Source organism: Octadecabacter dasysiphoniae (genome assembly GCF_021532615.1).
Taxonomy (GTDB): domain Bacteria; phylum Pseudomonadota; class Alphaproteobacteria; order Rhodobacterales; family Rhodobacteraceae; genus Octadecabacter; species Octadecabacter dasysiphoniae.
On sequence record NZ_JAKGAQ010000001.1, the window covers coordinates 1,135,100 to 1,192,770 of the forward strand.

The following is a 57,671-nucleotide window of genomic DNA, read 5'->3' on the forward strand; positions in this document are numbered from 1 at the left end:
AAAGTATTGGCCGGACACATCGGCAAAATCGGGGGCCAGTGCTGCGCGATAAAGAATGTCGGCACCGATGCTGAGATCGTTCCCTGAAACGCCAAAGCCCTCTTTCACCATTTTGCTGGCCAGCAGCGAACCGGGATTGACCGCCAAGACGCTTGGCCCGGACGGAAGGCGTGTGGCAAGATCGCGTGACCACATGGTGATTGCCAGCTTGCTTTGGGCGTAGGCGTCCATGTCGTCCATGGGGTGTCCGCCTTGCAGGGCGTTAATATCTACAGGGGCCTGCGCGGCGGATGACAGGTTGATGATCCGGCCCTCGGCTGGGATCAAATCCAGCACACCCATGGTCAGCAAATAGGGCGCAATCGTATTCACCATGAACCGTAGATCGAACCCTTCGGATGTTACGGTTTCAGGTGCTTTCAACACACCGGCGTTGTTGATCAGGATATCAACGCGTGTGTGGTCCCGTTTTATCGCGTTGATCAGGCCCACGACATCCGCGCTGCGCGACAGATCGGCCAGATAGGCCTGCGTTTTGCCGCCAATTGCGCCGCACGCTGCATCCAGCTTGTCTTTGCTGCGGCCGTGGACCAGCAGAGTGTGCCCGTCGCGTGCCAGCAGCTTTGCGGCCTCCAGGCCGATGCCATCGGTCGCACCCGTGATGAGAATGGTCTTGGACATGGTCGTCTCCTTCAGGTTGGAAAGGCGGGCAGGATGTCGTCCGCCAGCTGTTGCAGGGTTGTTTCTGTATCGCCAGAATTAAGCCGCAGGTTCAGCGCGACATGGTTGACCCCTGCATCCTGCAAAGCCTCTAGATAGTGACGCAGGTAGGTCACGCCCGATTGAAAACCAAGATGAATGGGGCGCGGTGGTGCATCGGGATCGTCAACAAGATCGACATATAGCGATTGCATCACCGGCTTGTCCGGGCCGCCTTGTGTGGCAACGCGGGTGCGGAATTCGGTAATGGCCCGTGCCTGCGATGGCGCGTCGCGGGGGTATGTGATCCAGCCGTCGCTGTTCTGGGCGACCCAGTCGGGGTGCTGGCGGCTGCCACCTGTCACCAAAAGCGGCAGCGTGCCGCCTGTTGGCTTTGGCAGCATGTCCATAGTGCCGTGTGATGCGCCTTGCGCAGTTTCAAAAGCAGGGAAATCATCGGCCATCGACCGGATATATTCAAAACTGTCGCGAAAGCGGTCGCCACGATCCTCAAACGACATGTTCATCGCGGGGTATTCTTCGGGGCGGTCACCGGATGCCACGCCAAGCAGCAACCGCCCGCCCGATAAGACATCCACGGTCGCGGCGGCCTTTGCCACATGCGCAGGATGGCGCAATGGCAAAATGATACTGGCGACGCCAAGGGCAATGTGTGTTGTCTGGCCTGCAAGCAGCCCAAGATAGACGAAGGGATCAAAGGTCTGGCCTGCATCGCCAAAGGACGGCACGTTGAACGGCACGTCGCGCAACCACACGGCCGCAAAGCCAAGGTCTTCGGCCATTTTGACCCGTTCAAGGTGGCGGGCCATCGTTGGCACGGGGCCAGCGGGATACCCTTCCAGCGGCACAACCAGACCAAGGCTTAGACGGTCAGGGCGGAACACCGTGTTATGGGCTTTGTTGATTTTGGCGAAGTGGGGCATCTGGGAACTTTGTCTCATCAGGGTGGTGTTGGGTTCGTTTCGATACCTGTCTAGATTATTTTGAAATACTGGATAAGACTGGCTATTCAGATTTCATAATTCCGAATTTGGATATAATTGCATGGATACCGACAGCGTCAGGCTCTTTGTGCTAAGCGCAGAGAAGCTGAACATCAGCGCGGCAGGTCGGGAGTTGGGCATGGCGCCGGCAGTGGCCAGTGCGCGGCTTGCCAAGCTCGAAAGAACGCTGGGGGCCAATTTGTTGCGGCGGTCCACGCGCAAGGTGTCGCTGTCGCTTGACGGGGCAGATTTCCTGCCATTCGCAAAAGAAATGATCGCGCAAGAGGACGCGGCGCTGGCCGCTTTGGGCATGGTGAAACCGTCAGTCAGTGGCACTTTGCGGTTTGCCGCGCCCAGCACCTTTGCCCAGAGCTATATCGCGCCGGTCCTTCCCAAGTTCTTGTCGCAGTATCCCGATATCACGTTGGATTTAAGGTTGTCGGACACGGAATTCGACCTGATCGAGGGGAGTTTCGATCTGGCGCTTCGCAATGTCGCGATATCTGACAGCAGCCTGAAGGGACGTAAATTGGCGGACGACGTCCGCGTGCTTTGTGCGTCTGCGGCCTACCTCGCCGAACATGGCCACCTTGAAAGACCGGTTGATCTGGCCGAACACCGCCTTATCGCGTTCAAGGATTTTTCGACCAAAGGGCTGGTGAACGTCACGGGGCAAAAGGCGCAATTTGATCCAAAGGCCGCACAGGCGCGGCTGTTGTGTGACGACGGTCAAAGCCAGAAGATCGCGACGATGGCGGGGGCAGGGGTTTCTATCAATTCGATGTGGAGCGTTCATGCTGAATTGGCCAAGGGCGACCTCGTGCGGGTTTTGCCGGACTATCGACTGGATCAGCAAACGGCCCTTTGGCTGGTCTATCCGAAATCCAACGTGCTGACGGCGAAGGTGCGGGTGTTCATCGATTTTCTGCTGGACGAAGTGGGGGCCACGCTGCCGCGTTTCGACGAGTGGCGCGTGGCACAGGCGAACAGAAACTAGACCACCGCGTTTACGTTGGCCACGGCGCCAAATTCTATGCGCATGCATGAGGTGTGCCGGATGGTGCAATATCTGCGCTTTGGATGATGTGGGCGGGCTTGGTCATCGCGCGACGACCAAGCCGACCTGCCTACAGCGTGATGCGGAAACGGGCGAAGCCGTCCGGTCCGTCGCCCGCTTCTTCGATCTGTAAATTCACCTGATCGAGGTAGGAGATTGCGGCGGGGCCAGTGTCAAACAGGACCGACGTGCCATCCATGGGCACAAAGGACCAATTGTTGTCAGCGCGCGGGCTGATTGTTCCCTTTTCAACGATATAGCGCACGATGACGTCGCGGTTGGTGTCCGGCCCCTCAAACACGGTTGTGTCGGACGTGGCACCCGGGAAATTACCACCACCACCTGCGCGGTAGTTGTTTGTGGCGATAATGAACTCTGCCTCCATATCAAGGGGTTGCCCGTCATACATCAGGTTGATGATGCGGTTGGCCGACGCATCCAAAAGCGCCCCCTTGGGATCATATTTGGAGGGCTGGGACAGATCGATCTGATAGCTGACACCGTCGATGACGTCGAAATTGTAGCTTGGAAATTCCGGGTTGAGCAGGACAACATCCTGCGCGCCCATTTCGACCTGATTGAATATCCCTGCCGAGCGTTCGAGCCAGTCTTTGACCTGTTGGCCCGTCACCCGAACCGCGCGCGCGGTGTTGGGGTAAAGATACAAATCCGACACGTTTTTGATGGCGACATCGCCGGCAGGCACATCCGTGAAGTATTCCGGCCCACCACGTCCGCCTGCCTTAAACGGTGCTGCGGCTGACAGGATGGGCAGGCCTTCGTGTTCGGTGCCTTCCATCATCTGTTCGATGTACCAAAGCTGCGCGATGGACACGATCTGCACGGACGGATCATCAGCCACGAGCGCGAAATAGCTGTGTAATGGCGCGTCGGTTTTACCAACAGCGCGGCGCACGTAGGTCAGGGTTTCGTCGTGTTCTGCCTGAACGGACGCGATCACATCTGGGTGGTCCGCAACCAATGCTGTGACAGAACGGTCTTCGTTGCGCTGCGAAATTGGGCGCGCTTCGGACATCGCTGAAACAACGCGCCATTCATTGCCATCTTTTTCGACCAACAGATCAATCAGGCCCATATGGCTGCCCCAAAACCCGCCCATGGTGGCGGGGGTGCCCATCAACGTGCCTGCGTCCACATCCGCGCCCGCAAATTCCGCATAGCCCGGCGACGGGAACACAAGGTGGCTGTGGCCCGTCAGGATCGCATCAATCCCGTCCAATCCAGCAAGAGGCACAGAGGCGTTTTCCATGCCGTCCGTATGATCCGCCGATCCAATACCCGAATGCGACAGTGCCACAATGATATCCGCGCCCTGTTCTTTCATCACCGGAATATAGGCTTTGGCGGTTTCAATGATGTCGCGGGCCTGCACGTTGCCCTCAAGATGGCGGCGATCCCAATTCATGACTTGCGGTGGCACGAACCCGATCAGCCCGACCTTGATCGCGTGGTCTGTGCCAGATCCGTCTGTGACTGTATGATCAAGGATCACGAAAGGCGGGATCAGCGTTTTGTCGCGTGTTGGATCACTGCCCATTTCCAGCGCGATGTTGGCGTTCACAACCGGAAACTCTGCACCTGCCAAGGATTTCATCAGAAAGTCGAGGCCGTAGTTGAATTCGTGGTTGCCCAGCGTGGATGCATCAAACCCAAGGGTGTTCATCGCTGCGATGACGGGGTGGGTGTCGCCCTCGGCCATCCCACGTTCATACGCGATATAGTCGCCCATCGGGTTGCCTTGCAAAAAGTCACCATTGTCGATCAGCAGGGAATTTGCGGCCTCATTGCGGATGTCCTGAATAAGGCTGGCAGTGCGGGCCAGACCGACCGTGTCAGAGGGGCGGTCGGCGTAGTAATCATAGGGAAAGACATGCACGTGCAGGTCGGTTGTTTCCATAATCCGCAAGTGCGCCTGGTTCGTGGCGGCAATTGCGGAAAACGGATGCAGCGCGATAAAACCTGTGGTGCTTGCTAGAAATCCGCGACGGTTGAGTGTGATAGACATGATGCCATTCTCCCTTTTTTGGATCAACTATTGGGTGTGTATGGTGTCAGTCTAGCAGCTTAGGGGTGATCCGCATGAAGAATCTGGTGGCAGGTGTTACCGCAGGGCTGTCAGCACATCGCGGGTTGCCGCACCCGTCACGTTGAGGCCTTGGCGGCGTTGAAAATCGCTGATCGCGGCCTCGGTGCGCGCGCCGATCACGCCATCGATTGTGCCCACGTCATACCCGCGTGCGGTCAGGCCGCGCTGGATTGCCAGCCTGTCTTCGCGCGACAGCCCGTTGGCATCGGCTGGAAAGCTGCCTTGCAGCGGGCCCGCGCCACCGATCCGGTCTGCAAGGTGGCCGACGCCAATCGCATACAGATCAGAATTGTTGTAGGTTTTCAGCACGTTAAAGTTGCGCGTGACGGTAAAGAGCACGCCGCCTGCTTGCGGCTGGATCGTGCGACCTGACAGATTGCTTGTGCCAGCCTCAGCGCCCCATGCCAGCCCGCTGCGCCACCCGTTGCGGGCCAGATAACTCGCGGTTGAGGCCAGCGCATCCGCGGGATCATCCCCCCAGATATCGCGCCGCCCGTCGCCAGTGAAATCCACGGCAAAGGATTGATAAGATGTGGGAATGAACTGCGTGTGGCCCATCGCCCCCGCCCAGCTTCCGGTCAGTTGTTCGGGTGTCGTATCGCCGTTTTGCAAAATGCGCAGGGCCGCGATCAGCTGACTTTCATAAAATTCCGCACGCCGCCCTTCAAATGCTAGTGTCGCCGTGGCCGATATGGTCGATATTTGCCCGCGCTTTTCGCCAAATTGGCTTTCCATGCCCCAAATGGCCGTGACGATGCGTTTGTCCACGCCGTATTGCGCCTCGATCGCTGAAAGGGTCGTGGCATGGCGTGCGAAGGCGGCGCGCCCTTTGCTGACACGTTCATCGGATGTCGCGATCGACAGGTATTCCTCAAGCGTGCGGCGCGTCTGGATTTGGGTGCGATCGCGTGTGATGACGCCGGGGATAAAGCCCGCACTGGCAAATGCCGCGTCCAGCGTCGCGTTGGAAATACCAGCGTTCGCGGCGCGGGGGCGGAACCGGGCGACCCATTGGCTAAACGCCGCGTTCTGGGTCGGGCGCAGATCGTCGGGCAGGGACGGCGTCGTGGCGGGCTGGCTCATCGGGGTAGAGGGCGCGCAGGCGGCGATGCCCAATGATCCACAGGCGGTCAGAAAAAGGCGTCGGTTCAATGTCATGTCACACTCCACACTCGTTAGGCCAAGTCTAATCCGGTTGTCGCGGGAATACACTCGCCCTGTTTAGGGTCGGCAAAAAAGCCCGCGCATCAGCGGTGCGCGTTTTCCCAATCTTCAAACATCTGCGGATGTTTGGTTTCAAGTTTGGCCAAGGTTTGCGCGCTCAGCGTCATGTCACTGGGCGGGGACACGTTGCGCTGGGGCAGGTCGATTTTCATCTTTAACCTATCTTCGAGAAACGCGATCAGCAGCGGCATTTGTTCGTATTGAAACAGATGATCAATCATCACGTCGCCATCATTGGTGCGGATAAAACGCGGCGGATAGCCAACCCGCGCCCATTTTGCCGGATCATCAGAGGCGTATTCAGACACGAAATCTTCAAAGGTCATGTCCTTGGTGCTGTTGGCCGCACCGTCTTTGGCGGGACGGGCGCGGTATCGATACCAGCTGCCCAACCAATCCACAGGGTGGCGCAGGACGCAAATTGTTTGCAGATTCGTCAGCCCGCATTTGCCCAGATATGTTTTCAAAAACGCATCGTAGCGAAACCCCGGCGTGTGTTTGAGGTTCGGGGCCTTGCGCAAAACCATGGCCGCCGCGGGCTCTAATGTGGTCTCAAGCGCGGTCGTGCCGGTCTTGGGCAGGGCCAGAAAGACCAGCTTTTCCTTAGCAAAAACAAGCATATACGGCGAACTCCAACAGGTGTGTCTTGTGTAAACTACTCCTTAACCTCTCTGCGTGAAAGCTAGGTTATGAACGATTTTAGTTGAAGTGTTCCTGTTTTGATCTCATAAGGATGAGAACAAGAGGTGAACGAAGCATCAATTGCAGCCCGCTGACGGGCATGGGATAAGGACGAAAATCATGGCAACGGCAGAGCTTTTACAGATGAGTGACAAGAAATCCGCGGACAAGCAAAAGGCGCTCGATTCCGCGCTGGCACAGATCGAACGTCAGTTCGGCAAGGGCTCTATTATGACGCTGGGTGGCAACGCCATCATGGAAGTCGAGAGCACATCAACTGGGTCCTTGGGCCTTGATATCGCGCTTGGTATTGGCGGCATCCCAAAGGGTCGTATCGTTGAGATTTACGGACCAGAATCGTCGGGTAAAACCACGCTGACGCTGCACTGCGTCGCGGAAGAGCAGAAAAAAGGCGGCGTTTGTGCGTTCGTTGACGCAGAACACGCGCTGGACCCGAGCTATGCCAAAAAGCTTGGCGTTAACCTTGATGAATTGCTGATTTCGCAGCCCGACACGGGTGAGCAGGCGCTTGAGATTGTGGACACGCTGGTGCGCTCCGGTGCGGTGTCGATGGTTGTTGTCGACTCCGTAGCGGCCCTGACGCCGAAATCGGAACTCGAAGGCGATATGGGGGATCATTCGGTTGGTGTTCATGCCCGCCTGATGTCCCAGGCGATGCGCAAACTGACAGGGTCCATTTCCCGCACCAAATGTACCGTAGTGTTTATCAACCAAATCCGTATGAAAATCGGCGTTATGTTTGGATCACCCGAAACAACAACGGGCGGCAACGCGCTGAAATTCTATTCCTCCGTGCGTCTGGATATCCGCCGCATTGGCGCGCTGAAGGATCGCGACGAAGTCGTCGGCAACTCAACCCGCGTCAAAGTCGTGAAAAACAAAGTAGCACCGCCGTTCAAGCAGGTGGAATTCGATATCATGTACGGCGAAGGCATCTCAAAGATGGGTGAGCTGATCGATATGGGCGTCAAAGCGGGCATCGTCGAAAAGTCCGGATCGTGGTTTTCCTATGGGGATGAACGTATCGGGCAGGGCCGTGAAAACGCTAAAACCTTCTTGAAAGACAACCCGCATTTCGCAGTCGAGATCGAGGACAAAATCCGCGCCGCACACGGGCTTGATTTTGACGGATCCGAGGACGCACCGATGGGTGACGATGACGGTCTTCTCGAAGAATAAGATCACAACAACATAGCGATTGGGGCGCGGGGGAAACCTTGCGCCCTTTTTGCGTTTGGCACTGTGGACTTGGGGCAGGGTGGCGGCTATTTCATGGGCTGCAATCAATTCGCCTGAAAGTAGTGCCATGACCAGCCTGTCAGACATCCGTTCGACCTTCCTTGATTATTACAAACGTCAGGGACACGAGGTCGTGGCCTCCAGCCCGCTGGTGCCGCGCAATGACCCGACGCTGATGTTCACCAATTCTGGCATGGTGCAGTTCAAGAACCGCTTTACGGGTGTTGAATCCGGTGACTATCAGCGCGCGACGTCGTCGCAGAAATGCGTGCGTGCCGGCGGTAAGCACAATGATCTGGACAACGTCGGTTACACCGCACGCCATCACACGTTTTTTGAAATGCTCGGCAATTTTTCGTTTGGGGATTACTTCAAAAAAGAGGCGATCCCGTTCGCGTGGGAATTGCTGACCAAAGATTTCGGCATCGACAAATCCAAACTGCTGACGACGGTCTATCACACAGACGATGAAGCGTTCGATCTATGGCGCAAAATCGGTGTGCCCGAAGATCGCATTATTCGCATCGAAACGGACGACAATTTCTGGCGCATGGGGCCGACGGGCCCCTGTGGCCCGTGCACCGAGATTTTCTATGATCACGGCGATCACATCTGGGGTGGTCCTCCCGGATCGGCGGACGAAGACGGTGATCGTTTCATCGAAATCTGGAACGTCGTGTTCATGCAGAACGAACAGTTCGAAGACGGCACACTAAAGCCGCTGGATATGCAAAGCATCGACACCGGCATGGGGTTGGAACGCATTGGTGCGCTGCTGCAAGGCGGGCATGACAACTACGACACCGACCTGTTCAAGGCTCTGATTGAGGCGTCTGCCCATGCGACAAGCACTGATCCGTTCGGGGATCAGAACGTGCATCACCGCGTGATTGCGGACCACCTTCGTTCAACGTCTTTCCTGATCGCAGAGGGCGTGTTGCCGTCCAATGAGGGGCGCGGATATGTGCTGCGCCGGATCATGCGCCGTGCAATGCGTCATGCGCATCTGTTGGGTGCAACGGACCCCGTGATGCACCGTCTTGTGCCGGAATTGGTAAAACAAATGGGGGCGGCTTACCCCGAGCTTGGACAAGGCCAGACCTTGATCGAAGACACGCTGCTGAACGAAGAAGTGCGATTCAAGACCACACTGGATCGCGGGCTGAAGCTGCTTGATGATGAACTGGTGAACATGCCCGAGGGCGCCGATCTTGATGGGGCGACGGCGTTTAAGCTCTATGATACGTTCGGTTTTCCGCTTGATCTGACGCAGGACGCGTTGCGCGAAAAGGGGCGCAGCGTGGACACTGACGGGTTTGACGCAGCGATGGCCAAGCAAAAAGAACAGGCACGCGCGGCGTGGTCGGGTACAGGTGCTGCGGCGGATGCGGCGATCTGGTTTGATCTTGCCGATCAGCACGGTGTGACGGAATTCCTCGGGTATGAAACTGAAACCGCCGAAGGCCAGTTGTTGGCGATCGTGAGCGGCACTGACGCGGCCGACAGTGCGACACAAGGCGACACTGTCACGCTGATCCTGAACCAGACTCCGTTTTATGCGGAATCCGGTGGTCAGGTCGGGGATGAAGGTCTGTTGAAAACAGATACCGGCGTTGCACGCATCACTGATACCAAAAAGGTCGCGGGATTGTTTTTGCACATGGCCGAGGTGAGCGAAGGCACGCTATCGCGCGGACAAGGTGCGGAGCTGAGCGTGGATCACGCACGCCGTACGGACATTCGCGCAAACCATTCGGCGACGCACCTGTTGCACGAAGCCCTGCGCGAGGCGTTGGGGGATCATGTGGCACAGCGTGGTTCGTTGAACGCGCCGGACCGATTGCGGTTTGATTTCAGCCACAACGACGCGATGTCGCCCGATCAACTGCGCGGTGTAGAACAGCAGGTCAACGCCATGATCCGCCAGAACACGGCTGTTGAAACGCGGATTATGACGCCGGATGATGCCCGCGACATTGGTGCGCAGGCGCTGTTCGGGGAAAAATACGGCGACGAAGTGCGCGTGGTGTCCATGGGGCGTGCGGACACCGGCAAAGGTGCAGACGGTCAAACATGGTCGCTTGAACTTTGCGGTGGCACGCATGTGCGCCAGACGGGCGATATTGGTGCATTTGTGACGCTGGGCGATTCAGCGTCTTCTGCGGGTGTGCGCCGTATCGAAGCGCTGACAGGTCAGGCCGCGTTGGATTACTTGCAGGCGCAGGATCATCGGCTTGCTGAAACAGCGTTGATGTTGAAGGCGCAGGCAGGGGATGTGCCCGCACGTGTCAAATCCTTGATGGATGAACGCAAAGCGCTCGCCAACGAAGTGGCGCAACTGCGCCGAGAGGTCGCGATGGGCGGCGGTGCGAAGGATGACGCACCCGAGGCCAAGGTCGTGAACGGTGTCGCGTTCAAAGCGCAGGTGATGCAGGGCGTCACGGGCAAGGATTTGCCCGCGATGATCGATGAAATGAAGGCTGCCATGGGCAGCGGTGCTGTGTTGTTGATCGCGGATGCGGATGGCAAGGCGGCAGTGGCCGCAGGTGTCACGGCGGATCTGACTGACAAAGTCAGCGCCGTTGATCTTGTGCGCGCGGCTGTCGCAGAACTTGGCGGAAAAGGTGGCGGTGGCCGCCCTGATATGGCGCAAGGTGGCGGCAAAGACGCGGCAAATGCCGATGCCGCGATTGCTGCGGCTGAGGCAATTATCGCCTGATTGATAGGGGCATCGAACGTAAAGGGGGCGCGCCATGGGACAGGTTATCGAAACCCTGTTGTCGTCATTGGCGAGCTTTTTCGGCATCGAAGCTGCGAAATTCGCGCTGGGGGATATTTTTCCGTTCTTGGTCGTAACTGGCATGGTCTGGTACGGCGGATTGCTGGCCGTGCTTTTGATTGCGTCGGCGGTCTTGCCGAAACGGGAATGGAACGATCCGGTCCCCCTGTGGGAAACAATGGTTTTAGGCGTTCTTGTCTTGGGAATGACGGTCGCGGTCTGGTGGGCCGGATTTTACGTCCTCTTGGTTTTGTAACCGGCCAATGGGTGCCTTTGATCCATAAAAAAGCCCCGCCAAATGGCAGGGCTTTTCAATTATTTCAGAACCTTATCAGTCTTTCTTCGCGTGGCGCTTACGCTCGTGCGGGTCAAGGTAGCGTTTGCGAAGACGGACGGCGCTTGGCGTGACTTCGACCAGCTCATCGTCGTCGATATAGGCAATCGCCTCTTCCAGGGACAAGGTGATGGGCGTGGTCAAACGCACGGCTTCATCCGTACCGGACGCGCGCACGTTGGTCAGCTGCTTACCCTTCAACGGGTTCACTTCAAGATCGTTTTCGCGGCTGTGCTCACCGATAATCATACCGGTGTAGACGTCAACCTGCGCGCCGATAAAGAAACGACCGCGGTCTTCGAGTTTCCACAAAGCAAACGATACGGACGTGCCGTTTTCCATGGAAATCAGAACACCTGCGCGACGGCCCGGGATTTTGCCTTTGTGGGGCGCCCAGTCGTGGAACACGCGGTTGATCACGCCTGTGCCGCGTGTGTCTGTCAGGAATTCGCCGTGATAGCCGATCAAACCACGCGATGGCACGTGGGCGATGATGCGGGTTTTGCCCGCGCCGGCTGGCTTCATTTCAACCAGCTCACCTTTGCGCACACCTGTGATCTTTTCGATCACCGCGCCAGAGTATTCATCATCCACGTCGATTGTGGCTTCTTCGATGGGTTCATGGCGCACACCGTCGATGTCTTGGAACAACACCTGCGGGCGGGAAATCGACAGCTCGAACCCTTCGCGACGCATGTTTTCGATCAAAACACCCATCTGGAGTTCACCTCGGCCAGCAACCTCGAACGCGTCACCACCGGGGGTGTCGGTCACTTTGATCGCGACGTTGGATTCAGCTTCTTTCATCAGGCGTTCACGGATGACGCGCGATTGTACTTTTTTGCCGTCACGACCCGCCAAGGGGCTGTCGTTGATGCCGAAGGTCACTGTAATTGTTGGTGGATCGATCGGCTGTGCAGGGATCGCGTCAACAACGGATTGTTCCGCCAATGTGTCTGCGACTGTTGCCTTCGCCATACCCGCGATGGACACGATGTCACCTGCTTCGGCAAGGTCGATGCCTGTTTGCTCCAACCCGCGAAACGCGAGGATTTTGGTGCAACGGAAGTTTTCGATCAATGTGCCGTCACGCGACATTGCCTTGATCGTCTGGCCCGCCTTCAATGTGCCGGATTCAACACGGCCAGTCAGCAAACGGCCAAGGAACGGATCACCGCCCAGCGTGGTTGCCAGCATCGTAAAGGGTTTTTCTTTGTCGGCGATCTGCGCCGGGGCGGGGACGTGCTTGTGGATCAGCTCAAACAATGCCTGAAGGTCTTCGCGTGGACCGTCCAGCGTCATGTCGGCCCAACCGGAACGACCCGAGGCGTACATGTGCGGGAAATCCAATTGCTCGTCGTTGGCCTCAAGGCTGGCGAACAAATCAAAAACTTCGTCCAACGCGCGGTCTGGTTCGCCATCGGGCTTGTCGACTTTGTTGATCACAACGATTGGTTTCAGGCCAAGCTTTAGCGCCTTAGAGGTCACGAATTTTGTCTGTGGCATCGGGCCCTCGGCGGCGTCTACCAGCAGGACCACACCATCAACCATGGACAAGATACGTTCGACTTCACCACCGAAATCGGCGTGGCCGGGCGTGTCCACAATGTTGATACGTGTGCCTTTCCATTCCACGGATGTGGGTTTTGCGAAAATGGTAATACCACGTTCACGTTCCAGATCGTTGGAATCCATCGCGCGCTCAGTGGTCGCTTGGTTGTCGCGGTAAGTGCCCGATTGCTTCAGCAGTTCATCCACAAGTGTGGTTTTGCCGTGGTCAACGTGGGCGATGATGGCGATGTTACGCAGGTCCATTGGATGTCCTTAGATAGGCATAAAAGCGGGCGCAAAATGCAGCCCGCGGAAGATGTTGGATGGGCCTTAACGTGGTCTTGTGCAAAAGCAAAGGGGGCGCGGTCTGAATCTGTGCGGCTTATGTCGCAACGTACCAGTCTTTGCGGTGATTGAACGTGATGATCATGTTCACGATGAACGCGCCAAGCATCGACAGCAGCACAGCACGGGCATCAAGGATAAAGAACGCGGCAACAAAGATGCAGGCGTCAAACAACAGCTGGGTGAACCCTGCGCGAAATCCAGTGCGGTCCTGAATATATAGCGCAAGAATGCCGACACCGCCCAACGACGCGCCGTGGCGAAAGATCGCCAACAGGCCCGCGCCCGTCAGAACCCCGAACAGCGCGATGCCGTAGTAGGGGTTCAGCGTTTGGAACTGCATCAGGTGCGGAAAATAGATGGAAAACACGGACACGAGGATGACCGAGATCACTGTTTTCATCACAAACCTTGGGCCGATGCGCATGTATCCCAGCCAATAGAATGGCAGGTTCACTAGGAAAAACATCAACGCGAAGGAATATCCGGTGGCGTAGGACAGCAGCAATGCAAGGCCCGCGGTCTGGCCTGTGATCAATCCAAGGTGCGTTAGGATCACGAGGCCGGATGCGGCCATGCCTGTGCCCGTGAGCAATCCCTGTGCGTCTTCCAGCAGCGAATGGCGGCGGGGGCGGTTTTTCGGGGGGATGCTTTGTGCGTTGGCCATGGATCAGACGTATGGGGCGATGTGTGGTCTGTCCAGACAAAAGGGCCACCCGATCGGGCGGCCCTTGCATTGAATGTTCTGGGCTAGATTACCCGAGCGCTTTGTTCAGGTTTTCATCGATCTTTTCAAGGAAGCCCTCTGTGGTCAGCCAGGATTGATCCGGCCCGACCAGAAGCGCCAAGTCCTTGGTCATAAAGCCACTTTCGACAGTATCGACGATGACTTTTTCCAATGTTTCAGCAAATTTTGTCAGCTTTTCATTCTCGTCCAGCTTGGCGCGGTGGCGCAATCCGCCTGTCCACGCAAAGATTGATGCGATGGAGTTGGTTGAGGTCGCTTCACCCTTTTGGTGCTGGCGATAGTGGCGCGTGACGGTGCCGTGGGCGGCCTCTGATTCCACGATTTTGCCGTCGGGTGTCATCAGTTGCGACGTCATCAGGCCGAGCGATCCAAAGCCCTGCGCGACAGTGTCGGACTGCACATCGCCATCGTAGTTTTTACAGGCCCAAACATAGCCGCCGGACCACTTCATGGCGGATGCGACCATGTCATCAATCAGGCGGTGCTGGTATTCAATTCCGGCCTCATCAAACTGGTCTTTGAATTCTTCGTCAAAGATGCGCTGGAAGATCAGCATGAACTGGCCGTCATACTGTTTCAGGATCGTATTTTTGGTGCTGAGGTACACAGGATAGTTGCGTTTCAGGCCGTAGTTGAAAGACGCGCGGGCGAAATCTTCTATAGACTTATCAAGGTTGTACATGCCCATGTAGACGCCCGAGGACGGTGCGTCGAAGACCTCTTCTTCCATGACGGTGCCGTCTTCGCCAACGAATTTCATCGACAGTTTGCCGGGGCCGGGGAATTTCATGTCAACGGCGCGATATTGATCGCCAAATGCGTGGCGGCCAATCACAATCGGCTGGGTCCAGCCGGGCACGAGGCGGGGCACGTTGGAACAGATGATCGGTTCGCGAAAGATGGTGCCGCCGAGGATATTGCGGATCGTGCCGTTGGGGGATTTCCACATCTTCTTGAGACCGAATTCTTCGACGCGTGCTTCGTCTGGTGTAATGGTCGCGCATTTCACGGCGACGCCGATTTCTTGTGTCTTTACAGCAGCATCGATGGTGATTTGGTCATCCGTTGCATCGCGGCTTTCCATGCTGAGGTCGTAATACAGCAGGTCGATATCCAGGTAGGGCAGGATCAATTTGTCTTTGATAAATTGCCATATGATGCGGGTCATTTCATCGCCGTCCATTTCGACGATCGGGTTCGCGACTTTGATCTTATCCATGGGATTAATCCTTTGTGCTGTAGGGCGTTTGGTGCAGCGTTAGCGCATCGTGGGGGCCGTGAAAACCCCTGTATGCAATTGTATACATATTTGTTGTGCGGCCCGTCTTAGGGGCGCTGGCACGGCGTATGGGTCGGGTATGGGTCCGGTATGGTTCTGGTATGGGTCATGATGCGGTTGTTTCAGCGAGAAACCAGTCATCGATACGCGGGGCAAGGGCGAACCAAAGCGCAGGCGCGCCGCGTTTGACCTTAACACCAACGCGGCTGTCGATCTGCGCGCGGGTGACATTGTATTCACGCCAAGACCCGCCGCCGGATTCCAAATTACAGATAAGCGGTTGGGCGCGGTCGATGGATTTGGCGAAAACCGCATCAACGGATTTGGCGGTTTCGAATTCTTCCCAGATGGCGCGAAAGTCATCCCGTTGCGCCGGTGGCAACATGCCAAACAGACGATCCGCTGCCGCGAGTTCCTGTTCTTCGACATCTGCCGCGTCAAAATCCCTGTGGATCGGATTATCGCCCGCGTCGATTTCAACGATGTCATGCAGCAACAGCATCAACAGCACATGATCGATTTTCGCAGCCTCATGGGAATGTTCGGCCAAGGTCAGCGCCCACAGCATGATGTGCCACGAATGTTCGGCAGAATTTTCATGCCGTGATGCATCATTCAGGGTGGTGCCGCGCAGCACGGTTTTCAAACGATCCGCTTCCATCACGAACCGCAGACGCGATGCCATAGGTTCCAGCGGCATCAGCCGGCGTTTGTTCAGCAGGTTGGACGCGTGTTGATAGAGTTCGGGCCAGTCGTCATGCAGATCGCTAAAGCGGCCAGTTTCTTGAATGGCGCGCAGAATGTCGTGATCGACCTGCGTTTGCACCGGATTGGACAGGGCCAGAAACATCGGCGCGGCTTTGTCGATCATGCGGGCATAATGGGCGTCGGCGGTTTTGCCGTCTTCGAATTCTTCCCACAACAGACGGTAGTTCACGGCCTGATCGGCGGGCAGCAGGCCAAAGATGCGGGTGGCCGCGGCGGTTTCTTTGGCGGTGACATCGTCCATATCGTGATCAAGGTGGATCGGGTGATCGCCCGCGTCGATTTCAACGATGTCGTGCACCAACAGCATCTGGATCACGCGGGGGATGTTGGCCCCGCCGGATTGATCGGCAAACACCAGCGCCCACAGGCAAACGTGCCAGCTGTGTTCTGCCGTATTTTCAAACCGCGACCCGTCTGCCAGCGTGTTTGCGCGGACGATGGATTTCAGTTTGTCGGCCTCAACCAGAAAGGCGAGCTGATCGGGGAGCCTGTCGGCGGGCGTGGGAATTGTCATCAAAGGTCCTGAACACAAAAAGGCAGGTTGCAGTGGGTGCGCCATAGATGACCGATGCGCGGCGGTCGATCAAGACGGCTTGGGCAGATCTGCTGTCATTCGGGCACGGGTTGGCAGTGAAGATGGTGCGCGCAGAAGGTTTGTGAAGAAGTGCGGATCAGGAAAGCCGTCCCAAGGATAGAGACCGTGGATCGCGTTTGCGAAGGCTTCGACAATCGCGGGGTCGTGCAGCACGACATCATCACTGGCAAAATCGGTTTTTGTGCGGTTCAGATCGGGGATCGCGTCATAGCCGATGATGCGCCAGTGGTTTTCGGGCAGGTTTGCAAGGGACACAGCAACAATCGCCAGCACGTCAGCATCCGCAAGCGCGATGGTTTTGTCGCCCGTCACGTGGGGGCGCCGGGTGATGAACAGCACCGCATTGTCGGCCTCAACCTGAACGACTTGTGCCAGCGCGTGAGTGCCACTGAGCAACGGGATCAGGATATGATCTGCCTCTTGCACGGTCGTTAGCCTTTGGCGCGCGCTGCCAACATATCGCGCGCACGTTTTTCAGCACGGCGCACCCGCACTGACGTTAGAAACGCCTCTTGCAGGGTTTGGGATGATGCACCGAGGATTTCGGCGACTTGGGCGATGATGGTTTCATCGCCCGAGCGCTTTTCATCCTCAAGCGCGAGCAGTGCGATTTCGTCGGCCATGTCTTCGGTTAAAGCCATTAGCGTGTGTTCTCTGTCAGGCGGCGTTTGACGTAGGACTGAACGCTGCCGATCATGGGATCCATATGGGGATCTTCAAAGAAGTGGCCCGCGCTGGGGACTTCTTCGTGGGTGATGGTGATGCCCTTTTGTTCGTGCAGTTTATTCACGAGGGTCACGGTGTCTGCGGGCGGTGCCACACGATCTGCCGCACCGTTGATGATCAGGCCAGAAGACGGGCAGGGCGCCAGAAAGCTGAAGTCATACATATTGGCAGGGGGCGACACGGAGATGAAGCCCGTGATTTCAGGACGGCGCATCAAAAGCTGCATACCGATCCAGGCGCCAAAGCTGAAACCCGCAACCCAGCAGTGTTTGGAATTGTTGTTCATCGACTGGAGGTAGTCGAGCGCGGAGGCTGCATCCGACAGCTCCCCTATACCTTGGTCGTATTCACCCTGAGAGCGGCCGACGCCGCGAAAGTTGAACCGCAACACGGTAAAGCCCATCTGATAAAAGGCGTAGTGCAGGTTGTAGACGACTTTGTTGTTCATCGTCCCGCCGAACTGCGGGTGGGGATGAAGCACGATGGCGATGGGTGCGTCTTTTTCTTTTTGGGGATGATAGCGGCCCTCAAGGCGGCCTTCGGGTCCGGGGAAGATGACTTCGGGCATACGGTTCCGTTCTTGGTCTGGGGTGCATTGGGCGTCTGTCTATTGTTGACGAAAACGCTCAGGCACCTTAGAAAGATTCTAAACCGCGACGCACACGGCGCGCGGCGGTTGACTTGAGTTAATAGGGTGCTGGGGCCACGTCAACGCCTCCGTGCTGTTCGCGGGGGGCGAAACCCATGAAATTAAGTACAAAAGGGCGCTACGCGATGGTCGCGCTGGCTGATATCGCGCTTCAGCCTGCCGGGACATTGGTGAGCCTTGGGGAATTGTCCAAGCGTCAGGACGTTTCGTTGCCCTATCTGGAGCAGTTGTTTGTGAAATTGCGCCGTGCCGAACTGGTTGAAAGTGTGCGCGGGCCTGGGGGTGGATACCGTTTGGCGAAAGCTGCGTCCGACATTCGCGTTGTCGAAATTCTGGCGGCGGTGGATGAGACGGTGAGCGCGATGCACACGGGCGCGGGTGCATCTGGTGGTGCATCCGGATCGCGCGCGCAATCCATGACCAACCGGTTGTGGGAAGGCCTGAGTGCGCATGTTTACGTGTTTCTGCATCAGACGCGGTTGAGCGATGTTGTGGACAACGGGCTTGCGCCATGTCCTGCGGTGCCAAGTCTGTTCGAGGTTGTGGACGAATGATGCGATGGAATGATCTGGCGATCAGCGCCTGCGGCGCGCGTGGTTGCGCCTGCGGCGGGCGGGGGAGCGCGCTGGCGCGCGCAAAGAAAGAGGGGCGCTGCCCCGCCCTTCGGGCCCCCCAGAATATTTATGAAGCAAAGATGAGGGCCGGCGGCGCGTGATGAAACGGGTGTATCTGGATCACAATGCGACGGCGCCTTTGCGCACCGAGGCGCGCGAGGCGATGATCGCGGCGATGGATATCGTCGGCAATCCCAGTTCGGTGCACGGCGAAGGGCGCGCAGCGACGGCACTGGTGGAAAATGCACGGGCGCAGGTGGCTGTGGCTGTCGGGTGCAATCCGGCCGAAGTCGTGTTTACCAGTGGGGCCACGGAAGCGGCCAGTGTTCTGGCGACGCACAAGGACGGGCGGGACGTGTTGGTGGATGAAACCGCCCATGATGCGCTGTGGGCCCATGATCACGCCGGGGCATGGATGGATCAACGCACCGGCCACCTGTTGGCGATGGGGCTGGCCAATTCCGAGACGGGGGTGATTACACAACCACCAGAGAAAACAGCTGAGGGGTGGCCTGTACGCGATGCCGGATCCTTTGCGCATGCCGATGTGTTGTTGCTGGATATTACGCAGGCGGTCGGGCGCATTCCGTTTTCGTTCGCGTGGTCGGGTGCGGATTTGGCCGTGCTATCCGGGCACAAGTTTGGCGGACCCAAGGGGGTTGGTGCGCTGATCGTGCGTGACAACTTTGACATTGGTCCGCTGAGCGTCGGGGGCGGGCAGGAAATGGGCCGCCGGTCGGGCACCGAAAACATCATCGGGATCGCAGGATTTGGTGCCGGCATCGCGGCCGCCATGCGTGATCTTGAGGCCGGGGTTTGGGACCAAGTCGAGAAACTTAGAAATATTCTAGAAACTGGGGTTGAGGCTGCGTCAAAGGAGACTATTTTAGTCGGGAAAGAGATGCAGCGGCTCGCGAACACGTCGTGTTTGTTAACGCCGGGCTGGAAGGGCGAAAGCCAAGTGATGGTGATGGATCTGGCGGGCTTTGCCATTTCAGCCGGATCAGCCTGTTCCAGCGGTAAAGTTAAGGCCAGCCGTGTGTTGCAGGCCATGGGATACAATGAGGCCGATGCGGCGAGCGCGATCCGCGTGTCGCTCGGGCCGCAGACAACTGAGACAGATGTGACACGGTTTGTGGACGTCTGGACTGACAAATTGAATAAGCACCGCTTTCGGGCGGCATGATTTAGGGGCGCAAGCAGATGGACACGATTGATCAGGTAGACGTCAAGGATGGTGTGGATCAGGAGACCGTTGAGGCGGTTCAGGCCCTGTCGGGCACGTATAAGCACGGTTGGAACACAGATGTCGAAATGGAATATGCGCCGCTGGGTCTGACCGAGGACATCGTGCGTTTGATTTCGGCCAAGAACGAAGAGCCCCAATGGATGCTGGACTGGCGTCTTGAGGCCTATGCGCGTTGGGTGAAGATGGAAGAGCCCGAGTGGGCGATGGTCGATTACCCCAAGATCGATTTTCAGGACCAGTATTACTATGCGCGCCCCAAGTCGTTTGACGTAAAGCCAAAGTCCCTGGATGAGGTCGACCCCAAGTTGTTGGCCACTTATGAAAAGCTGGGTATTCCGTTGAAGGAACAGGCGATTTTGGCCGGTGTCGAGGGTGCAGAGGAACTGACAGACGCGCCGCGCAAGGTGGCTGTGGATGCGGTGTTTGATTCTGTATCACTGGGTACGACGTTCAAGGATGAACTGGCGAAGGCCGGTGTGATTTTCTGTTCCATTTCTGAGGCGGTGAAAGACCACCCCGAGTTGGTGAAAAAGTACCTTGGCACTGTGATCCCTGCGACGGATAACTTTTATGCCTGCCTGAACGCGGCGGTGTTTTCGGACGGGTCGTTTGTTTATATCCCCAAGGGTGTGAAGTGCCCGATGGAGCTGTCGACTTATTTCCGCATCAATGCAGAGAACACGGGCCAGTTTGAGCGCACGTTGATCATCGCGGATGAGGGGTCCTATGTGTCCTATCTTGAAGGCTGCACTGCGCCCAAGCGGGATGTGGCGCAGCTACACGCGGCCTGTGTTGAGTTGATCCTGATGGACGATGCAGAGATCAAATATTCCACCGTGCAGAACTGGTTCCCCGGTGACGAGGACGGCAAGGGCGGCATCTATAACTTTGTGACCAAGCGGGCCGATTGCCGTGGGCACCGATCAAAGGTGATGTGGACCCAAGTCGAAACCGGGTCTGCCGTGACGTGGAAATACCCGTCCTGCATTCTGCGCGGTGACGATTCACAGGGTGAGTTTTACTCCATCGCCATTGCCAACAACATGCAGCAGGCCGACACGGGCACGAAGATGGTGCACTTGGGCAAGAACACCAAATCGCGGATTGTGTCCAAGGGGATTTCAGCGGGCAAGGCGCAGAACACCTATCGCGGGCTTGTGTCGATGCACCCGCGCGCGAAGGATTCACGAAATTATACCCAGTGCGATTCACTTTTGATTGGCGACAAGTGTGGGGCGCACACGGTGCCCTATATCGAGGTGAAGAATAACTCGAGCCGGGTAGAGCATGAGGCGACGACATCCAAGGTGGATGATGATCAATTGTTCTACTGCCGATCCCGCGGGATGGACGAGGAAGAGGCCGTAGCACTGGTCGTCAACGGGTTCTGTAAGGAAGTGCTGCAAGCGCTACCGATGGAGTTCGCGATGGAAGCACAGGCCTTGGTGGCGATCAGCCTTGAAGGGTCTGTTGGCTAATGAACGTCCGGCGTGAAGATAAGATCGGGATTGGCTGCGCCTTTGCGGGCGCGGCGCTGGGCGCTTTTGTGGCGGCTCCGATGTTTGGTGGCACGCCTGCGGTCTTTACAGCGATTGGTGTCGGTTTGGGCTGGAGCCTGTCCAAGGTTATTATCGGCCATCTTGACCACGCCGAGAAATCCAAAAGCGAAGATGATGCACGTACGGACAAAGCAAAAAACGACGCAGAGTTTGCCCGCGCGCTGTTTGGCGACGACGAGCTTGATCGCAAATGACCTATAAATCCCCCCTGCGCCTGTTCTGGTACAACAAGGAACAAAACTTCGGTGATGCGATCAGCCAGACGGTTGTGGCGCATGTCGCCGGGCGTGAGGTCGTGTGGGCGGGGCATCATAAGTGCGAGATGTACGCGCTGGGCTCGCTGATGAAGATGGTCAAGAACAACCAGAAAGAGCCGCGCGAGAAGGGCGGTAAGCCGTTCATCTGGGGCACGGGCGCGATGTCGGGGCTGTCTGATCTGAAGTTTATGAAGAATGTTCGTGTGGCACTGTTGCGCGGGCCGATTACAGCCGCCTTGATGCAGCGCGATGATCGTTTGTTTGGGGACACGGGGTTGCTGATCGCCGATGCACTAGGAGAGCGGCCAGAACGCGATGACGTTGTCGGCCTGATCCCGCATATGCATTTCGCTGACGATCCCAAGTTCGCCAAGATCGCCGCCGACAACCCGCGCATCAAATTGATCGATGTGCGCAACCCTGATGCCCATGCCGTTGTGCGTGAAATTGCGTCGTGTTCCCACATCATCAGCCAGTCTTTGCACGGGCTGGTGACAGCGGACGCCTACGGTATTCCCAACACCTGGCTGGACCCGCAGGGCATCCACGGCGGCGCGATGCTGAAATTCTTTGATTACGCCGCTGGCATCGGCCGCGCGCTGGGCATGCCGATTGAGGCACGCGAAATCGAAAGCGTTGCCGCAGATGCCCATACGGGCGCGCTGCCCTACGCAGACGGGATCGCCACAGCCCAAGAAGCGTTATACGCAAGCTTTCCAAACGGATTGAAACAGCAGGTGGCCGCGTGACAATGACGTGCCAACTGACCACTGCGACGGCTGAAAAAGTACGTCCGCTTTGCCACAATCGCCGCGGTGCTGCCCGCCCTTTGCCCTATTTCGGCCTCAGGTCCCTCGTAGATGTTAACGAGGAATTTAGAGGAATCGAACGTCATGGCCGTCAGCACAACGACATTTGCGCAACGTATGGACAAGATCAATTCGGGGAAAACCACGTCTTGGACTGTTCCGGGGCAGGGTTTGGCCGATTTTCGCGACGAGCGCAGCTTTCTTCGGAAATCGCCGATCAAGATGATGAAGAAATCCACGCAAAAGAAACGCAACCCGTTGATGTATGTGGCGGCTTTGGCCGTGGGCGCCGTCAGCGTGATCGCAGCGCGTTGGATCGATTTTACCTATCTGGACACCGCGATGGCATTTGCCGCCGACAAAGGGCTGGATGCCGCATCGATCATCGGCAACGTGCCAACGTCGCTGTCTTTGGCGGTGATCATCAGCATCGTGGCGATGTTTGTTCTGGGGCTTCGGTCCAAACAGACCGTGCCGTTGCAGGCGACAGGATTTCTGGGCGCGTTGTTCTTCGAGGCCGATCTGGTGGCGCTTGCGCCCGAGGTTTACGCCCAGTTCTATCCGCCGTCCTGGATTGCCGACATGATGGCAAGCGCGAGCTTGCTGACCTAACCCATACCGCTACAATTGAAAATCTGCCGAGGGCCGCATCCGTGCGTGCCCTCTGCTTGTGCTTGGAAAGAAGATAAAATGCTGGAAATCAAAGACCTACACGTCAAACTTGAAGAAGAAGACAAGCAAATCCTGAAGGGTGTGAACCTGACAGTGGAGCCGGGCAAAGTGCACGCGATCATGGGGCCGAACGGATCGGGTAAATCGACGTTGTCTTATGTGTTGTCAGGTAAGGGCGGCTATGAGGTGACGGGCGGATCAGCGTTGCTTGAGGGCGAAGAGTTGCTGGATATGGAGGCCGAAGAACGCGCCGCCGCTGGCCTGTTCTTGGCATTCCAGTACCCTGTCGAAATCCCCGGCGTGGGCAACATGACGTTCTTGCGCACAGCTGTGAACGCACAGCGCAAGGCGCGCGGCGAAGACGAAATGTCAGCTGGTGAGTTCCTCAAGGTGATCCGCGCGAAGGCGAAGACGCTGAAGATTGACGCGGATATGTTGAAGCGCCCTGTGAATGTCGGCTTTTCGGGCGGTGAGAAGAAGCGCAACGAAATCCTGCAAATGGCTATGCTTGAACCGAAAATGTGCATCCTTGATGAAACAGATTCCGGTCTGGATGTTGATGCGATGAAACTGGTGTCCGAGGGCGTGAACGCGCTGCGCGACGAAGGCCGTGGTTTCCTGGTTATCACGCATTATCAACGCCTTCTGGATCATATCAAGCCGGACGTTGTACACATTATGGCCGATGGTCGTATCGTGAAAACCGGTGGGCCCGAGCTTGCGATTGAAGTCGAAAACAACGGTTATGCCGACATTCTGGCAGAGGTGGCTTAAGCATGGCGAAACGCAAACCTAACCCGGATGTCGTGGCCGCGCGGCTGGCTGATTTGACGATGCCTGAAGGGTCCGCTTGGGCGCTTGGCGCGCGCCAGTCCGCCCGTGCGCGACTGGAACAGATGGGCCTGCCTGAACGTCGTGATGAATACTGGAAATTCACACGTCCCGACACGCTGGTGCAGGCCGATGCGCCGACGGCCGCGCTGTTTCACAATGACGAAGGCCCGCTTTGGGACGACATGGATCGTCTGAAGGTCGTGTTTGTCGACGGTGTCTTTGATGCCGATGCGTCTGATGATCTGTCCCAAGAGGGGCTTGAGATTGAGCGGTTGGGCGATGCGACGTCCAAGGACATTCACTGGGCCAAAGACATCTACGGGGTTCTGGAAACCCGTGGACAGACGGCGGTTGATCGCCCCTTGGCGGCCCTGAACACTGCGTTTGCGACCGATGGTATCGTGATCCGTGTGACGGGGAAGGTCAGCAAACCTGTGAATCTGATTTACCTTCATAAATCAGAGACTTCCGATGTGATCCTGCATCACTGCATCAAGATTGAAGAAGGGGCTGAAATGACCCTTTTGGAGACCGGTCCGGCGGCGGCGCGGTTCAATAAAGTCTTGGAAGTTGAAATCGCGGACAAGGCGGCGTTTCACCATGTGCGGGTGCAGGGGCGTGATCACGAACGCCGCGCTGTGACCGGCATTTTCACGCGGTTGGGGACTGAATCCACGTTCAAATCCTTTACGCTGACGATGAATGGTGTGCTGACACGCAACGAATGCGTGATTGAGCTGACGGGCGATGATGCCAACGCGACCGTTGCGGGTGCTTGCGTCGGGGACGGCGATGATTTCCATCATGATGATACGGTGTTCATCACCCATGATGCCGTGAATTGCGAAAGCCGTCAGGTGTTCAAGAAGGTGCTGCGCAACGGTGCGACGGGCGTGTTTCAGGGCAAAATTTTGGTCAAGAAAGACGCGCAAAAGACTGATGGTTACCAGATCAGTCAGGCGCTTTTGTTGGATGACGACAGCCAGTTCCTCGCCAAGCCCGAGCTTGAGATTTACGCCGATGACGTCGCCTGTTCGCACGGATCAACGACCGGTGCGATTGATGAAACGGCCTTGTTTTACTTACAATCGCGCGGTGTTCCAAAGGCAGAGGCGACAGATTTGCTGGTCTTGGCGTTTCTGGCCGAAGCCTTGGAAGAGATCGACAACGAAACGCTGGCTGAAGGGATGTACGAGCGTCTTGAAGGTTGGCTTGCGCGTCGCGCCAGCTGATGCCTGTCAGCCGTGATATTGCCCAAATGTACCGCCGTCCGCGCGCGGTGGTGCGCAGCCTGTATGCCATGGGCGCACGCGAAGACCGTGCGATTGCCTGGCTGATGATCGGCTGCTTTTTGGTGTTCATATCGCGGCTTCCAGCGCTTCAGCGCGGGGCGGTTAACGGCGGGTCGAATTTTCAGCAAGACACGATATATGCGTTCTTTGCGTTGCTGATGATCGCGCCTTTGCTGTTTTATCTGCTGGCATTTGTGCTGTTCGGTGTGACCAAGGTTTTGCGCCCTGCGGCGACATCTTATGGGGCGCGTTTGGCGGTGTTCTGGGGCTGGCTTTCGGCGACGCCGGTTGCATTGTTTTACGGGCTTTTGGTTGGGTTTAACGGGCTGGATCATCCGGGCACCATTTTGATTGGTGCGCTGTGGTTGGCTGTGCTTTTGTGGTTTTGGATCAGCGGCTTGGCTGAAACATCTAAGGTGGAATGATGGACCTGACGGTAGGATCTTTGTGGGAATGGACCAAGTTGTTCGTGCGTGATCCGCGCACAGCAGCGCAGATGGTGAAGGCGGCGAAATTGCCGCTTGAGGTGTCGATCCTGATGATCGTTGTGGCGGGCGTTGTTTCAACGGTCGTGTCGGGGATTTATGACATCTTGATCGGGTCGCCGGACATCATTTTCCCGCTGTCTGAAACAGAGGTCATCGTGTTTGAACGCACAGGCCCGATCACCCAAGGAATATTTGCGGTCATCACTGGCGTGGGGCTGGGGTATTCCATTTCGCAGGTGGGGCGTCGCATGGGCGGCACGGGCAGTGTGGCTGAAATCATGTCGATCACGGCGGTTTTGCAACTGGTGCTGACGGTCATCGTTGTGGGGCAGTTCTTGTTCGGGCTGACGCTGCCGTTGGTCGGGTTCGTTCTGATGATGCTGGGTGTTTATGTGTTTATCCGTGGGCTGGGCCATGCGGTGAATGTCGGCCATGACTTTGATAACATGGGTAAATCGGCGTGGGTGACATTTGTGTCGTTCATGGCGCTTGTGGCGGTCGTGTTCGCGGCCTCTGCCGTGTTCGGGGTCGGCCCGAATGGCCAGATTGTGCCGATGCCTTTGGGGGAAACACTATGACGTTTGATGTAGCTGCGGTTCGCGCAGATTTCCCGATTTTGGCACGTGAAGTGAACGGCAAGCCGCTGGTGTACCTCGACAATGGGGCCTCTGCGCAAAAGCCGAATGTGGTTATTGATGCGATCAATACCGCCTACGCCCATGAATATGCCAATGTTCACCGTGGGTTACATTACCTGTCTAATGTAGCGACGGAAAAATACGAAGGCGTGCGAGGGATCATTGCGCGCTTTCTTGGGGCGTCTGATGAAAACACGATTGTTCTGAATTCTGGCACGACCGAAGGCATCAACACGGTCGCCTATGGTTGGGCTATGGAAAACATGACCGCGGGGGATGAGATTATCCTGAGCGTGATGGAACACCACGCCAATATCGTGCCCTGGCATTTTCTGCGCGAACGCATGGGCGTGAAGCTGGTCTGGGTCGACGTGGACAGCAATGGTGATCTGGACCCGCAAAAGGTGCTGGATGCCATGACGCCACGCACCAAATTGATTGCAATTACACATCTTTCCAATGTGTTGGGCACTGTTGTTGATGTGAAAACCATCTGTCATGCCGCCCGCGAACGCGGTATCGCGACGATGATTGATGGATCGCAGGCCGCTGTGCACATGCCCGTGAATGTCGAAGACCTCGGGTGTGATTTCTATCCGATTACGGGGCACAAACTCTACGGCCCGTCCGGGTCCGGTGCGATTTACATCCGCGCTGAGAGGATGGCAGAGATGCGCCCGTTTCTTGGGGGCGGTGATATGATCCGCGAAGTTCACAAAGATCACGTGATCTACAACGACGCGCCGATGAAATTTGAGGCCGGCACACCGGGCATCGTGCAGACCATCGGCCTTGGCGTCGCGTTGGAATATATGATGGGGCTGGGGATGGACAACATCGCGGCCCACGAACGCACGTTGCGTGATTATGCCCGTGCGCGGTTGGACGGTTTGAACTGGCTGAACGTGCAGGGCACGAGCGCTGATAAAGCGGCGATTTTCAGCTTTACGTTGGACGGTGCGGCCCATGCCCACGACATTTCCACAGTGCTTGATAAAAAGGGCGTCGCGGTGCGGGCAGGGCAGCACTGCACGGGGCCGTTGATGGATCACCTTGGGCTGAGTGCGACGTGCCGTGCGTCTTTTGCGATGTACAATACGGAGGCCGAGGTGGATGCTTTGGTCGATGCGCTTGAATTGTGCCACAAGTTGTTTGCCTAAGGCACGGCGCGGCGATATAGCGACACCGTGGACCATTAGCTCAGCTGGATAGAGCGCTGCCCTCCGAAGGCAGAGGCCAGAGGTTCGAATCCTCTATGGTCCGCCATTTGCCCTTCTCTAAACCGGTGCCGTGAATGTGATCAGCGTCGTATCGGCCTTGACGTCGCTGTGATTAAGCGCAGGTTTGAATGTAATTAACATTCAAGGAGACAGACATGGGCCGGACATTTGGCAAATCTTTTGTGCTGGGCGGGGCGTTGTCGCTGGCGGCGATCAGCGTGCAGGCGGAAACATTCAATTGGGCGTCCACGACGGACCCGCAAACGATGGACCCGCATGCTGTGAACTCTGCGCCGGTGCTGTCGTTTCTGAACAATATTTACGAAGGTTTGGTGCGGCGCGGCAAGGATATGTCGATTGAACCATCGCTGGCGACATCATGGGAGCCTTTGGAGGGTGAAAACGGCTGGCGTTTCAACCTTCGTGAAGGCGTGACATTCGCGGACGGATCCGCGTTTACGGCCGCTGACGTGATGTTTTCGTATGAACGTGCGTCAAACGAGGCCGCCGATGTGCGCAGCTGGTTTGCGCCGGTGACGGATGTGCGTGTGGTTGACGATTTCACCATCGATTTTGTGACGTCCGCGCCGAACCCTTTGTTCCCATCCTCCATCGCGAACTTCATGATTTTGGACAGCGATTGGGCCACGGCGAATGATGCAGCCCTTCCGGCGCGCGACGCTGAGAATTTTGCCACCCTGAACGTGAACGGCACAGGCCCGTTTACCGTGGCGTCCCGTGATCCCGGTGTGAAAACGGTGCTGACGCCCAACGCGAGCTGGTGGGACACCGCAGAGCACAACGTAACCGAGGCGACGTTTACACCCATCGGCAATTCGGCGACGGGCCTTGCGGCGCTGTTGTCTGGTGACATTGATTTCATCCAGCCGATCCCGTTGCAGGACGTGGCACAGGTTGAATCCCGCGACGGGTTCAGCGTGCTTGAAGGCGAAGAAACCCGCGTCATCATGTTCGGCTTTGGCCATGAACACGACACGCTGCTGTATTCCACGGACGTTACAGACGTGAACCCGTTTCAGGACCCGCGCGTGCGCATGGCTGCCGGTCACGCCTTGGACATGGCGAGCATTGACCGCGTGTTGTTCCGCGGCAAGATTGAGACCGCGAACCAGTTGGTCCCTGCGGGCATTTCCGGCTATTCCGATGCCAATGAAAACCGCCCCGACTATGACCCGGAGCGCGCCAAAGAACTGCTGGCAGAGGCGGGGTATCCCGATGGGTTCACCTTTGGTCTGAAGTGCACGAATGACCGCTACATCAACGACGAAGCGTTGTGTCGTGCTGCGGCATCCATGTTTGCTGCCGTTGGTCTGAACGCGGAACTCAGCACGGGTCCGGTACGTGATTACTGGCCACAGCTGCGCGAGGATGATTTCGATATGTACCTGCTGGGCTGGTCGCCCGGCACGTTCGATATGGAACACCCGATCCGGTTCTTGCTGCATTCCCAGGACGACGAAGCCAAGCTTGGGTCATGGAACTTTGGCAACTATTCCAACGCCCGCGTTGATGAATTGCTGCCGCTGATCCAGCAGGAAATCGATGCGGATGCGCGTCAGGCCATGATCGATGAGGTTGTGCAAATCACGCAGGATGAAGTCGCTTATATCCCTCTTTACACCCAGCCGCTGATCTGGGCGAGCAAGGACAACATCGACCTGACACAGCGGGCCGATAACTTCTTTATGCTGCGCTGGGTCACGGTGAATTAAGCACGATTAGATAAGCAGAAAGGCAATGGTGTATTTCATCGCAAAACGGCTGATCCAATCAGTCTTTGTCATGCTGGCCGTTGCCTTTCTGGCGTTTTCCCTGTTCCGGTTTGTGGGCGATCCGATCACCCAAATGACGGGGGTTGAAACGTCTGTCGCAGACCAAGAACGTCTGCGCGAAGACCTTGGGTTGAACGACCCGTTTGTGTATCAATTCGCGCGGTTTACGGGCGACATGTTGCAGGGCGATTTCGGGTTTTCGTATCGCACACGCCAACCTGTTGCCGAGATGATTGCGACGCGGATACCCGCCACGCTTGAGCTTGGGATTGTGGCGCTTTTGATATCTTTGTTTGTCGGGATTCCTGCAGGGGTCTACACCGCGCTGCGGCCAAGGGGTGTTGCGACGCAAGCGATCCTGATGCTGACGCTGGTGGGGGTGTCGATCCCCACGTTTGTCATCGGAATCATGTTGATTTTCTTTTTCGGGGTGCAGCTTGGCTGGCTGCCGACCTTTGGGCGGGGCGGCACCGTGCACCTTGGCGGATGGGAAACATCGTTTCTGACGGTGGATGGTTGGCGCGCGCTGATCCTGCCAGCGATCACGCTGGGGGTGTATCAATTGACGCTGACCATGCGGCTGGTGCGCGCTGAAATGATGGAGGTTATGCAATCCGATTACATCCGCTTTGCCACCGCGCGCGGTGTTCCTATGGGGCGGCTCTATTTCAAACACGCGCTGGCCAATACGATGGTGCCTGTGATCACCATCATCGGTTTGCAATTTGGCGGTGTTATCGCATTTTCAATCGTGACTGAGTCCGTGTTCCAGTGGCCGGGGATGGGGTTGTTGTTTCTTGAATCGATCCGCTTTGTCGATATCCCGGTGATGGGCGTTTACCTTGTGGTGATCGCGTTTTTCTTCGTGCTGGTGAACCTGATTGTTGATCTGCTTTACGTCGTGATCGACCCGCGTTTGCGTATCAGGGATGTGTCGTGATGCGGGACTTCATCAAACGATACGAAGGGTTGTACCTGTTCAGCCGGTCCCCCGCCGTGATCATCGCGGCAATCGTCGGGCTGGCCATTATTATTGGGGCGGTGTTCGCGCCGTGGATTGCGCCTGTGAACCCCTATGATCTGTCGTCGTTTTCGCTGATGGACGGATTGTTGCCCCCCGTGTGGGAGGAATTTGGCACCGAACGGTTCCTGCTGGGCACGGACGATCAGGGCCGCGATATGATTTCGTCGATCCTGTATGGGGCGCGATTGTCGCTGATTATTGGTGTGTCGGCGATGATCATCGCGACGGTTCTGGGCGTCGGGCTTGGGCTGGCGGCCGGGTATTTCGGTGGGCGGTTTGACGCTGTTGTGATGCGGATAGCGGACATTCAACTGGCATTGCCTGCGATCCTTACAGCGCTTTTGATTGACGGCATCGCGCGGGGGATTTTACCGCCCGAGGTGCAAGAAGATGTGCGCGTGGCGGTGCTGACCATCGCGATTGCGCTGTCTTTATGGGTGAATTTTGCACGCACCGCGCGGGCATCGACGTTTGTGCAGATGAACAAGGAATACGTGCAGGCGGCGGTGATGCAGGGCCAGCATCCGATCCGCGTGATGTTTGTGCATATCTTGCCCAATATCCTTGGGCCGCTGTTGGTGATTATGACCGTCGATCTGGCGAGCGCGATTTTGCTTGAGGCGACGTTGTCTTTCCTTGGCATCGGCCTTCCGGCGGACAGCCCCAGCCTTGGCACGTTGATCCGCATCGGAATGCAATTCCTGCTGTCGGGCGAGTGGTGGATTTTGTGGATACCGACCCTGTTTCTGGTGGCGCTTGTGGTGTCCATCAACGTCGTCGGGGATTTCCTGCGTGATGTCTTTAATCCGAGGTTGCGCTGATGTTGCGGGTTGAAAACCTCACCGTGAAATTCCCGTCGCGGTTTGGCGATGTGACGGCTGTTGAAGACATGGTGATGTCCATTGATGTCGGAGAAATCCACGGGCTGGTCGGCGAAAGCGGGGCAGGGAAGTCGACCGTGGGGGCCGCCATCATCGGGCTGTTGCAAAAGCCGGGATATGTTGCGGACGGGGACATGATGCTGGGCGATACAGACCTGCGCAGGCTGGACCGGTTTGAGGCACACGCCCTGCGCGGCAAACGTATTTCGATGATTTTCCAAGACCCGCAAACCAGCCTGAACCCGTTAATGCGGATCGAGGATCAGTTGATTGAAACGATCCTTGCGCATGAGGATATTTCGGTCGCAGATGCCAGAACCCGCGCCGTTGATCTGCTGGATGAAATGGGGATCGAAAACGCAGCCGCCCGCATGCAGTCCTACCCGCACCAGTTTTCCGGGGGGATGCGCCAGCGGGTCGTTATTGCATTGGCGCTGTGTACCAACCCCGAATTGATTATTGCGGATGAACCGACGACGGCGCTGGATGTGGCCGTGCAATCCCAAGTGCTGGATTTGATCCGGCGTCTTGCGGATGTGCGAAAGGTCGGGTTCATGCTGATCACCCATGACATCGGCGTCATCGCCCAGATTGCCGATACGGTCACGGTGATGCGCCACGGCAAGATGATTGAAAATGGCCCGACCGCGCAGGTTTTGGGCCAACCCAAAGAGGATTACACCAAGCAGCTGATGGCGGCCGTGCCGCCGCTGGATCGAAAGATTGCGCGGTTCAAAGTTCCGGATGAAGACGGCATTATCACGCCGTCCGAAGCCCGCGGAAACGCGGCAGAGGCGTGGTTGATGCGCGGGATCAAAGAAGATCCGATCGGGCTGACGCTGGATCAGGTCAACGTTGCATTCCCCGGTGTGCGCACGTCCCTGTGGAAAAAGCCCGATCCTTATGTCGCGCTGCGCGATATTTCGTTTGATGTGAAACCGGGCACGGTTGTCGGGATTGTGGGCGAAAGCGGGTCGGGTAAATCGACACTGGCCAAAACGCTGACCGGATTGATCAAACCTGTGAGCGGGACCATGACGATGGGGGGCGCACCATTGCCGGGCGGGCGAGAACGCGCGCGCAATCATCCGTCGCGCCAATTGATCCAGATGGTGTTTCAGGACCCGTTTTCTTCGCTGAATTCGCGCCACCGCATTGGGGCCATTCTGGCCGAACCGCTGTGGCTATACGGGTTGGAAACCGACAAGGACGCGCGGCGCAAATTGTGCATCGACATGCTGTCCCTTGTGGGGATGCCACCCGAGGCCATCGACAAATATCCGCACCAGTTTTCAGGCGGCCAACGTCAACGTATCGCCGTGGCGCGCGCGTTGCTGGCCCGCCCGAAGGTGTTGATTTGTGATGAACCGACCAGCGCGCTGGATGTGTCGATACAGGCGCAATTGCTGAACCTTTTGAAAGGCTTGCAAGCCGCGTTTGGCCTGACGGTCGTGTTTATCAGCCATAACCTGTCGGTTGTGCGGCAGATGGCGGATGACGTGGTTGTGTTGCGAAACGGCAAAATCCGAGAGGTCGGTGCGTCCGAGACCGTTTATACAACGCCGACTGCCGATTACACCAAACGCCTGTTGGCGCTGACGCCCGTGATGCCTGCCGCGTGGCGCGCCTGATCGGATTGGCGCGTCTACGTGAGCGCCTTTGCCTCGCGGGCGGTGACGATGTGGCGGGCGGCCTGCGGGCGCAGATGAGGGCAGCGCCATTGCGGGAACAACGCCAGAATTTCATCACGTGCCGCTTGATCAAGCGCGCTTAGGGCTTCGGCGCCTGGAAAGAAGCTTTCGGATGGGATGCCTTCGGCGATGACGATCTGGTGGGTGTCAAACGCGATGTGGATATAGGTCACGTCGCCGCCCTCGATGCGGCGGATACTGGCATCATTGGTGAGCGCTTTGGCGGGGGCCAGAACCTCGTCCGTGCCGCAGTGCATTTCAACGCGCCAGCCGTCCAGCATCATACGGTGCTGCGGAGAAACGAGCAGATCGCGGGTGTTGTCCATGGCCCCTTTGCGGATCAGGATCGGCGCGAGATCGCCCTGCGCGGGAACGGTCGCGCGGCCAATCCATGCGATGGGTTGCAGGCCCGCGTCCATTGTCCAGACACGATCCCCGATGGCCAGATCCTCAATCGGGATTTTGCCGCGTTCGGTGATGATCAGGGTGCCCAGCGTGAAACAGGTGATGCGTTCGATGGATTTGAACGCAAAGCCATCGTCGGTGTCATTGCCGTTATCGTCGAGGTAGAACACTTGGCCGTCGACGCCGTTCGCCTCCAGTTCGACTCGGGCGTTGGCATCCAGTTGCAAGGTGTCAAAGCCTTTGCCGCCGAATAGATCATCCAGTTCCGCGCCGTTTTCAACGATGATCTTGTCGTCGCCTTTGCCTGCATTGACGGAACCGAACACGGAGGTGCGCCCGGCAAGCGTGATTTCGTCTTCGCCGTCACCAGTGCAGAGTTCACCGCTTACCGTGGCGCGGCCATCCAGCGTGACGCTGTCGTTTCCGTCGCCCATCATGATGTTGCCGCCCACTGCGGCCATGTCTGTGACGACAAGGGTATCGTCGCCCAGGCTGGCGCGCAGGTCGCCGTTCAGATCGGCGGTGCCGCTAAGGTGCACGGTGTCGTTGCCGCTGGCCATGCGAACATCGCCGTTGATGGTTCCGCTTGTGGCGATCAGGGTGTCATCGCCTTTGGACATATCAACGTCGCCGTTGATGGTTGATCCGCCTGACAGTGTGATCGTGTCGTTGCCGCCGCCTGTATTAATAGGGCTGTTCAGTGTTTTTGCGGCAAGGTCGATGGTGTCGTCAAACCAAGTGGTTTCAACATCATCGATGTCGCTTTGACTGCGGTCCGCGGCGAGGAAAACATCGTCTTGCACCATGTCGACGTCAGAATTGCGTTCGATAATGTCAGCAAGGGTGCTGGCCTGCACTTGCGCGATGATGTCTGCGCCAAGGGCCGGGTCTAGATCACCAAAGGTATCATCAGCGGCGCGAGTGCGGGCGAATTGATCCGCAACGATATAGGTGAAAAGGGGGCCGAGCTTGGTGTCGTCGATTGAATCTTCGGCGAGGCCGCCAACCCAAAGATCAACCTGAAAGACGTCCGTGTAGGCCGCAGCCAGTCGCGCCTGAACATCCAAATCACTGGTGATAATGGAAAAATCAAGGGGGGCGAGCGTGGCAGGATCGATATCACCGATCAGCTGTGCACGGGTTTCAATGTAACTTTCCAGACCATGATCAAGGCCGCGCGCGAGGTTCAGCGCCGCGAGGGAGAAGCCGGACACACCATCGGGTGTTTCTAGAAAGAAGTTCAGATCATCCACGATTTCGGTGTCGAGTTCTTGCGCTGTTGCGCTGAGTTGGCCGCGCAGGATTGCCTCGATCCCCGACTCCTCAACAGGGGAGTGGTTGAAGAAGGCATCCATCAAATCCATGGAACCCGCATCGGTGCCGTCGTCGTTCATCATATCGATGTTTGACGACACCAGCGTGTGGCCGAACCGGAAGGCGGCGGTGGAAAATTCCACCGATACTTCGCCGGATGCGTCCGGTTCGACGTCCGTGTCATCCACGGCGCCGCCGACCAAATGGGGCAGCCATTCGTTGTAGGTGATCGATTGCAGTTCATATTCAACGATAGAACGCGCGGCATCATACAGCTGTTCGTCGTCCCAATCGGGGTGGTCTTCGGCCAGCTTTTCGGCCCAGTGATTGTGTTCGCGCACAAAGGTTGTGTGCAGCGACAGAAGGTTCGGGTTTTCGTTCGCGCGCACGTCGCCAGCCAAATAAACGGGATCGTCGCCTTCGATATCGCCGGCCATGAAACTGTCGGCGTCGGCATCCGGCAGCATGTCTGCGGCCGATGTTGTATCGTCTTGCATGCGCAGTTTGCCGCCTTCAAAGCTGCGCAAATCATCCATGCGGGCGTCGGTTGATCCGTAGACCTGCGATCCGTCGATCTGCCATGTGACGACGTTTGTGGGTGCAATCGTTTCGCCGTCTTCGATTTCTTCGGCCACCTGGGATCGCGCGATGTCATGGGGCATCCCGACCAGATCGAGCGTACCCGCGTCGTGATCTTCGGGGGACAGCACCATGTCGTGGTCTAGAAACTGCCCGAAGGTGGTGAACAACGTGCTCAGGCCTGCGGCGTTCGGATTGTCGCCGTCTTGATCGAACACGACCATCGACACGGTGACCGGATCGGCACCGCCGCTAAATGTCTCGGAGATCCCGTCTTCGTAACGGGCCTCAACGAGACGTTCCTGAGCTTCGATCTTCGCAAGAAAAGGACAACTACTTGTCATCACGCACCTTCACCTTGCCCCCGCGATAGGAGTTAGGGAATTGGCAATCATTTGGCAAATAATTCGTGAAAACAGGGGGTTATTATGCACAAAGCCCGAACAGTGATGTCCGGGCCTTGGTATTGTTCACGGGTTTGTGATGGTTGGGCTTAGCTGCCCCAGCTGCGCACTGCGCCGCAATCCACGTGGATAAAGTTCGAACCGGAGTAGCGTCCAACGCCGCCTGCACGACATGCGGCAGCAGCGCGTGCCATCTGACCAACGGAACGGCCCTGCATGCGAAGGTCAGACGCTTTGCCCTGCAAGTGCAGTGAATTGCGTGCAACCCCAGAGGAGTTCGCGCGCAACATCGCGTTGGTTTGTGGGGAACGGTAGCCGGAAATCAGGGTGTAGGGCTGGTCGCTGTCCAGCAGGTTCTGGGTCGCGGCGATGATATCAATTGTGCGGGTGTCGATCTGCATGGACTGGCCATTGCGCCAATCACGGAAAAAGCGATTCACTTCGGTCATGGCTTCGCCGATGTACTGGCCTTCGATCCAATAGACGGTTTCGATGCTTTCGCCGGTGCGGCCGGAATACATTTTCAGGCGGCGGATATCACCGCCACCACGCAGAAAACCTGCGGCATTTGAATAGGTTGGGGCGGCTGTGAGTGCGGTCGCCGCAAAGGCGCCCAGCAAGCCACGCCGAGAAATGCTCGAAGCTGTCGTCATATCAACGCTGTCCCGTCGTCTACCTGTATGCCCGTGTTATCACAGGCGTTTCTGCCATCTCATCCCCAGATGCCTGTTCCCTATGCCACAAAACGAATCGCGGACCAAGCCCTGTCGGGAATTCGCTACGGATAAAGGGGGAAATAGGCGAAATTTTGCGCAGATTGTGTGCAAAGTACAATTTGTGGCATTTGTGCCAGCCCGACCGCGGCGGGCATGTGACAGGTTGAAACCCATTCGCCAGTTGTCGGATTTGTGAATAGACTAAGGGCGCTCGCTGCCTGATTCACGGATCAATAAACAAGAAAACCAAAGCCCGCGCATGTGTTTCGTGCGGGTTCGTTCCCGGGGGACCTGATGACTACGTTTTTTACACCATTTTTCCGCGCATTTGCGTGTGTGGCCTTTTTGGCCGCGCTTTGGGTGCCTGCCAGCACCGCACAGGCGCAGACAACCGCATTTCGACAGGCCGTTGCCGAAGGCGCTGCGCGCGATGAGGCCATGGCGGAGTTTTATCGGGGCCGCGATTTTAACGGCATCTGGACAGGGACGACCCGCGCAGACCGTGCACGCCGCAATGCATTGTTGGCGGCATTCGCCAGCGCTGGTGATCACGGATTGCCCGCCGCGATGTATGACCCCGATGCGTTGATGTCGCGCCTTCAGGCCGCCAACACACCCGCAGAAAAAGGCGCGATGGACGTCGAGATGTCGCGCCTGTTCCTGAGTTATGCACGATCTATCCAGACGGGTATCCTCACGCCGAGCCGTGTTGTGGCCGAAATCAAACGTGAAATTCCGCTGCGGTCCCGACTGGGGTATTTGCAAAGCCTTGAGGCCTCTAGCCCTGCGGCGTTTCTTGCCGCATTGCCCCCAAGTTCACCGGAATATGCCCGCTTGCTGCGCGAAAAGCTGACGCTTGAGCGGTTGTTGGCCAATGGCGGCTGGGGTCCGACTGTGCCCGGCGGCGCGATGGAACCTGGTGCATCCGGTACACGTGTTGTGGCCCTGCGCGATCGTTTGGTGGCGATGGGCTTTATGGAGCGGTCTGCCACTCAGACCTATGATGCGACACTTCAAGCGGCTGTTCAGCAGTTCCAGCAGGCCCATGGTTTGACGCCGGACGGTGTTGCCGGGGCAGGGACACTGCGCGAGATGAACATATCTGCGGCGGCCCGTCTGCAACAGATCATCGTCGCGATGGAGCGCGAACGCTGGACAAACCGCCCCCGCGGCGAACGCCACGTTTGGGTGAACCTGACGGATTTCACGGCTGCAATCATGGACAATGATCGTGTGACATTCAGCACCCGTTCAGTGATTGGCGCGTTGGACAGTGATCGCCAAAGCCCCGAATTTTCGGACGTCATGGAATTTATGGTCATCAACCCGAGCTGGTACGTGCCCCGTTCCATCATCGTGAACGAATATTTGCCAGCGCTTCAACGCAACCGCAACGCTGTCAGCCATATCGAGATTACGGACCGCAATGGTCGCGCCATCAATCGCGGCGCTGTGAATTTCAGCCAATACAATGCACGCACGTTCCCGTTTTCCATGCGTCAGCCGCCAAGCCGCGGCAATGCGCTGGGTCTTGTGAAGTTCATGTTCCCGAACCAGTACAATATCTACCTGCATGACACGCCCGCGAAATCGCTGTTTGGCCGCGAAGTGCGTGCGTTCAGCCATGGCTGTATCCGCCTGAATGACCCGTTTGATTTCGCCTATGCGCTGTTGGCCGTGCAGGAAACCGACCCGGAGGCGTTTTTTCAGCAGCGTCTGCGGTCCGGGTCTGAAAGCCGTGTGAACCTGAATAATCCTGTGCCGGTGCATATTGTGTACCGCACGGCGTTCACGCACACGACGGGCCAGTTGAACTTTCGCCGTGACATCTACAACCGCGATAGTCGGATTTGGGCGGCGCTCGCGAACGAAGGGGTGGCTGTCCGCGCAATTGGCGGGTAAATCTGATCCCGAAGAGGGACCAGTATGCCACAAACTTTGAAAGACATTGCTGCGTCGCTTGGGGCTGAAACCCTTGGCGACGCATCGCTTTTGGTGGACCGTTTGGCCGAACCTCTCGAGGCGCGGGTCGGTGACCTCGCGCTGGCGGTGGCCCCGAAATTTGCAGCAAACTTGCAAGCGTCAGCTGCCCGCGCCGCCGTGGTTTGGCCGGGGGCGGATCTAACCGAGCTTGGTCTGGACGGCGCCATTGTGGCACCTCGTGGCAGGTTGGCGATGGCGGGGTTAACGCAGTTGATGGATGATGATCCATCCTTTCCTGACGGCGCGGGCATCCATCCGATGTCTGTCATTGATGCGACCGCAGTGATCGGGGCGGGCGCGCGGATTGGTCCGTTCGTGACCGTTGGGCCGCAAACTGTGATTGGTGATAATGCCACCCTTCATGCCGGTGTGAAGATCGGGGCGCGGGTGCGCATCGGGGACAATTTCATCGCGCAGGCGGGGGCGGCCATAGGCGGGGATGGGTTTTCATTCACCACCAGCGGGCCGAGCAACGTGGAACGCGCCGTGCGCAGCCGCCCCGGCGTGCCGCTGGAGCCAACCGATGGCACGTGGCACCGCATCCATTCGCTGGGCGGTGTCGAGATCGGCAATAATGTAGAAATAGGTGCGAATTCTACCGTCGACGCAGGCACCATTCGCGCGACGCGGATTGGGGGTGGATGCAAGATCGATAATCTTGTTCAGGTCGGTCACAACGTGATCTTGGGCATCGATTGTCTGTTGTGTGCACATGCGGCCGTGGCGGGGTCATCCGTTCTTGGGGCGCGGGTGATCCTTGGGGGGAAATCCGGCGTTGCAGACAATCTGACACTGGGGCGGGATGTCGTCGTGGGCGGCGGCGCGATTGTTCTTGCGGATGTGGCTGACGGCGTCTTTGTATCGGGTCATCCGGCGCAACCGACCCATGAATACCGCGCGGGTCTTAAGGCCCTGCGACGTCTTATCAAACGATAATGGTTCCAAAACGGTCTGCCGCGCATTACATCACGACTAACACCAAAGACGCGACGGGGCCGTGAACATGAGCATTGCATCACAAGTCATTGATATTATTGCACAGCAAGCCTTGCTGGAACCCTCTGATGTGACCACAGACAGCACATTGGAAGACCTTGGCATCGACAGCCTTGGCTTGGTCGAGAGTATTTTTGCCATCGAAGAGGCATTCGATATCACCGTGCCATTTAACGCCAATGCTCCCACCGAAAGCGAATTTGATATCAGTTCGGTTGGGGCGATCATCAAAGCGGTGGATGGTCTGGTGAAGGGGCAATCGTGAAGCGTGTCGTGATCACCGGTGCGGGGACAATCAACGCGCTTGGCCATGACGTGGCCACAACACTGGACGCCATGGCGAATGGTGTTTGCGGGATCGGCCCGCTGGATATTCGCGATGTGGATCGTTTGGCCGTCAAGATCGGCGGGCAAGTCACGGGCTATGACGAACACGAACATTTCAACCGCCAACAGATCAGCCTGTATGACAGGTTCACACAATTTACGTTGCTGGCCGCCGCTCAGGCGATCGGTGAGGCAGGGTTGACGTTTTCGGGTGACTTGGCGGACCGGTCAGGTGTTGTTCTTGGCACATCTGGTGGTGGGCTGAACACGCAGGATGAAAATTACCGCGCGGTGTACGAAGAAGGCAAAAACCGTGTGCACCCGTTCATCGTGCCCAAGCTGATGAACAACGCCGCCGCGTCGCACGTGTCGATGCAATACAATTTGCGTGGTCCGTCTTTTACCGTGGCCACCGCCTGTGCGTCATCCAATCACGCAATGGGGCAGGCTTTTTCGATGATCCGTAGTGGCATGGCGGATGTCATGGTGACGGGTGGATCCGAATCGATGCTGTGTTTTGGCGGCGTGAAGGCCTGGGAGGGCCTGCGCGTGATGTCCAAAGATGCGTGTCGTCCGTTTTCTGCCACCCGCAACGGCATGGTCCAGGGCGAGGGTGCGGGCGTGTTCGTGTTTGAAGAGCGTGACCATGCGATGAAACGCGGGGCTGTGATCTTGGCGGAAGTGGCGGGATTTGCGATGTCATCGGATGCGTCCGACATCGTGACACCGTCCAAACAGGGTGCCGCGCGCGCGATTGCGGGGGCTTTGAAAGACGCAAAGCTGAACCGTGAAGATGTGGGATATATTAACGCCCACGGCACAGGAACCGCGGCAAACGACAAGACAGAATGTGCAGCCGTTGCGGATGTGTTCGGGCGCTGCGCGGATGATCTGATGATGTCGTCCACCAAATCCATGCACGGGCATCTGATTGGTGGCACGGGCGCGGTTGAGCTGTTGGCCTGCGTTATGGCGTTGCGCGACGGGATCATTGCGCCCACAATCGGCTACGAAGAAGCGGACCCGGAATGTGCGCTGGATGTGGTGCCCAACATCGCGCGCGAGGCAAAGGTGACGGCCGTGTTGTCAAATGCCTTTGCGTTTGGCGGGCTGAACGCTGTGATCGCGCTTAGGGCTGCCTAAACGCAAAACGCCGCCCCGAAAACAGGGCGGCGTTGTTTGTTTGATAGTGGTGCGTTTACTCGGCGGCGGCGTTGAACGCGGCGGTAAAGCCTGACAGCGACATTGTGACAGTCACGATCTGATCCGGTGCGGCAGCGGGCACCATTGTCAACGTGGCCGCAGCACCGCGACGGAACAGGCCTAGGTCTTGATCGGTCAGACCAAGCCGCGTGACGCATCCGCCGACATTACAGAAATTGAACGGGAAACGGCGCGCTTGGCCACCATCAACGCGCAGGGTGATCTGTTCTGTCAAAAGCGTTTCCAGTGGCACAACGATTGTCGCACCTGCAACTGCATTGCCATTTGCGGGCAGGGCGACGATTGCGATTTCAGCAACCTCATTGCCATCTTCATCGGTGAGCAGTTGGTACATCTGGCAGGGGTCTTCGCCGTCTTCCACCTTCAGGCAGCGCAGCGCCCAATCGTTGAACACCTCTTTGAGGTATTGCTGGCCGGGCTGTGGTTCTTGGGGTTCAGGCGCGACGGGATCGCCGTTTTCGTCGACAGGTTCACCCATGTTGAACACGCTGTCGGGTTGTTCTTGGGTTGTTTCAGCCGCGGGCGCGTCTTCGTCTGTGGTGGTTTCCTGAGCGGCCAGTGGCAATGCCAGCACGCCCAAAAGCGCGAATGCGGACAAGGTCGTGGGGATGAATTTTGCGTGTAGTGTCATGAAGGAGTCCGTTCTGTCGGTTTTGGTGTTTTGCGTGGCTTAACATGGGTCGCAAACAGTGTCAGGGCAAAAGCTGTGTTCGGCAAGGGCTTGCCGAAACGGGCTGATTTCGGGGGCAGACACGTTTCGTGATGCCAAAAGAAAAAGGGCCCTGAGTTAAGGCCCTTTTTCGTCTTCTCCCTGTCGGACTTGGCCGACTTATTGAGGCGAAGCTACGAAAGCCTGCGACGGGGGTCAACTGGGTTTTGTTCACGTTTTCGAATAGCTGAGTAAGTTTTTGTTTGATAATTGGTTTATGCCATCGCTTTGGCCCAATTAGATGGAATTTATCCATAAAAAGACCGCGCCACCGAAGGAAACCGGGGCGCGGCAAGTCTGACAGGGAGGAAGTTACAAACCCGCGGGAGGACTTCTCTCGGGCTTGATACGAATATACTGGCCCATAAAGGTTAAGGATGTATTTTGGCCCAGATATTTGCGCGAACATAATAAGGAACGCACGATGAGTGATGGGATTTTTCTAGGCGGTGGCGGGCCGGATTACGGTGATGCGCAAGATTTAGTGTTGGAATACGCCAACCGCCACGGATTGATCGCGGGGGCCACGGGCACGGGTAAAACGGTGACGTTACAGATCCTTGCAGAAGGGTTTTCAGCGGTCGGCGTTCCTGTGTTTTTGTCGGATGTGAAAGGTGATCTTTCGGGGTTGGCCAAATCCGGTTCGGCGGATTTCAAATTGCACGAACCCTTTATGAAACGCGCGGACACCATCGGGCTTGATCTGCAATACAGCGATTTCCCGGTGACGTTCTGGGATTTGTTGGGCCAACAAGGCCACCCGATCCGCACGACGGTTGCGGAAATGGGGCCTTTGTTGCTGTCATCCTTGTTGGGGCTAAGCGAAGCACAAGAAGGCGTGCTGAACGTGGCGTTCCGCGTGTCTGACGAAGAAGGTTTGCCGCTGCTTGATCTTGAGGATTTGCAGGCGCTTCTTGTTTGGGTCGGCCAAAACGCGAAAGAATTGTCGCTGCGATACGGCAATGTCGCATCGTCGTCCGTGGGCGCGATCCAGCGGGAATTGCTGGTGCTGGAAAATCAGGGCGGTGCCGGAATTTTCGGTGAACCGGCGCTTGATTTGAACGACATGATGGCGACAGAGGCCGACGGGCGCGGGCGGATCAACATCCTCGCGTCTGACAAATTGATGGAAACACCCGCCCTTTATGCCACGTTCCTGTTGTGGCTGTTGTCGGAACTATTCGAAGAATTGCCAGAGGTCGGAAACCCCGACAAACCCAAGCTGGTGTTCTTTTTTGACGAAGCGCACCTGTTGTTTGATGACGCCCCCAAAGCCTTGGTCGACAAGGTCGAACAGGTGGCGCGATTGATCCGATCAAAAGGTGTGGGTGTGTATTTCATCACGCAGAACCCGGCGGACGTGCCAGAGGACATATTGGGCCAGCTGGGCAACCGCGTGCAGCACGCATTGCGCGCGTTTACGGCGAAAGACCAAAAAGAACTGAAGCAGGCAGCAGAGACATACCGCCCCAATCCTGCGTTTGATACCGCTGACGCCATACGCGAAGTCGGCACCGGAGAGGCCGTGACATCCATGTTGATGGACAAGGGCGTGCCCGGAATTGTGGAACGCACATTGATCCGCCCGCCGTCGTCCCAATTGGGCCCGATCACAAAGGCAGAGCGTGCGGCGATCATGGCGGCATCGCCGATGGCGGGCAAATATGACGAACGGCTGGATCGGGATTCCGCGGCGGAAATGTTGGCCAAGCGGGCCACGGATGCCGCCAAAGAGGCCGAGGCCGCTGAAGACGAAGAAGAAAAGCTGGAAGAAGAAGCGCGCGAGCATCGCAAAGGGCGCCGCTACACCGGAAAAGATGTGGAAAGATCAAGCAGCCGCCGATCGTCGACGTCTGATACGTCTTGGGGCGGTGCCATTGCTTCGGTTGTCGCCAAAGAACTGAAGGGCACGACAGGACGGCGCATTGTGCGCGGCATTTTGGGTGGTCTGTTCAAGGGGCGCTAAAGGCTGTCGATACCTCAAACGAATGCGCGGTGGGGGTGGGTCCGGTTTGGAACGACCCCGCCGCGCCAGATCCTACTGCCAGTAAACCGTGCCTTTGGTGGTATGGGTGATCGTGAACACGCCATCATCTGAATCGGCATCAATGCCTTCGGACATGCCGCAGGCGGTCAGGCCAACAGTTGCGAAAGCGATAAGGGCGAAGTTGCGAATTCGTGTCATGATGGTCATCCTCGGCTGGTGTTACGTCACCTGCCGAACATGGCCATTTACCTGTTAACAGTGTCTTGCCACGCGGTGTCTATGTACCGCCAATTTGAGCCAAAACTCTGATCTATTCGCGTTAAACCAGCGGTGAGATGCGCAATTCCGACAGGCGGTTTTCATCCTTTGCAAGGACTTCAAAGCGAAAGCCGTGAAAGCTAAACACCTGACCCGCAACGGGAATCATCTGGGCTTCGTGGATCACAAGGCCCGCGACGGTGTTTGCTTCGTCGTCGGGAAGGTTCCAGTCGGTGGCGCGGTTCACGTCGCGGATGGTCATGGCGCCGTCCACCGTATAACTGCCGTCCTCGGCCTGGGTGACGTCGTTTTCCTCATCCGTGTCAAATTCGTCCGTGATTTCACCGACGATTTCCTCAAGGATATCCTCAAGCGTGATGAGGCCTTGCAACGTGCCGTATTCATCAACCACCAGCGCAAAATGGCGACGGCGCGACAGGAACTGGCGCATCTGGTCGTCCAGCGTCGTGGTTTCGGGGACAAAATAGGGTTTCATCGCGACGGTCAGAATGTCGAATTCATCCATCTCGTGCGGTTCGATCCGCCCGTCAGCCAGCATTTTATGCATCGCGCGCAGCAGGTCTTTGGCGTGCAGAACACCGACGATGTTTTCGGGTTCATCACGATACAGCGGCAAACGTGTGTGATTGCTATCAAGGCACAGCTTTAGGATATCGCCCACGGGCAGGGCGGCATCGATCATTTCAATTTCTGTGCGGTGCAGCATGATTTCTTCGACAGTGCGTTCAGCCAGATCAAGCGCGCCAAGGATACGGTCGCGGTCCTCTTTTTCGACGACACCTTCGGAATGGCCCAATTGCAGCGCGCCTGCGATTTCTTCGCGGACCGCCAAAATGTTACTGTCAGGGTCGGTTTGAACGCCAAACACCCGCAGCACACCGCGCACGAGCACCCGGACGGAGGCCACAACCGGTGCGAACAGGGTCACGATCAGCGAAATCGGGCGCGCGGCGATGCTGGCGGCGCGTTCTGGGTTGGTGATGGCGTAGGTTTTGGGCAGCACTTCGGCAAAGATCAGCACCAGAATTGTCATGATGCCCGTCGCGGCCACCACACCGCTTTCACCAAACGCACGGGTGAACATGGCCGTCGCCAAAGCAGTGGCGAGGATATTGACGAGGTTATTGCCCAGCAGAACCGACCCGATCAGCTTTTCGCGATCTTCCGTCAGATCAAACGCCTTGCCAGCCCCCTTATTGCCTTTGTCCGCCGCGGAGCGCAATTTGCCACGCGACGCAGCGGTCAGCGCGGTTTCCGATCCGGAAAAGAAGCCCGAAAGGACCAAAAGAAACAGGATCGCACCGGCGGTGGTCCAGAAAGCAGCATCAAGCATGGGGAACATTCTTTGTCATTTGGCCCTTATATGTCTGGGCATGGGCGCGCGTTCAAGGGGCGCTCAGTCGTCTTTGGCCAAAGGATGGTGATCCAGCACCAGTTCTTTCAGGCGCTCGTCCAGCACATGGGTGTAGATTTCGGTGGTCGCCACGTCCGCATGGCCCAGCAGCGTCTGGATAGATCGCAAGTCCGCGCCGCCCGCCAAAAGATGGGTCGCAAAGGCGTGGCGCAGGGTGTGGGGGGTAACTTTGGCAGGGCTGACGCCGCCAATAACGGCGAGGTCTTTAATCAACGTGAAAAAGCTTTGCCGCGTCAGATGGCCCAATTTGCCACGGGATGGGAACAGGAATTTGGACCGCGGTGTGCCGTCTTTGAACGCCGCGTCCTCTGCGGTGTCGCGGGCGCGCAGCCAGACGGCCAATGATTTGCGCGCAGGGGGCGACAGGGGCACCATGCGTTCTTTGTCGCCCTTGCCGCGCACCAGTAACATGCGCGGATCGCCCCGCGCCGCAGACACAGGAAGCGACACAAGTTCGGTCACGCGCATCCCCGTGGCGTACAGCAGTTCCATCAAACAGGTCGTGCGCAGCGGGTCTTTTTTGGCGGCGCGTGCAGCCCCCAGCAATGCATCGACTTCGTCATGGCTAAGGGTCTTGGGCAGGCGTTTGTCGCGCCCGGGGCCAGAGATTTGCAGCGCAGGATTGTCCGTGCGCCAGCCTTCTTCAAACGCAAAGCGGAACAGCTGTTTGATCGCCGACAGGCGGCGGGCGCGGGTGGATTTGGCAAGGCCTTGTCGGTCACACCAGATCAGATATTTTTCGACGTTTTCTTGGGATACGGTGCTGAAATGGCTGTCGTTCAGCCAAACAGAAAACCCCTGCAAATCCCGCGCATAGGCCAGCTGTGTGTTAGTTGCAGCGTCCAGTTCTGCGGCCTGTGCTTCAAGAAAGGCCTGTATCCAGTGGGCGTTTGATCGCTGGGCTGCTGTGGTCATCTGAGCAGGAGATATTGCAAAGACACCCGCCGCGCCACGTCTTCAAGCCCGAGGGCGCGCAGGGTCGCGATGCCTTCGACAAAGGCCATGCTGTCGCCGTCAATGCCCTGTTGCACGGTGGCGATGGTGCGCAAGACGGCTTCGCCTGTGCGCCCGTTTGCCGACATCGCAATCAAGGTCGGGTCGGGATCAGCCGCAAAGGCATCGCGCACGCGGGCCGCACCTGCCAAGGCAGATGTGTCATCAGAGGGCGTGCCCCGCGCCACGGACGTCAAAAACGGATCAAGGTCCACAAAATCGTCCCGCAAAGCCGCGAGCTCATAATCGCCGGACAGCAACATCCAGCGTAATACGGATCGGGTCGCGGGAAGGTCGGCGTTTTGTAATTGTGGGCCGTAGTTCTTGGCCAAGGGCACTAAAATACCCATCGGCGCGGCCTCGGCCCAAAGAATATCAAGTGCGGATTGAATTTGGTCAGCGTCACCGGATGCGAACGCGGAATCGAGGCGGCGCACCGCCTTGGCCCGTTCCCACACACCGCCCGACGCCGCCGGAACGCGCGCGGTATAAAGGGAATATAGGACGCCGAATGAAATTGCGCCGTCGCGTGCTAGACGCTCTGCGGCCTCAAGCTGTGCTTTCCAGCCCACGTTGGGGCGCAAATCTGAGTGTGAAAAGGCGCTTGGCAGGTTGCGGGTGCTTTGGGCCGCGCCGATCGCTTCGAACATCCGGAACGTCAGCGGGGTCGCGCGGGCGGGCGGGATCAGGTCGGGTTCACCCTCGTAAAGGTCAGGATCAAGGAAGCGCGCCAAAAGATCGCCGGTGTCTTCATCAATATCGCCCAAGGCCAGACCCGTGTTCAGCGTCAGGGCCGCCGCAGACCAATCGCCCGACCGCGCAAGGCAAAAAATGCGCGCGCTCGGGGTTGGGGCGACATCGGGTTTGTCGCGTAAGGACCGACAAGCCGCGTCTTCGGTGCCCGTCAAAAGGGACACATCAAACCAGCGCTGATACAAAGGCGAGGTGTCTGGCGTCGCGGCCTCAAGCATGGCTTGCGCGTGTTCAAGCGCGCCGATGCTCAGCAGTTTATCAACCCGCGTAAGAAAGAACGCGCCGGGTGTTGCGGCCTCAAGCGGGGGATTGGATTGGCTGATGGACAGCAAGACAATCAAATCTTGCAGCGCGGGCAGGGTGTCCGTTTCTTCGGCGGCCAACAAGGCACCAAGAATTGCACCGTCGCTGCCGGACCACAAATTTTCAGGCAGACCTATGACCGCCGGGGGAAAAAGCCCCAAGGCACGCGGGGCTGGCCCCCCCAAGGGTTGCACAGACACCGACGGCGTTGTCGCGGAATTGGTAACCGGATCTTCGTTCGCATCCGGAGTGCGGGTTGCCTGTGTGCCCGGCACGGGGGCTGCGGCCACGACTTGGGGCTGTTCCACGCTTTCGGACAGCCAATCAATCGCCGATAGGGGCGCATTTTCATCGGTCTGGTTCGCGCTTTGCGCCCAAACGGGGGCCGTCGTTGTCAGCAAAACGCCGAAAACTGCCCCCAGACGCATCATCCGTCCGTCCCCAATGTCACGGGTTTCACGACTTCTTCGATCACGGGGGTGAAATCGGCCGGCACGAAGATCGGGCCAAGGTAGGCATAGCCCACAAAGGCAATTGCAGCCAAAACGAGCAAGACAAACAGGAATTTGATCAATCGCCACATGTCATTTGCCCCATCGTCTTCACCCTGAATTCTGCCCTAGTCTCACAGCCTTAGTTGCTGCTTTGGGTTAGGTTATATATGTCCTTGTCAGCAAGATCACGCCACGGTTTGCGTATTTTTTCAAACAGGCGGGGCTTGGCCGATGGGATCGGCGTAAAATAAGGGGAAACAGCGTGTCTGTTGATCACGGGTCGGACAAATCTTGGGTTCTGCACCGCACGATTGTGTTGGTCGGCATGATGGGGTCGGGAAAAACGGCCATCGGACGCACCTTGGCGCATGTTCTGGATGTGCCCTACGTTGATTCTGATGCGGAAATTGAAGCGGCCGCCAATGCCACCATCGCAGAGATTTTTGACAAATCCGGTGAACCCTTTTTTCGCGACCGTGAAGCAGAGGTGATTGCACGTCTGTTGCAATCGCGCCCTTGCATCCTGTCGACGGGGGGCGGCGCCTATCTGGCAGAACGTAATCGCGCGGCGATTTCTGATCACGGTGTTGCTGTCTGGCTGGACGCTGATCTGGAGTTGTTGTGGGAACGTGTGCGCCACAAAGACACGCGCCCGTTGCTGCGCACCCCCGATCCGCGCGCGACGTTGGCCGAAATTTTCGAAGCCCGCGCCCCGATTTACGCCATGGCGGATCTTCGCGCCGAAGCAAAGCCCGCGTTTTCAATTGATGAAATGACCGATGAGGTGCTGCGCGTTCTATCAGTGCGCCCGGATGTGTTGGAGCCTGTGACATGATCGAAACCGTACACGTCAACCTGCCTGGTCGCGCCTATGATGTGATGATTGGCCCCGGCCTGCTCGCTGAAACCGGGTCGCGGATCACACCGTTTTTGCGCCGTCCGCGTGTTGTGATCGTCACCGAAGAAAATGTAGCGAAACTTCACCTTGCGGATTTGACATCTGCATTGGAAAGCAGCGGGATCATGTCAGAGGCGCTGGTTTTGCCTGCCGGTGAGGGCACGAAAAGCTGGCCGTTTCTTGAACAAACGGTTGAATTTCTACTGGCCCAGAAGGTTGAGCGCGGCGATATTGTCATCGCGTTTGGCGGTGGTGTGATTGGTGATCTGGTCGGGTTTGCGGCAGCTACCGTGCGCCGTGGGGTCCGGTTCGTGCAAATCCCGACGTCACTGTTGGCGCAGGTCGATAGTTCAGTCGGCGGTAAGACGGGGATCAATTCGCCCAGCGGCAAAAACCTGATCGGCGCGTTTCATCAACCCACATTGGTTCTTGCTGACACGGCACTGTTGGGCACGCTGACCACACGTGATTTTCTGTCTGGCTACGGCGAAGTCGTGAAATACGGCCTGCTGGGGGATGCGGATTTCTTTGAGTGGCTTGAGGTCGAAGGCCCCGCGCTTGCTAAGGGCGACATGGGCGCACGGGTGCGGGCCGTCACGCGGTCGGTGCAGATGAAAGCCGACATCGTGGAACGCGACGAGACAGAGCAGGGGGATCGTGCCTTGTTGAACCTTGGTCATACGTTCTGTCACGCGCTTGAGGCCGCGACGGGGTTCGGGGACCGTCTGCTGCATGGGGAAGGCGTGGCAATTGGCTGTGCGATGGCGTTTGAGCTGTCCGCGCGCCTTGGTCTGTGCAGCCAAGAAGACCCCAGCCGCGTGCGTCAGCATCTTAAGGCCATGGGTATGAAAACCGATCTGTCTGATATTGAGGGCGATCTGCCTGATGCTGAGGGCCTGTTGGCGCTGATGGGGCAAGACAAAAAGGTTGTTGAGGGGCAGTTGCGCTTTATTCTTGCACGCGGCATCGGGGAGGCGTTCATCACGTCAGACGTGCCTGCCGACACAGTGCTGTCCGTGCTGCGCGATGGTTTGGCCCTGCGGCATTAAAAAACCCGCTTCGCGTTTTACGAAGCGGGTCTGGTCGTTAGGATCGGCTTTGCCAACCCACGAGCCGTTCCTTTAGAACGGAATTTCATCATCCATGTCGCCGCCACCGCCGCCCATGCCGCCACCTTGGCCGCCGCCCTGTGGGCCGCTGTCATAACCGCCACCGCCATAGCCACCGCCGCCGCCACCGGATTGATCGGACATGTAACCGCCGCCTTGACCACCGCCACCGCCGCCATCGCCGCGCCCGCCGATCATGGTCATGACACCATCATAGCCCTGCAAAACGATCTCGGTTGTGTAGTTGTCTTTGCCGGACTGGTCCTGCCATTTGCGGGTCTGCAACTTGCCTTCGATGTAAACGGTTGACCCTTTCTTGAGGTATTGTTCCGCCACGCGGACCAGACCTTCCTGAAAAATCGCAACACGGTGCCATTCGGTTTTTTCGCGCCGCTCACCAGTGTTTTTATCTTTCCACGTCTCTGACGTGGCAATGTTGAGGTTGCACACCTTGCCGCCGTTCTGGAACGACCGCACTTCAGGGTCGCGCCCCAAGTTGCCGATAATCATGACTTTGTTAAGTGAACCGGCCATTTGCGTGCCCCCTGATGGTATTTGTGTCGAATCTGATTTGTCGTCCCCTGTTACATCACCGCCAACGGGTTAGAAACTGGTTAATGGAACCCTATCGCTGGTCGCGCCGTGTGAAAATAGGCCATATTGTGTGGAATTGCCTGCCGTGACGGTCTATATTTGGTCAAATGCAGGGGCGAAGTATGCGAGTATTGGGATTATTCATAGGGTTAGCAGCTGGTTTGACGGCTGTACCTGTCTATTCTGACAGTCTATCGACTCGGAATCGCACGACTCTCTTTAGTTCCCAGTTGGATGTTCTGGATGGGCGCGCATCGTCCCAATACGCCAATTCGATCCGTCTTCAGCCGCCACGGGTGGAAATCCCCGCTGCGGCGAACACAGGGCCACAGTACAGCGGTAATTATCGCGGGCAGTTCCTGAGCATGGCGCGCGCGGCGGCCCAAAGAAACCGTGTCCCTGAGGATTTGTTTTTGCGGTTGGTCCAGCAGGAAAGTGCGTGGAACCCCACAGCTGTGTCACATGCCGGTGCAATCGGGCTTGCGCAACTGATGCCGGGAACGGCGCAATACCTGCGCGTAAACCCCCGTGATCCTTATCAAAATCTGGATGGCGGGGCGCGGTATCTGCGCGAACAATACGACACATTCGGATCGTGGCGCTTAGCCTTGGCCGCCTACAACGCAGGCCCCGGTGCCGTGCAGCAACATGGGGGCGTGCCGCCTTACCGTGAAACCAGAAATTACGTGCGCGTTATTTGGGGAAGCTAGGGGCAGATGCGATAATGCTCTGCTCGTGTTAAGAGATCGTAAAACTTAAGGCGCCGCATGAACTGCGACGCCTTTGTTGTTCATAACATTGATAAAATCACTCAGCCGCGATTTCGATAACCGGTTCCATTTCGGCTAGATCAACATCGCTCAGGTGGCATTTGACCTGATGGCCTTCTGCCAGCATGCGCACGGGCGGCACTTCGGTTTCACACAAGGTGCGGCCTGCTTTGTCTTTCCAGTTGCAACGGGTCTGGAACGGGCAGCCCGACGGTGGGTTCATGGCCGATGGGATATCCCCCTCAAGCACGATGTGCTTTTTCTTGATCTTGGTGTCAGCGATCGGAACGGCAGACAACAAGGCCTCGGTGTAGGGATGATATGGAGGGCTGAAGACCTGATCTGTCGTGCCCAGTTCAACCACGTGGCCAAGATACATAACCATAACGCGATCAGACAGATAGCGCACGATGCTCAGGTCGTGAGAGATGAACAGCAGCGTCGTTTTGTGTTCGCGCTGGATTTCCATCAACAGATCCGTGACGGCAGCCTGAACAGACACGTCCAAGGCCGACACAGGTTCGTCCGCAACCACAATCCGCGCATCCCCCGCAAAGGCGCGCGCGATACCGACGCGCTGCTTTTGCCCGCCCGACAATTGGCGCGGCATGCGGTCCGCAAAGGCGCGGGGCAGTTTCACGAGATCAAGCAGTTGCAGCATCCGTTCGCGACGGTCGTTGTCATTGTTACCGATCTTGAAAATTTCCAACGCACGCATGATCTGGCGACCGACCGTCATTGACGGATTCAGCGTATCAAACGGATTCTGGAACACCATTTGAACGTCCGCGATTGTTTTCGTGTCGCGGTCTTCGATGGGAACGTTGCCGATACTTTTGTTATCGAGAAGGATTTCACCGTCGGTTGCGGTTTCAAGCCCCATCAGAACCTTGGCAAAGGTGGACTTACCGCACCCGGATTCACCCACAATGGCAAGAGTTTCGGATTCCCGCGCCTCGAACGACAAGGTTTCGTTGGCTTTGACCACCTTTTTGGAATTACCCCCAAACAGGGCAGATGCCGCGACCTCGTAGTATTTCTTGAGGTTGTCCATTTTCAAAACAACGCGGCCCGGTTCGGGTTTTTCGGTTTGGGCGCCCACGGCAATCGGGGCGTTCCAGTCGATTTCCTGGAACCGCAAACACCGGCTTTCGTGATCGTCGCCCGCATCGCCCATCGGGATATACCCTTGGTCACAGCGGCCTGCTTCGAAATAGTCGCAGCGGGGGCCAAAGTTACAGCCTTGGGGCCGTTCATGGGGCAGGGGAAAGTTGCCCGGAATGGCGATCAGGGGGCGTGCGTTTTTATCAGCACCCGGCAGCGGGATCGAGCGGAACAGCGCCTGTGTGTAGGGGTGCTGCATGTTGTCGAACACGCCTTCAATAGATCCGCGTTCAACCGCTTCGCCGGAATACATCACACAGATGCGATCACAGGTTTCCAGCACGAGGCCAAGGTTGTGCGAGATAAACAGCATCGACGTGCCGTATTTCTTGCCCAGATCTTTGACCAGTTCGACCACGGCCGCTTCGACAGTCACGTCGAGAGCGGTTGTCGGTTCGTCCAAGATCAACAAGCTGGGCTTGGACATCAGCGCCATGGCAATCACGATGCGCTGTTGCTGGCCGCCCGACAATTGGTGCGGAAAGCTGTTGAGCATGCGTTTGGGGTCGGGCAGTTTGACGTCTGTCACAACCTCGAGCGCGCGTTCGTATGCTTCTTTTTCTGACACACCTTCGTGGATCATCGGCACTTCCATCAGCTGTTTGCCGATGCGCATCGCAGGGTTCAGGGACGCCATGGGTTCTTGATAGATCATGGCGATCTGGCTGCCGCGAATGTCGCGCAGTTCTTCTTGCGTCATCGTGTTCAGATCACGCCCTTTGAACTTGATCGAACCACCCACGATGCGCCCGTTCACGCCAAGGTCTTGCATCACCCCCAGCGCCACGGTGGATTTTCCGCAACCGGATTCCCCCACAATGCCAAGGGCTTCGCCCGGTTGGATTTTGGCCGAAAAGTCCATGACAGCGGGAATTTCACGCAGGCGCGTGAAAAAGCTGATGGAGAGTTTGTCGATCTCAAGGATCGGACCGTCGTAGGCGTCGTTGCGCAGGTCATAGTCCATGAGATTAATCCTTCAAGCTTTCTTCGCGCAGACCATCTGCGAGCAGGTTGAGACCAAGCACCATCGACAGCAGCGCAATCGCAGGTGGCAGGGCAGGGTGTGCGTAGATCAGCAACAGTTTGCGACCCTCGTTGATGGTGCTGCCCCAGTCCGGTGATTCAGGCGGCAGGCCGAGGCCGAAGAAACCCAAGGTTCCCAGAAGGATCGTGGTGTAGCCGATGCGCAGGCAGAAATCGACGATCAGCGGGCCACGTGCGTTGGGCAGAATTTCCCAAAGCATGATGTACCATGTGCCTTCACCGCGGGTTTGTGCGGCCGCCACGTAGTCCCGCGTTTTGATATCCAGCGCGAGGCCACGCACGATGCGGTACACCGTGGGCGAGTTCACAAACACCACCGACACAAACACCACAAGGATGCCGGACGGGATGGTGATGAAATCAAGGCTTTCGGGCCAGACGTGCAGCGGGCTGTCCGCATCCGACACGACATTCACATAGAGGAAGGCCAGCGGGATCAGAACAAGCGCAAGGTACAGCGTGTTCTTTGATCCTTGGGTCTTGTAGCGCGAATTGATCAACACGCCAAAGAACACCAACGGGAAGACGAATAGGAACGCCGCCATGTAGTTTGGCAGGCCCGTCGCGACGATTTCCGGTGTGACCAGCAGGTAGAACAGCAAGATAACAGGAAACGCGAGGATCAGGTTGGCGAGGAAGGACAGCAACGTGTCCAGACGTCCGCCGTAATATCCCGCAGGCAGGCCCAGCGTGATGCCGACCATGAACGCAAAGATGGTTGCCAGTGGTGCGATGACCATCACGATGACCGATCCGTGGACCACGCGGCTAAAGATGTCGCGCGCAAGGTTGTCGCCGCCCAAAAGGTAGTGCGGGAAGAAATCCGCGTCTTGGCCTTCTGGCACAGGGAAACCCGGTGTCTTGTTCTTGATGCCCGAGATTTGCTGAAGCGGATCATGGGTCGCGATCATGTCGAACAGGCCAACAAAGATTGACGTGAAGACCCAGAACATCACCAGTGCAAACCCGATCATGCCGATGGTTGAATCAAACAATTTGCCATAAAGGCCCAGCTTGCGTTTGAACGTGATCGACAGAACGAATGTGACGATCAGGGCGATCCAGACGGGCAGGAACTGTTTGGAAATTTCGCCCAGAATGCCGGCTTTGCCGTAGGGCATGAACCAGGAAACGACCACGATGGCGGCGATCAGGAACACCACAAGGGTGAAGAGATACCCATTGTAGACTTCGAGGCGCCCCAAAAGGCCGCCACGGCTTTGCAATGTGCCATCGCTGTTTGACTGCAATTTCACCTCGGGTGCGAAAAAGCCCATGACGAGTTGCAAGATAACGCCAGCCACAAACACCGCTGCTGCGATTGTAAGGGCGGGGATGAGAGTGCTCCCGAGGGAGCCAGTCCAGGAAAGAGGTTCCATGTGTTCAGGCTCCTATCAAGAGATGCGAATGCGTGGGTTCAAGAAGACGTAGCCGATGTCAGATATCAGCTGCGTGATCAGGACCACGAAGACGGAAACAACCGAAACGCCAAGCAGCAATTCGATGTCGTTGTTTGAGGCGGCTTGCACCAGCGTCCAGCCGAAGCCTTTGTAGTTGAACAAGGTTTCGACGATGACGACACCATTAAGCAGCCAAGGGAACTGCAACATGATGACCGTAAACGGCGCGATCAGTGCATTGCGCAGAGCGTGTTTCATAACGATGTTGGGGAACGACACACCCTTTAGGCGCGCGGTGCGGATGTATTGTGCGGTCATCACTTCGGTCATGGATGCGCGGGTCATACGGGCGATGTAGCCCATGCCATAAAGCGCGATGGTGATCACCGGCAAAAAGAAGTTGTTGAAGTTTGCATCATCCATGGCCGACGTTGCCGTGCCCTTGAAATATTGCATCCCGAACAACGGGGTGGCGAACACGGCGATCAGGATAACACCAGACACATATTCAGGCGTCGCGGTGGAAATGATCGATATGGTCGACAGGCTGCGGTCGGTTCGTGATCCTTCGCGCATGCCCGCCAGCACACCGATGATCAGCGCGCCCGGCACCATGACCATCATGACCCAAAACATCAGCTTTCCGGTGAGGCCAAGGCGTGTGCTTACAATGCCAGAAACGTCTTCTTTGAAGACTGTGGATTGGCCCCATTCGCCCTGAATGATGCCACAAAAGGTTGCGGTGTTTTCGTCCGGTGTGCGGTTCGCAGCGCAGCGTGCGCGCGTTTCACCGTCACTGCCATCGATCACATAGCCCGGCATCACGCCAAGCCATTGTCCGTATTTCACAAGCCGGGGCTGTAAATATCCGCGGTTCGTCAGATAGCTGGTCACAGCTTCGTCCGACATTCGGAAGTTGCCTTGTGTTTTCGCAAGCTTTTCCAGATTTGGATAAAGGTTTGTCAGCGAGAACACGATAAATGTCAGGCAGATCGCCGTGAGGATCATGACCCCAAGACGTCGCAGAATAAACAGTCCCATGTAGTACCCCTGTTGGGTTTGCCGCGTGGTTCAAGCCGCGCGATCTTTCGTCTGGTCGCAAAAATTTATCAAAAAATGGGCCGCCCGATTACGCGGGCGGCCCAAAATTTAGATCAGATTAAGCTGCGAGGCCGATCTTATAGATCTGTGGCAGGTACGCGATGTGCATGTCCCAACCAACAAAGCCCGGCTTTGCGTGGCGGTAAACCGTGCGCCAGTATGGCTGGATCGTCACAGCTTCGTCCGTGAGGATCTGCTGGATTTTCGCCATCACTTCGGAACGTGCATCGGCATCCGCAATTGCGTTCGCTTCGTCGAGCAGGGCATCGAATTCGGCATTGTTGAATGCAAATTCGTTCCATGCTTCACCGGACCGGTACGCCAGACCCAGAACCTGCGTGCCCAGTGGGCGGTGGTTCCAGTTGGTCGAGGAGAACGGATACTTCGTCCAGTCGTTCCAGAATGTAGAACCTGGAATGATTGTGCGCTTCACGTTGAAACCAGCGTCACGCAACTGCGCGGCAACCGCATCAGTTGTGTTCTTGCGCCAGTCATCATCGATGGAAGAGATTTCCATCTCGAAGTCAGCCATGCCAGCTTCTGTAAGCAGCGCAAGCGCGCCTTCTGGATCGTACTCAGTCGCAGGAACGTCAGCCCATTCAGGGTGCATCGGGCCAACGTGCTGGTTGCGTGCAACGACACCTTGGTTGGCATAGCCAAGCTCAAGACAGACTTCGTTGTTTACAGCCATTGCAATCGCCTTGCGGACGCGAACGTCTGCGTATGGCTTCATGCCGTCGACTTCTGCGTCCTGGTTTGGACGGATGACGATTGTTGCCGCAGATGGAACTGCGGAACGCTCGAACCCGATGCCTTCGAACACTTCGACGAAATCACCGACAGTTTCATATGTCATGTCAACTTCGTCAGCGGCTGCGGCTGCGACCCATGCGGAAGGATCTGTGCCGTAGTCGATGTATTCGATGCGATCGAGGTATGCGCCTTTGCCTTCGGCGTAGCCCCACCACTCGTGGCCTTCGTTGCGAACGAGAACCGCTTTGACGCCAACGTCGTTAGATTCGATCATGTAAGGACCAGTACCAACGGGTGTGCGGGCAGGGTCTTCGCGATCAATAGAGGCGTGGTAAACGGCGGCTGGGTAGTCAGCCATGCCAGCGATCAGCGTGATGTCAGAAGCTGGCAGGTTCAGCGTAACCTGATGTGGGCCAGTGACTTCGATGCCGCCCTCAACTGCGTTACCTGTGTCGGCGTCCACGAGAACGGACATACGGCCCGCCATGGAATTGCCTTCAGCGTTCTTGTCACACCAGTCGGTGATCACGCGTGCAACGTCTTCGGCTGTGAAATCGTCGCCGTTGTTCCACTTGACGCCTTCACGGACGTTCAATGTGTAAACAGTCGCGTCGTCGTTCACTTCCCATGAGGACAACAGCATTGGCTCAAACGAACCGTCGGAGTTGTATTCTACGAGATACTCGAGCCAACCAGCTGTGACGAACGCCATTTGCGTCCAGTCAAAGGCCCGTGGATCTTTAAGCGCGCGGACTTCCATCTGCATGCGCATTGTGCCGCCCTGCTGGGCGTGGCCTGCGGCGGCTGCTGGCTGCGACAGACCCAAAAGGCCATATGCGCCGACGGTTGTCACGCCGAGCGCTGTTGTCCGTGTCATGAATTCGCGGCGGCTGAGTTTGCCGGCCTCGACATCTTTGACATAGACGTCGACTGCTGGATGCAGCGGCGCACCGGTGAGTGTTTTGTTGGTCATGCGTGTTCTCCCTGATGACACGTTTTTGTTTTGGCGGGTATCGGGATGGCGAAACACTGGCGCCGACATTTAGTCGGTCATACGGTGCCTTGCGTACTCATCCCCCCACAAGAAGCCGTATCAGGCAGGGTTTTTCTCTGCGCGTCAACGGCTGCAAT

The 57,671-nt window shown here is 57.3% G+C and carries 52 protein-coding genes and 1 tRNA gene (1 of these 53 cut by a window edge); 28 read left to right on the forward strand and 25 right to left on the reverse strand.

The annotated features are described in order from the left end of the window. A protein-coding gene (locus L0664_RS05535; protein WP_235224622.1) for an SDR family NAD(P)-dependent oxidoreductase crosses the window boundary here: on the reverse strand, positions 1–681 show its 5' portion. Its footprint begins 114 nt before the window's first position; the window shows 681 of its 795 coding nt (coding positions 1–681); it begins with the start codon at positions 679–681; its stop codon lies off the left edge, out of view. Positions 682–692: 11 nt separating this feature from the next. Next, entirely contained in the window at positions 693–1,661 is a 969-nt protein-coding gene (locus tag L0664_RS05540; RefSeq protein ID WP_235224623.1) for an LLM class oxidoreductase, read from the reverse strand. Between the two features lie 103 nt (positions 1,662–1,764). Here L0664_RS05540 and L0664_RS05545 point away from each other — a divergent pair, with 103 nt between their 5' ends. After that, on the forward strand, positions 1,765–2,700 hold the full coding sequence (locus L0664_RS05545) for a LysR family transcriptional regulator (protein WP_235224624.1): 936 nt from the start codon (positions 1,765–1,767) through the stop codon (positions 2,698–2,700). Positions 2,701–2,830: 130 nt separating this feature from the next. Here the strand turns inward: L0664_RS05545 and L0664_RS05550 are convergent, their stop codons facing one another. The 3 genes from L0664_RS05550 to L0664_RS05560 all read right to left on the reverse strand — a co-directional run bounded on the left by L0664_RS05550 (position 2,831) and on the right by L0664_RS05560 (position 6,711). Continuing rightward, complete coding sequence (locus tag L0664_RS05550) at positions 2,831–4,786, reverse strand: bifunctional 2',3'-cyclic-nucleotide 2'-phosphodiesterase/3'-nucleotidase (RefSeq protein WP_235224625.1); 1,956 nt, start codon at positions 4,784–4,786, stop codon at positions 2,831–2,833. Between the two features lie 96 nt (positions 4,787–4,882). Beyond that, positions 4,883–6,025, reverse strand: a complete 1,143-nt coding sequence (locus tag L0664_RS05555; protein ID WP_235224626.1) for a lytic murein transglycosylase — start codon at positions 6,023–6,025, stop codon at positions 4,883–4,885. An 89-nt stretch (positions 6,026–6,114) separates the two neighbouring features. Beyond that, positions 6,115–6,711: a sulfotransferase family protein gene (locus L0664_RS05560; protein WP_235224627.1), complete on the reverse strand. Its 597-nt coding sequence runs from the start codon at positions 6,709–6,711 to the stop codon at positions 6,115–6,117. 181 nt (positions 6,712–6,892) lie between these two features. Here L0664_RS05560 and recA point away from each other — a divergent pair, with 181 nt between their 5' ends. The 3 genes from recA to L0664_RS05575 all read left to right on the forward strand — a co-directional run bounded on the left by recA (position 6,893) and on the right by L0664_RS05575 (position 11,067). After that, complete coding sequence (gene recA, locus L0664_RS05565; protein ID WP_235224628.1) at positions 6,893–7,972, forward strand: recombinase RecA; 1,080 nt, start codon at positions 6,893–6,895, stop codon at positions 7,970–7,972. A 127-nt stretch (positions 7,973–8,099) separates the two neighbouring features. Beyond that, on the forward strand, positions 8,100–10,751 hold the full coding sequence (gene alaS / locus L0664_RS05570; protein WP_235224629.1) for an alanine--tRNA ligase: 2,652 nt from the start codon (positions 8,100–8,102) through the stop codon (positions 10,749–10,751). Positions 10,752–10,785: 34 nt separating this feature from the next. Then, a complete protein-coding gene (locus L0664_RS05575; RefSeq protein WP_235224630.1) occupies positions 10,786–11,067 on the forward strand; it encodes a hypothetical protein in 282 nt (93 codons plus the stop codon). Positions 11,068–11,142: 75 nt separating this feature from the next. On the opposite strand, the gene typA is transcribed toward L0664_RS05575, so the two are convergent. The 7 genes from typA to L0664_RS05610 all read right to left on the reverse strand — a co-directional run bounded on the left by typA (position 11,143) and on the right by L0664_RS05610 (position 17,725). Further along, a complete protein-coding gene (gene typA / locus L0664_RS05580; protein ID WP_235224631.1) occupies positions 11,143–12,960 on the reverse strand; it encodes a translational GTPase TypA in 1,818 nt (605 codons plus the stop codon). Between the two features lie 118 nt (positions 12,961–13,078). Continuing rightward, a complete protein-coding gene (locus L0664_RS05585; protein ID WP_235224632.1) occupies positions 13,079–13,708 on the reverse strand; it encodes a YitT family protein in 630 nt (209 codons plus the stop codon). Between the two features lie 88 nt (positions 13,709–13,796). After that, a complete protein-coding gene (locus L0664_RS05590; protein WP_235224633.1) occupies positions 13,797–15,008 on the reverse strand; it encodes an NADP-dependent isocitrate dehydrogenase in 1,212 nt (403 codons plus the stop codon). Positions 15,009–15,174: 166 nt separating this feature from the next. Then, positions 15,175–16,350, reverse strand: a complete 1,176-nt coding sequence (locus L0664_RS05595) for an HD domain-containing protein (protein ID WP_235224634.1) — start codon at positions 16,348–16,350, stop codon at positions 15,175–15,177. 69 nt (positions 16,351–16,419) lie between these two features. Next, positions 16,420–16,857, reverse strand: coding sequence for a hypothetical protein (locus L0664_RS05600; protein WP_235224635.1), 438 nt, complete (start codon positions 16,855–16,857; stop codon positions 16,420–16,422). 5 nt (positions 16,858–16,862) lie between these two features. After that, the gene (locus tag L0664_RS05605) at positions 16,863–17,072 is read right to left on the reverse strand and encodes a hypothetical protein (protein WP_235224636.1); all 210 of its coding nucleotides are present in this window, start codon (positions 17,070–17,072) and stop codon (positions 16,863–16,865) included. Beyond that, on the reverse strand, positions 17,072–17,725 hold the full coding sequence (locus L0664_RS05610) for an alpha/beta hydrolase (protein ID WP_235224637.1): 654 nt from the start codon (positions 17,723–17,725) through the stop codon (positions 17,072–17,074). Before L0664_RS05610 ends, L0664_RS05605 begins: the two co-directional genes overlap by 1 nt. A 176-nt stretch (positions 17,726–17,901) precedes the next feature. Here L0664_RS05610 and iscR point away from each other — a divergent pair, with 176 nt between their 5' ends. The 16 genes from iscR to L0664_RS05690 all read left to right on the forward strand — a co-directional run bounded on the left by iscR (position 17,902) and on the right by L0664_RS05690 (position 32,767). Next, the gene (gene iscR, locus L0664_RS05615; protein ID WP_235224638.1) at positions 17,902–18,360 is read left to right on the forward strand and encodes a Fe-S cluster assembly transcriptional regulator IscR; all 459 of its coding nucleotides are present in this window, start codon (positions 17,902–17,904) and stop codon (positions 18,358–18,360) included. Between the two features lie 160 nt (positions 18,361–18,520). Further along, positions 18,521–19,606 (forward strand): cysteine desulfurase family protein, encoded by a 1,086-nt coding sequence (locus L0664_RS05620; RefSeq protein WP_235224639.1) that lies wholly within the window; start codon positions 18,521–18,523, stop codon positions 19,604–19,606. Between the two features lie 17 nt (positions 19,607–19,623). Beyond that, positions 19,624–21,147: a Fe-S cluster assembly protein SufB gene (gene sufB / locus L0664_RS05625; RefSeq protein ID WP_235224640.1), complete on the forward strand. Its 1,524-nt coding sequence runs from the start codon at positions 19,624–19,626 to the stop codon at positions 21,145–21,147. After that, the gene (locus L0664_RS05630; RefSeq protein ID WP_235224641.1) at positions 21,147–21,422 is read left to right on the forward strand and encodes a hypothetical protein; all 276 of its coding nucleotides are present in this window, start codon (positions 21,147–21,149) and stop codon (positions 21,420–21,422) included. The genes sufB and L0664_RS05630 overlap by 1 nt, the downstream gene beginning before the upstream one ends. Continuing rightward, positions 21,419–22,234 (forward strand): polysaccharide pyruvyl transferase family protein, encoded by an 816-nt coding sequence (locus L0664_RS05635; RefSeq protein WP_235224642.1) that lies wholly within the window; start codon positions 21,419–21,421, stop codon positions 22,232–22,234. Before L0664_RS05630 ends, L0664_RS05635 begins: the two co-directional genes overlap by 4 nt. Before the next feature lie 144 nt (positions 22,235–22,378). Then, on the forward strand, positions 22,379–22,906 hold the full coding sequence (locus L0664_RS05640) for a hypothetical protein (RefSeq protein WP_235224643.1): 528 nt from the start codon (positions 22,379–22,381) through the stop codon (positions 22,904–22,906). Between the two features lie 78 nt (positions 22,907–22,984). After that, positions 22,985–23,740 (forward strand): Fe-S cluster assembly ATPase SufC, encoded by a 756-nt coding sequence (gene sufC, locus L0664_RS05645; protein ID WP_235224644.1) that lies wholly within the window; start codon positions 22,985–22,987, stop codon positions 23,738–23,740. A 2-nt stretch (positions 23,741–23,742) separates the two neighbouring features. Beyond that, positions 23,743–25,032, forward strand: coding sequence for a Fe-S cluster assembly protein SufD (sufD, locus tag L0664_RS05650; RefSeq protein WP_235224645.1), 1,290 nt, complete (start codon positions 23,743–23,745; stop codon positions 25,030–25,032). A 26-nt stretch (positions 25,033–25,058) separates the two neighbouring features. Further along, complete coding sequence (locus L0664_RS05655) at positions 25,059–25,517, forward strand: hypothetical protein (RefSeq protein WP_235224646.1); 459 nt, start codon at positions 25,059–25,061, stop codon at positions 25,515–25,517. Beyond that, on the forward strand, positions 25,517–26,158 hold the full coding sequence (locus tag L0664_RS05660; protein ID WP_235224647.1) for a YIP1 family protein: 642 nt from the start codon (positions 25,517–25,519) through the stop codon (positions 26,156–26,158). Before L0664_RS05655 ends, L0664_RS05660 begins: the two co-directional genes overlap by 1 nt. After that, positions 26,155–27,378: a cysteine desulfurase gene (locus L0664_RS05665; protein WP_235224648.1), complete on the forward strand. Its 1,224-nt coding sequence runs from the start codon at positions 26,155–26,157 to the stop codon at positions 27,376–27,378. Before L0664_RS05660 ends, L0664_RS05665 begins: the two co-directional genes overlap by 4 nt. Before the next feature lie 29 nt (positions 27,379–27,407). Beyond that, positions 27,408–27,484, forward strand: a tRNA-Arg gene (locus L0664_RS05670). A 109-nt stretch (positions 27,485–27,593) separates the two neighbouring features. Then, the gene (locus L0664_RS05675) at positions 27,594–29,171 is read left to right on the forward strand and encodes an ABC transporter substrate-binding protein (protein WP_235224649.1); all 1,578 of its coding nucleotides are present in this window, start codon (positions 27,594–27,596) and stop codon (positions 29,169–29,171) included. A gap of 25 nt (positions 29,172–29,196) precedes the next feature. After that, positions 29,197–30,171, forward strand: coding sequence for an ABC transporter permease (locus tag L0664_RS05680; RefSeq protein WP_235224650.1), 975 nt, complete (start codon positions 29,197–29,199; stop codon positions 30,169–30,171). Continuing rightward, a complete protein-coding gene (locus tag L0664_RS05685; protein WP_235224651.1) occupies positions 30,171–31,076 on the forward strand; it encodes an ABC transporter permease in 906 nt (301 codons plus the stop codon). The genes L0664_RS05680 and L0664_RS05685 overlap by 1 nt, the downstream gene beginning before the upstream one ends. Next, the gene (locus tag L0664_RS05690) at positions 31,076–32,767 is read left to right on the forward strand and encodes a dipeptide ABC transporter ATP-binding protein (RefSeq protein ID WP_235224652.1); all 1,692 of its coding nucleotides are present in this window, start codon (positions 31,076–31,078) and stop codon (positions 32,765–32,767) included. The genes L0664_RS05685 and L0664_RS05690 overlap by 1 nt, the downstream gene beginning before the upstream one ends. 14 nt (positions 32,768–32,781) lie before the next feature. On the opposite strand, the gene L0664_RS18625 is transcribed toward L0664_RS05690, so the two are convergent. Continuing rightward, positions 32,782–35,469, reverse strand: coding sequence for a peroxidase family protein (locus L0664_RS18625; RefSeq protein WP_336247093.1), 2,688 nt, complete (start codon positions 35,467–35,469; stop codon positions 32,782–32,784). 149 nt (positions 35,470–35,618) lie between these two features. Then, on the reverse strand, positions 35,619–36,182 hold the full coding sequence (locus L0664_RS05705) for a peptidoglycan L,D-endopeptidase MepK (RefSeq protein WP_235224653.1): 564 nt from the start codon (positions 36,180–36,182) through the stop codon (positions 35,619–35,621). A 357-nt stretch (positions 36,183–36,539) separates the two neighbouring features. Here L0664_RS05705 and L0664_RS05710 point away from each other — a divergent pair, with 357 nt between their 5' ends. The 4 genes from L0664_RS05710 (at position 36,540) to L0664_RS05725 (ending at position 40,694) form a co-directional block, all read left to right on the forward strand. Then, entirely contained in the window at positions 36,540–38,147 is a 1,608-nt protein-coding gene (locus L0664_RS05710) for a L,D-transpeptidase family protein (protein ID WP_235224654.1), read from the forward strand. A gap of 24 nt (positions 38,148–38,171) precedes the next feature. Further along, positions 38,172–39,164: a UDP-3-O-(3-hydroxymyristoyl)glucosamine N-acyltransferase gene (locus L0664_RS05715; protein ID WP_235224655.1), complete on the forward strand. Its 993-nt coding sequence runs from the start codon at positions 38,172–38,174 to the stop codon at positions 39,162–39,164. A gap of 67 nt (positions 39,165–39,231) precedes the next feature. Then, the gene (locus tag L0664_RS05720) at positions 39,232–39,489 is read left to right on the forward strand and encodes an acyl carrier protein (RefSeq protein WP_235224656.1); all 258 of its coding nucleotides are present in this window, start codon (positions 39,232–39,234) and stop codon (positions 39,487–39,489) included. Further along, positions 39,486–40,694 carry a beta-ketoacyl-[acyl-carrier-protein] synthase family protein gene (locus tag L0664_RS05725; protein ID WP_235224657.1) on the forward strand — a complete coding sequence of 403 codons (1,209 nt, stop codon included), beginning with the start codon at positions 39,486–39,488 and terminating at the stop codon, positions 40,692–40,694. The genes L0664_RS05720 and L0664_RS05725 overlap by 4 nt, the downstream gene beginning before the upstream one ends. A gap of 55 nt (positions 40,695–40,749) precedes the next feature. Here L0664_RS05725 and L0664_RS05730 read toward each other — a convergent pair whose 3' ends face one another. Continuing rightward, positions 40,750–41,406 (reverse strand): invasion associated locus B family protein, encoded by a 657-nt coding sequence (locus tag L0664_RS05730; protein WP_235224658.1) that lies wholly within the window; start codon positions 41,404–41,406, stop codon positions 40,750–40,752. A 502-nt stretch (positions 41,407–41,908) separates the two neighbouring features. Between L0664_RS05730 and L0664_RS05735 the strand changes: the two genes are divergently transcribed. Beyond that, complete coding sequence (locus L0664_RS05735) at positions 41,909–43,450, forward strand: helicase HerA-like domain-containing protein (protein WP_235224659.1); 1,542 nt, start codon at positions 41,909–41,911, stop codon at positions 43,448–43,450. 72 nt (positions 43,451–43,522) lie between these two features. Here L0664_RS05735 and L0664_RS05740 read toward each other — a convergent pair whose 3' ends face one another. From L0664_RS05740 to L0664_RS05760, 5 genes are all read right to left on the reverse strand, one after another. Continuing rightward, positions 43,523–43,669: a hypothetical protein gene (locus tag L0664_RS05740; protein WP_235224660.1), complete on the reverse strand. Its 147-nt coding sequence runs from the start codon at positions 43,667–43,669 to the stop codon at positions 43,523–43,525. Positions 43,670–43,790: 121 nt separating this feature from the next. Next, positions 43,791–45,083 (reverse strand): HlyC/CorC family transporter, encoded by a 1,293-nt coding sequence (locus tag L0664_RS05745; RefSeq protein WP_235224661.1) that lies wholly within the window; start codon positions 45,081–45,083, stop codon positions 43,791–43,793. Positions 45,084–45,146: 63 nt separating this feature from the next. After that, positions 45,147–46,079, reverse strand: coding sequence for a site-specific tyrosine recombinase XerD (locus tag L0664_RS05750; protein WP_235224662.1), 933 nt, complete (start codon positions 46,077–46,079; stop codon positions 45,147–45,149). Continuing rightward, positions 46,076–47,644 carry a hypothetical protein gene (locus tag L0664_RS05755; protein WP_235224663.1) on the reverse strand — a complete coding sequence of 523 codons (1,569 nt, stop codon included), beginning with the start codon at positions 47,642–47,644 and terminating at the stop codon, positions 46,076–46,078. Before L0664_RS05755 ends, L0664_RS05750 begins: the two co-directional genes overlap by 4 nt. After that, positions 47,641–47,796, reverse strand: coding sequence for a hypothetical protein (locus tag L0664_RS05760; protein WP_235224664.1), 156 nt, complete (start codon positions 47,794–47,796; stop codon positions 47,641–47,643). Before L0664_RS05760 ends, L0664_RS05755 begins: the two co-directional genes overlap by 4 nt. A gap of 236 nt (positions 47,797–48,032) precedes the next feature. Here L0664_RS05760 and L0664_RS05765 point away from each other — a divergent pair, with 236 nt between their 5' ends. Then, positions 48,033–48,542: a shikimate kinase gene (locus tag L0664_RS05765; protein WP_235224903.1), complete on the forward strand. Its 510-nt coding sequence runs from the start codon at positions 48,033–48,035 to the stop codon at positions 48,540–48,542. Beyond that, positions 48,539–49,654 (forward strand): 3-dehydroquinate synthase, encoded by a 1,116-nt coding sequence (aroB, locus tag L0664_RS05770; RefSeq protein WP_235224665.1) that lies wholly within the window; start codon positions 48,539–48,541, stop codon positions 49,652–49,654. The genes L0664_RS05765 and aroB overlap by 4 nt, the downstream gene beginning before the upstream one ends. Positions 49,655–49,726: 72 nt before the next feature. Here the strand turns inward: aroB and ssb are convergent, their stop codons facing one another. Then, positions 49,727–50,248 (reverse strand): single-stranded DNA-binding protein, encoded by a 522-nt coding sequence (gene ssb / locus L0664_RS05775; RefSeq protein WP_235224666.1) that lies wholly within the window; start codon positions 50,246–50,248, stop codon positions 49,727–49,729. Positions 50,249–50,430: 182 nt separating this feature from the next. Here ssb and L0664_RS05780 point away from each other — a divergent pair, with 182 nt between their 5' ends. Continuing rightward, positions 50,431–51,018: a lytic transglycosylase domain-containing protein gene (locus tag L0664_RS05780; RefSeq protein ID WP_235224667.1), complete on the forward strand. Its 588-nt coding sequence runs from the start codon at positions 50,431–50,433 to the stop codon at positions 51,016–51,018. A 97-nt stretch (positions 51,019–51,115) separates the two neighbouring features. Here L0664_RS05780 and L0664_RS05785 read toward each other — a convergent pair whose 3' ends face one another. The 4 genes from L0664_RS05785 to L0664_RS05800 all read right to left on the reverse strand — a co-directional run bounded on the left by L0664_RS05785 (position 51,116) and on the right by L0664_RS05800 (position 57,513). Then, positions 51,116–53,206 (reverse strand): dipeptide ABC transporter ATP-binding protein, encoded by a 2,091-nt coding sequence (locus L0664_RS05785; protein WP_235224668.1) that lies wholly within the window; start codon positions 53,204–53,206, stop codon positions 51,116–51,118. A 4-nt stretch (positions 53,207–53,210) separates the two neighbouring features. Beyond that, a complete protein-coding gene (locus tag L0664_RS05790; protein WP_235224669.1) occupies positions 53,211–54,665 on the reverse strand; it encodes an ABC transporter permease in 1,455 nt (484 codons plus the stop codon). A gap of 15 nt (positions 54,666–54,680) precedes the next feature. Then, positions 54,681–55,727, reverse strand: coding sequence for an ABC transporter permease (locus tag L0664_RS05795; protein WP_235224670.1), 1,047 nt, complete (start codon positions 55,725–55,727; stop codon positions 54,681–54,683). Positions 55,728–55,845: 118 nt separating this feature from the next. After that, positions 55,846–57,513 (reverse strand): ABC transporter substrate-binding protein, encoded by a 1,668-nt coding sequence (locus tag L0664_RS05800; RefSeq protein ID WP_235224671.1) that lies wholly within the window; start codon positions 57,511–57,513, stop codon positions 55,846–55,848. Positions 57,514–57,671: the final 158 nt, after the last annotated feature.

Coding starts and splice junctions, on each gene's coding strand:
- L0664_RS05540 (WP_235224623.1), bottom strand. CDS start 1,661: ATGAGACAAAGTTCCCAGATGCCCCACTTCGCCAAAATCAACAAAGCC.
- L0664_RS05545 (WP_235224624.1), top strand. CDS start 1,765: ATGGATACCGACAGCGTCAGGCTCTTTGTGCTAAGCGCAGAGAAGCTG.
- L0664_RS05550 (WP_235224625.1), bottom strand. CDS start 4,786: ATGTCTATCACACTCAACCGTCGCGGATTTCTAGCAAGCACCACAGGT.
- L0664_RS05555 (WP_235224626.1), bottom strand. CDS start 6,025: ATGACATTGAACCGACGCCTTTTTCTGACCGCCTGTGGATCATTGGGC.
- L0664_RS05560 (WP_235224627.1), bottom strand. CDS start 6,711: ATGCTTGTTTTTGCTAAGGAAAAGCTGGTCTTTCTGGCCCTGCCCAAG.
- recA (WP_235224628.1), top strand. CDS start 6,893: ATGGCAACGGCAGAGCTTTTACAGATGAGTGACAAGAAATCCGCGGAC.
- alaS (WP_235224629.1), top strand. CDS start 8,100: ATGACCAGCCTGTCAGACATCCGTTCGACCTTCCTTGATTATTACAAA.
- L0664_RS05575 (WP_235224630.1), top strand. CDS start 10,786: ATGGGACAGGTTATCGAAACCCTGTTGTCGTCATTGGCGAGCTTTTTC.
- typA (WP_235224631.1), bottom strand. CDS start 12,960: ATGGACCTGCGTAACATCGCCATCATCGCCCACGTTGACCACGGCAAA.
- L0664_RS05585 (WP_235224632.1), bottom strand. CDS start 13,708: ATGGCCAACGCACAAAGCATCCCCCCGAAAAACCGCCCCCGCCGCCAT.
- L0664_RS05590 (WP_235224633.1), bottom strand. CDS start 15,008: ATGGATAAGATCAAAGTCGCGAACCCGATCGTCGAAATGGACGGCGAT.
- L0664_RS05595 (WP_235224634.1), bottom strand. CDS start 16,350: ATGACAATTCCCACGCCCGCCGACAGGCTCCCCGATCAGCTCGCCTTT.
- L0664_RS05605 (WP_235224636.1), bottom strand. CDS start 17,072: ATGGCTTTAACCGAAGACATGGCCGACGAAATCGCACTGCTCGCGCTT.
- L0664_RS05610 (WP_235224637.1), bottom strand. CDS start 17,725: ATGCCCGAAGTCATCTTCCCCGGACCCGAAGGCCGCCTTGAGGGCCGC.
- iscR (WP_235224638.1), top strand. CDS start 17,902: ATGAAATTAAGTACAAAAGGGCGCTACGCGATGGTCGCGCTGGCTGAT.
- L0664_RS05620 (WP_235224639.1), top strand. CDS start 18,521: ATGAAACGGGTGTATCTGGATCACAATGCGACGGCGCCTTTGCGCACC.
- sufB (WP_235224640.1), top strand. CDS start 19,624: ATGGACACGATTGATCAGGTAGACGTCAAGGATGGTGTGGATCAGGAG.
- L0664_RS05630 (WP_235224641.1), top strand. CDS start 21,147: ATGAACGTCCGGCGTGAAGATAAGATCGGGATTGGCTGCGCCTTTGCG.
- L0664_RS05635 (WP_235224642.1), top strand. CDS start 21,419: ATGACCTATAAATCCCCCCTGCGCCTGTTCTGGTACAACAAGGAACAA.
- L0664_RS05640 (WP_235224643.1), top strand. CDS start 22,379: ATGGCCGTCAGCACAACGACATTTGCGCAACGTATGGACAAGATCAAT.
- sufC (WP_235224644.1), top strand. CDS start 22,985: ATGCTGGAAATCAAAGACCTACACGTCAAACTTGAAGAAGAAGACAAG.
- sufD (WP_235224645.1), top strand. CDS start 23,743: ATGGCGAAACGCAAACCTAACCCGGATGTCGTGGCCGCGCGGCTGGCT.
- L0664_RS05655 (WP_235224646.1), top strand. CDS start 25,059: ATGTACCGCCGTCCGCGCGCGGTGGTGCGCAGCCTGTATGCCATGGGC.
- L0664_RS05660 (WP_235224647.1), top strand. CDS start 25,517: ATGGACCTGACGGTAGGATCTTTGTGGGAATGGACCAAGTTGTTCGTG.
- L0664_RS05665 (WP_235224648.1), top strand. CDS start 26,155: ATGACGTTTGATGTAGCTGCGGTTCGCGCAGATTTCCCGATTTTGGCA.
- L0664_RS05675 (WP_235224649.1), top strand. CDS start 27,594: ATGGGCCGGACATTTGGCAAATCTTTTGTGCTGGGCGGGGCGTTGTCG.
- L0664_RS05680 (WP_235224650.1), top strand. CDS start 29,197: ATGGTGTATTTCATCGCAAAACGGCTGATCCAATCAGTCTTTGTCATG.
- L0664_RS05685 (WP_235224651.1), top strand. CDS start 30,171: ATGCGGGACTTCATCAAACGATACGAAGGGTTGTACCTGTTCAGCCGG.
- L0664_RS05690 (WP_235224652.1), top strand. CDS start 31,076: ATGTTGCGGGTTGAAAACCTCACCGTGAAATTCCCGTCGCGGTTTGGC.
- L0664_RS18625 (WP_336247093.1), bottom strand. CDS start 35,469: ATGACAAGTAGTTGTCCTTTTCTTGCGAAGATCGAAGCTCAGGAACGT.
- L0664_RS05705 (WP_235224653.1), bottom strand. CDS start 36,182: ATGACGACAGCTTCGAGCATTTCTCGGCGTGGCTTGCTGGGCGCCTTT.
- L0664_RS05710 (WP_235224654.1), top strand. CDS start 36,540: ATGACTACGTTTTTTACACCATTTTTCCGCGCATTTGCGTGTGTGGCC.
- L0664_RS05715 (WP_235224655.1), top strand. CDS start 38,172: ATGCCACAAACTTTGAAAGACATTGCTGCGTCGCTTGGGGCTGAAACC.
- L0664_RS05720 (WP_235224656.1), top strand. CDS start 39,232: ATGAGCATTGCATCACAAGTCATTGATATTATTGCACAGCAAGCCTTG.
- L0664_RS05730 (WP_235224658.1), bottom strand. CDS start 41,406: ATGACACTACACGCAAAATTCATCCCCACGACCTTGTCCGCATTCGCG.
- L0664_RS05735 (WP_235224659.1), top strand. CDS start 41,909: ATGAGTGATGGGATTTTTCTAGGCGGTGGCGGGCCGGATTACGGTGAT.
- L0664_RS05740 (WP_235224660.1), bottom strand. CDS start 43,669: ATGACACGAATTCGCAACTTCGCCCTTATCGCTTTCGCAACTGTTGGC.
- L0664_RS05745 (WP_235224661.1), bottom strand. CDS start 45,083: ATGCTTGATGCTGCTTTCTGGACCACCGCCGGTGCGATCCTGTTTCTT.
- L0664_RS05750 (WP_235224662.1), bottom strand. CDS start 46,079: ATGACCACAGCAGCCCAGCGATCAAACGCCCACTGGATACAGGCCTTT.
- L0664_RS05755 (WP_235224663.1), bottom strand. CDS start 47,644: ATGATGCGTCTGGGGGCAGTTTTCGGCGTTTTGCTGACAACGACGGCC.
- L0664_RS05760 (WP_235224664.1), bottom strand. CDS start 47,796: ATGTGGCGATTGATCAAATTCCTGTTTGTCTTGCTCGTTTTGGCTGCA.
- L0664_RS05765 (WP_235224903.1), top strand. CDS start 48,033: ATGATGGGGTCGGGAAAAACGGCCATCGGACGCACCTTGGCGCATGTT.
- aroB (WP_235224665.1), top strand. CDS start 48,539: ATGATCGAAACCGTACACGTCAACCTGCCTGGTCGCGCCTATGATGTG.
- ssb (WP_235224666.1), bottom strand. CDS start 50,248: ATGGCCGGTTCACTTAACAAAGTCATGATTATCGGCAACTTGGGGCGC.
- L0664_RS05780 (WP_235224667.1), top strand. CDS start 50,431: ATGCGAGTATTGGGATTATTCATAGGGTTAGCAGCTGGTTTGACGGCT.
- L0664_RS05785 (WP_235224668.1), bottom strand. CDS start 53,206: ATGGACTATGACCTGCGCAACGACGCCTACGACGGTCCGATCCTTGAG.
- L0664_RS05790 (WP_235224669.1), bottom strand. CDS start 54,665: ATGGAACCTCTTTCCTGGACTGGCTCCCTCGGGAGCACTCTCATCCCC.
- L0664_RS05795 (WP_235224670.1), bottom strand. CDS start 55,727: ATGGGACTGTTTATTCTGCGACGTCTTGGGGTCATGATCCTCACGGCG.
- L0664_RS05800 (WP_235224671.1), bottom strand. CDS start 57,513: ATGACCAACAAAACACTCACCGGTGCGCCGCTGCATCCAGCAGTCGAC.